The 57,671-nt window shown below is 45.8% G+C and carries 42 protein-coding genes, 1 tRNA gene, 1 pseudogene and 1 riboswitch (1 of these 45 running past the window's edge); of the genes and pseudogenes, 31 read left to right on the forward strand and 13 right to left on the reverse strand.

Annotation, left to right across the window (positions count from 1 at the left end):
- Window positions 1–220, forward strand: a pseudogene (locus tag CIK96_RS13360) (IS4 family transposase); the annotation flags it as partial.
- 6 nt (window positions 221–226) lie between these two features.
- Here the strand turns inward: CIK96_RS13360 and CIK96_RS04920 are convergent.
- Together CIK96_RS04920 and CIK96_RS13205 are read right to left on the reverse strand one after the other, a co-directional pair.
- The gene (locus CIK96_RS04920; protein ID WP_094439957.1) at window positions 227–1,384 is read right to left on the reverse strand and encodes a YcaO-like family protein; all 1,158 of its coding nucleotides are present in this window, start codon (window positions 1,382–1,384) and stop codon (window positions 227–229) included.
- A 95-nt stretch (window positions 1,385–1,479) separates the two neighbouring features.
- The gene (locus CIK96_RS13205) at window positions 1,480–1,629 is read right to left on the reverse strand and encodes a hypothetical protein (RefSeq protein WP_158214830.1); all 150 of its coding nucleotides are present in this window, start codon (window positions 1,627–1,629) and stop codon (window positions 1,480–1,482) included.
- A gap of 284 nt (window positions 1,630–1,913) precedes the next feature.
- On the opposite strand from CIK96_RS13205, the gene CIK96_RS04925 reads away from it, so the two are divergent.
- The 4 genes from CIK96_RS04925 to CIK96_RS04940 all read left to right on the forward strand — a co-directional run bounded on the left by CIK96_RS04925 (window position 1,914) and on the right by CIK96_RS04940 (window position 6,182).
- Entirely contained in the window at window positions 1,914–2,297 is a 384-nt protein-coding gene (locus tag CIK96_RS04925; protein WP_094439958.1) for a LytTR family transcriptional regulator DNA-binding domain-containing protein, read from the forward strand.
- A complete protein-coding gene (locus CIK96_RS04930; RefSeq protein ID WP_094439959.1) occupies window positions 2,294–2,797 on the forward strand; it encodes an energy transducer TonB in 504 nt (167 codons plus the stop codon). Before CIK96_RS04925 ends, CIK96_RS04930 begins: the two co-directional genes overlap by 4 nt.
- 3 nt (window positions 2,798–2,800) lie before the next feature.
- Window positions 2,801–3,883 carry a hypothetical protein gene (locus CIK96_RS04935; protein ID WP_144007409.1) on the forward strand — a complete coding sequence of 361 codons (1,083 nt, stop codon included), beginning with the start codon at window positions 2,801–2,803 and terminating at the stop codon, window positions 3,881–3,883.
- Between the two features lie 448 nt (window positions 3,884–4,331).
- Entirely contained in the window at window positions 4,332–6,182 is a 1,851-nt protein-coding gene (locus CIK96_RS04940) for a DNA polymerase III subunit gamma/tau (protein ID WP_094439960.1), read from the forward strand.
- A 105-nt stretch (window positions 6,183–6,287) separates the two neighbouring features.
- On the opposite strand, the gene asnA is transcribed toward CIK96_RS04940, so the two are convergent.
- The 3 genes from asnA to CIK96_RS04955 form a co-directional block, all read right to left on the reverse strand.
- Window positions 6,288–7,325, reverse strand: coding sequence for an aspartate--ammonia ligase (gene asnA / locus CIK96_RS04945; RefSeq protein ID WP_094390073.1), 1,038 nt, complete (start codon window positions 7,323–7,325; stop codon window positions 6,288–6,290).
- A gap of 806 nt (window positions 7,326–8,131) precedes the next feature.
- Window positions 8,132–10,564 (reverse strand): beta-galactosidase GalA, encoded by a 2,433-nt coding sequence (galA, locus tag CIK96_RS04950; protein ID WP_254047080.1) that lies wholly within the window; start codon window positions 10,562–10,564, stop codon window positions 8,132–8,134.
- A 313-nt stretch (window positions 10,565–10,877) separates the two neighbouring features.
- Window positions 10,878–10,951 (reverse strand) — tRNA-Arg (locus CIK96_RS04955).
- Between the two features lie 288 nt (window positions 10,952–11,239).
- Here CIK96_RS04955 and CIK96_RS04960 point away from each other — a divergent pair.
- From CIK96_RS04960 to pepT, 3 genes are all read left to right on the forward strand, one after another.
- The gene (locus CIK96_RS04960; protein ID WP_158214831.1) at window positions 11,240–13,798 is read left to right on the forward strand and encodes a C10 family peptidase; all 2,559 of its coding nucleotides are present in this window, start codon (window positions 11,240–11,242) and stop codon (window positions 13,796–13,798) included.
- 2 nt (window positions 13,799–13,800) lie between these two features.
- Window positions 13,801–14,601, forward strand: coding sequence for a ThiF family adenylyltransferase (locus CIK96_RS04965; RefSeq protein WP_094439963.1), 801 nt, complete (start codon window positions 13,801–13,803; stop codon window positions 14,599–14,601).
- A gap of 817 nt (window positions 14,602–15,418) precedes the next feature.
- Window positions 15,419–16,642 carry a peptidase T gene (pepT, locus tag CIK96_RS04970; protein ID WP_094439964.1) on the forward strand — a complete coding sequence of 408 codons (1,224 nt, stop codon included), beginning with the start codon at window positions 15,419–15,421 and terminating at the stop codon, window positions 16,640–16,642.
- A gap of 56 nt (window positions 16,643–16,698) precedes the next feature.
- On the opposite strand, the gene CIK96_RS04975 is transcribed toward pepT, so the two are convergent.
- The 4 genes from CIK96_RS04975 to mutA all read right to left on the reverse strand — a co-directional run bounded on the left by CIK96_RS04975 (window position 16,699) and on the right by mutA (window position 26,107).
- Window positions 16,699–18,960 (reverse strand): cation:proton antiporter, encoded by a 2,262-nt coding sequence (locus CIK96_RS04975; protein WP_094439965.1) that lies wholly within the window; start codon window positions 18,958–18,960, stop codon window positions 16,699–16,701.
- Between the two features lie 4 nt (window positions 18,961–18,964).
- A complete protein-coding gene (locus tag CIK96_RS04980) occupies window positions 18,965–21,850 on the reverse strand; it encodes a putative LPS assembly protein LptD (RefSeq protein ID WP_094390080.1) in 2,886 nt (961 codons plus the stop codon).
- Between the two features lie 236 nt (window positions 21,851–22,086).
- A complete protein-coding gene (gene scpA / locus CIK96_RS04985) occupies window positions 22,087–24,252 on the reverse strand; it encodes a methylmalonyl-CoA mutase (protein ID WP_094390081.1) in 2,166 nt (721 codons plus the stop codon).
- A 4-nt stretch (window positions 24,253–24,256) separates the two neighbouring features.
- Window positions 24,257–26,107, reverse strand: coding sequence for a methylmalonyl-CoA mutase small subunit (gene mutA / locus CIK96_RS04990; protein ID WP_094436560.1), 1,851 nt, complete (start codon window positions 26,105–26,107; stop codon window positions 24,257–24,259).
- A 201-nt stretch (window positions 26,108–26,308) separates the two neighbouring features.
- On the opposite strand from mutA, the gene CIK96_RS04995 reads away from it, so the two are divergent.
- The 5 genes from CIK96_RS04995 (at window position 26,309) to CIK96_RS05015 (ending at window position 31,773) form a co-directional block, all read left to right on the forward strand.
- A complete protein-coding gene (locus tag CIK96_RS04995; RefSeq protein ID WP_094436439.1) occupies window positions 26,309–28,000 on the forward strand; it encodes a putative transporter in 1,692 nt (563 codons plus the stop codon).
- A gap of 57 nt (window positions 28,001–28,057) precedes the next feature.
- Window positions 28,058–29,098, forward strand: a complete 1,041-nt coding sequence (locus tag CIK96_RS05000; protein WP_094439966.1) for an OadG family protein — start codon at window positions 28,058–28,060, stop codon at window positions 29,096–29,098.
- Between the two features lie 2 nt (window positions 29,099–29,100).
- Window positions 29,101–29,556 carry an acetyl-CoA carboxylase biotin carboxyl carrier protein subunit gene (locus CIK96_RS05005; RefSeq protein ID WP_094436443.1) on the forward strand — a complete coding sequence of 152 codons (456 nt, stop codon included), beginning with the start codon at window positions 29,101–29,103 and terminating at the stop codon, window positions 29,554–29,556.
- Between the two features lie 32 nt (window positions 29,557–29,588).
- On the forward strand, window positions 29,589–30,749 hold the full coding sequence (locus CIK96_RS05010; RefSeq protein ID WP_173815665.1) for a sodium ion-translocating decarboxylase subunit beta: 1,161 nt from the start codon (window positions 29,589–29,591) through the stop codon (window positions 30,747–30,749).
- Window positions 30,750–31,149: 400 nt separating this feature from the next.
- The gene (locus CIK96_RS05015; RefSeq protein ID WP_254046710.1) at window positions 31,150–31,773 is read left to right on the forward strand and encodes a response regulator transcription factor; all 624 of its coding nucleotides are present in this window, start codon (window positions 31,150–31,152) and stop codon (window positions 31,771–31,773) included.
- A 4-nt stretch (window positions 31,774–31,777) separates the two neighbouring features.
- Here the strand turns inward: CIK96_RS05015 and CIK96_RS05020 are convergent, their stop codons facing one another.
- Both CIK96_RS05020 and CIK96_RS05025 read right to left on the reverse strand, forming a co-directional pair.
- Complete coding sequence (locus CIK96_RS05020; RefSeq protein ID WP_094390086.1) at window positions 31,778–32,737, reverse strand: LuxR C-terminal-related transcriptional regulator; 960 nt, start codon at window positions 32,735–32,737, stop codon at window positions 31,778–31,780.
- 80 nt (window positions 32,738–32,817) lie between these two features.
- Entirely contained in the window at window positions 32,818–33,195 is a 378-nt protein-coding gene (locus CIK96_RS05025; RefSeq protein WP_094439967.1) for a hypothetical protein, read from the reverse strand.
- Window positions 33,196–33,413: 218 nt separating this feature from the next.
- On the opposite strand from CIK96_RS05025, the gene CIK96_RS05030 reads away from it, so the two are divergent.
- The 7 genes from CIK96_RS05030 to ccsA all read left to right on the forward strand — a co-directional run bounded on the left by CIK96_RS05030 (window position 33,414) and on the right by ccsA (window position 42,845).
- On the forward strand, window positions 33,414–34,814 hold the full coding sequence (locus CIK96_RS05030) for a hypothetical protein (protein ID WP_094439968.1): 1,401 nt from the start codon (window positions 33,414–33,416) through the stop codon (window positions 34,812–34,814).
- A gap of 39 nt (window positions 34,815–34,853) precedes the next feature.
- A complete protein-coding gene (locus CIK96_RS05035) occupies window positions 34,854–36,005 on the forward strand; it encodes an imelysin family protein (protein ID WP_094439969.1) in 1,152 nt (383 codons plus the stop codon).
- A 148-nt stretch (window positions 36,006–36,153) separates the two neighbouring features.
- Window positions 36,154–37,563 carry a di-heme oxidoredictase family protein gene (locus CIK96_RS05040; protein WP_371592454.1) on the forward strand — a complete coding sequence of 470 codons (1,410 nt, stop codon included), beginning with the start codon at window positions 36,154–36,156 and terminating at the stop codon, window positions 37,561–37,563.
- A gap of 63 nt (window positions 37,564–37,626) precedes the next feature.
- The gene (locus tag CIK96_RS05045; protein WP_094439971.1) at window positions 37,627–38,913 is read left to right on the forward strand and encodes a porin; all 1,287 of its coding nucleotides are present in this window, start codon (window positions 37,627–37,629) and stop codon (window positions 38,911–38,913) included.
- A gap of 23 nt (window positions 38,914–38,936) precedes the next feature.
- Entirely contained in the window at window positions 38,937–39,650 is a 714-nt protein-coding gene (locus CIK96_RS05050) for a hypothetical protein (protein WP_144007490.1), read from the forward strand.
- Window positions 39,651–39,664: 14 nt separating this feature from the next.
- The gene (locus CIK96_RS05055) at window positions 39,665–40,807 is read left to right on the forward strand and encodes a Rid family hydrolase (RefSeq protein WP_094390093.1); all 1,143 of its coding nucleotides are present in this window, start codon (window positions 39,665–39,667) and stop codon (window positions 40,805–40,807) included.
- Between the two features lie 34 nt (window positions 40,808–40,841).
- Window positions 40,842–42,845, forward strand: a complete 2,004-nt coding sequence (ccsA, locus tag CIK96_RS05060; RefSeq protein WP_094439973.1) for a cytochrome c biogenesis protein CcsA — start codon at window positions 40,842–40,844, stop codon at window positions 42,843–42,845.
- Window positions 42,846–43,450: 605 nt separating this feature from the next.
- A riboswitch (cobalamin riboswitch) is annotated at window positions 43,451–43,638 on the reverse strand.
- A gap of 113 nt (window positions 43,639–43,751) precedes the next feature.
- Here ccsA and CIK96_RS05065 read toward each other — a convergent pair.
- Window positions 43,752–44,732, reverse strand: a complete 981-nt coding sequence (locus tag CIK96_RS05065; protein ID WP_094439974.1) for an ROK family protein — start codon at window positions 44,730–44,732, stop codon at window positions 43,752–43,754.
- 137 nt (window positions 44,733–44,869) lie between these two features.
- Here CIK96_RS05065 and CIK96_RS05070 point away from each other — a divergent pair, with 137 nt between their 5' ends.
- The 9 genes from CIK96_RS05070 (at window position 44,870) to rpe (ending at window position 52,861) form a co-directional block, all read left to right on the forward strand.
- Window positions 44,870–45,532 carry a LysE family translocator gene (locus tag CIK96_RS05070; RefSeq protein ID WP_094390096.1) on the forward strand — a complete coding sequence of 221 codons (663 nt, stop codon included), beginning with the start codon at window positions 44,870–44,872 and terminating at the stop codon, window positions 45,530–45,532.
- Between the two features lie 15 nt (window positions 45,533–45,547).
- Window positions 45,548–46,093 (forward strand): DUF4924 family protein, encoded by a 546-nt coding sequence (locus CIK96_RS05075; RefSeq protein WP_094390097.1) that lies wholly within the window; start codon window positions 45,548–45,550, stop codon window positions 46,091–46,093.
- Between the two features lie 4 nt (window positions 46,094–46,097).
- On the forward strand, window positions 46,098–46,946 hold the full coding sequence (gene rfbD, locus CIK96_RS05080; protein WP_094390098.1) for a dTDP-4-dehydrorhamnose reductase: 849 nt from the start codon (window positions 46,098–46,100) through the stop codon (window positions 46,944–46,946).
- Complete coding sequence (locus CIK96_RS05085; RefSeq protein WP_094436463.1) at window positions 46,943–48,529, forward strand: peptide chain release factor 3; 1,587 nt, start codon at window positions 46,943–46,945, stop codon at window positions 48,527–48,529. The genes rfbD and CIK96_RS05085 overlap by 4 nt, the downstream gene beginning before the upstream one ends.
- 14 nt (window positions 48,530–48,543) lie before the next feature.
- Window positions 48,544–49,113 carry an L-threonylcarbamoyladenylate synthase gene (locus CIK96_RS05090; RefSeq protein WP_094390100.1) on the forward strand — a complete coding sequence of 190 codons (570 nt, stop codon included), beginning with the start codon at window positions 48,544–48,546 and terminating at the stop codon, window positions 49,111–49,113.
- A 39-nt stretch (window positions 49,114–49,152) separates the two neighbouring features.
- Window positions 49,153–50,958 (forward strand): chloride channel protein, encoded by a 1,806-nt coding sequence (locus CIK96_RS05095; protein WP_094390101.1) that lies wholly within the window; start codon window positions 49,153–49,155, stop codon window positions 50,956–50,958.
- A gap of 40 nt (window positions 50,959–50,998) precedes the next feature.
- On the forward strand, window positions 50,999–51,973 hold the full coding sequence (fmt, locus tag CIK96_RS05100) for a methionyl-tRNA formyltransferase (protein WP_094440011.1): 975 nt from the start codon (window positions 50,999–51,001) through the stop codon (window positions 51,971–51,973).
- 79 nt (window positions 51,974–52,052) lie between these two features.
- The gene (locus CIK96_RS13595; protein WP_256387362.1) at window positions 52,053–52,184 is read left to right on the forward strand and encodes a hypothetical protein; all 132 of its coding nucleotides are present in this window, start codon (window positions 52,053–52,055) and stop codon (window positions 52,182–52,184) included.
- 29 nt (window positions 52,185–52,213) lie between these two features.
- A complete protein-coding gene (rpe, locus tag CIK96_RS05105) occupies window positions 52,214–52,861 on the forward strand; it encodes a ribulose-phosphate 3-epimerase (RefSeq protein WP_094439975.1) in 648 nt (215 codons plus the stop codon).
- Window positions 52,862–52,991: 130 nt separating this feature from the next.
- On the opposite strand, the gene CIK96_RS05110 is transcribed toward rpe, so the two are convergent.
- The gene (locus CIK96_RS05110) at window positions 52,992–53,573 is read right to left on the reverse strand and encodes a sigma-70 family RNA polymerase sigma factor (RefSeq protein ID WP_094436467.1); all 582 of its coding nucleotides are present in this window, start codon (window positions 53,571–53,573) and stop codon (window positions 52,992–52,994) included.
- Between the two features lie 208 nt (window positions 53,574–53,781).
- Between CIK96_RS05110 and CIK96_RS05115 the strand changes: the two genes are divergently transcribed.
- Both CIK96_RS05115 and CIK96_RS05120 read left to right on the forward strand, forming a co-directional pair.
- Window positions 53,782–55,725 carry a sugar phosphate nucleotidyltransferase gene (locus CIK96_RS05115; protein WP_094390104.1) on the forward strand — a complete coding sequence of 648 codons (1,944 nt, stop codon included), beginning with the start codon at window positions 53,782–53,784 and terminating at the stop codon, window positions 55,723–55,725.
- Window positions 55,726–55,844: 119 nt separating this feature from the next.
- On the forward strand, window positions 55,845–57,671 hold the 5' portion of the coding sequence (locus tag CIK96_RS05120; protein WP_094439976.1) for a hypothetical protein. The gene runs 123 nt beyond the window's last position; only the first 1,827 of its 1,950 coding nucleotides appear in the window; it begins with the start codon at window positions 55,845–55,847; the stop codon falls past the right edge of the window.

A 57,671-nucleotide genomic window follows, 5' to 3' on the forward strand; every position in this document is an offset into this window, starting at 1 on the left:
CGAAAATGCTGTAAAGATACAATTGTATAGTGCAATCATTGCATATTGCTTGGTTGCGATTGTTGAACGAAAAATGAAATTGAATATGGAAATGTATGATTTGTTAAGAATTTTATCTGTCTCATTGTTGGACAGAACCCCTCTCGTAGATTTGCTCGGCAAAAGCGAACCTGCCGAGAAGTTACAAACTGTAAGAGAATTAAGTCTTAAATTTATTTAGTGGACACTAGTGATTACGTATATATACATGGTATCCCATTTTTTCGATAAGATCTAGCGAATACTTCAAATCATAAGCATTACTCTCACCCAATAAGTGATTAAATTCTTTAAACCTATAACTCTCTTCTCCATGTAACACAGATATTGGCCAAAAACCAGAACCATTAATAAATATTTTGATTAGATTTCTTTCTACAAATTTCTTTTCAGCTGCATCAACACCCTTTGTCTTAACAAACTCAAAGGGTAACCCCTCAAAAGAATTTCTTCCTTGATGAATTTCCGTGAAGCATCGTTCTAAGGCTACGGCTGGAACAAAATCAACCCCTATCTTAAAATTGTATAGTTGTTCATTTTCATTTATAATGATTAAACCAATAGCAGGAATGCCTTTATTCAAAGAACAATCTTTTACTATCACTTTATTGCCCGTTTCTTTCTGATATAGACTTAGTATTTTGCCAATTTCCGTTTCGGCAAAAAATGATAATGGTATAGTTGGTGGTGTATATTCATTCCAATATATCTCACTTATTACATAACGTTCAAAAATTTCACATAGTGCTTGAAGGATCGCTTCTTTTGGAGTATTTCCAGAAGCCATACCATTAGAACCTGTTAGCAATAGGGAAAATTCAATAGGTATTTCTATCACCGTTTTATTTTTCACATCATAGAAAGGAATGACCAAAGGCTTCGTTTTCGATGCATTCTGAGCTATATTAGCATTTAATTCATTAACAGAATTAAAGCCACACATACGAATGATTTCTTCCATGAAAGTCTTTGATATATCACTAAATGGTACATTTTTCTCTCTTTGATCATAAAGAAACCCCGATTTTTTTTCTTCTTTTTTTGCGACTTCAAAAATATTAAAAGTTTTATCCGTCAACATTTTCTTAGAATTAAGCAGTAAATGGTTCTCTAAGCGTTCCATAAACTCGGCATATCCACTTGCCAAAGAATATTCGAACGTACGTCCTTTGCCATTTGTTCCAATATTTAATTTTCCAAGTCCATCATTTCCTATTACTACACGACATGAGCTAAATTTGTCGTGTATCATATGTCGTTCCAAGAGTAAGATTCCAATATTGGAAAGAATTTTTCTGATTTTACTAACCGTATGAATCGGAGTAGTTGCCTTATATTGTTTCATTGAAATTAAAATTTAAGAAAAGAAAGCAAATCCATATATAAAATTATACACAGATTTGCTTAAATTTTAGTGCCCTAATGAATAAGTCCCAAGATTTAATTATCCTTAGGTGTGCAAATTATCTCTTCCAATGTACCACCATCGTAAGTTTTATCCACATCACTTTCATTCACACCACCTTCAATAATTTCCAACTCATTTGGAGTTAACTCTTGTGCTTTGAGCACCATTGATTTTGTTTTCATATTGTTACTATAATTAAATTAATGCCGAAACTATTTCCGACATTTTTTGCAAAAGTAATTTCATTTTTACAAATAAGAAATGATATTTAAAATGCATTTTGCAAAATCCATCTATTGTTTTACAAAAACAACAAAATCTAATTTAAAAGTTTTATCCAGCTTATTTTGTAAAACAAACTATGCATTTTGCAAAATAAACACCAACAACAATAAAATATATTATATATTTTTTTAGAAAGACAAAAAAATGTTTTATTTTTGCAGAAAATTAAGAATATATCCAAATGGACCATAATTATGTTATATTGTCAAATAGTAATGTTTTAGTGCGAATCACAGCATCTGACATCATGTATATATCATCAGATGGCAGTTATTCCACTATGGTATTAATTGATGGTCGTAAGCATATGTTTTCATTTAATCTTTCTTCTTTTGAGAAGCAATTAGAAACTCAGTTAGGCCTGGAATCCAAAACATTTATACGTCTAGGAAAGAGTCTAATTATAAATAGCATATACATATATAGTATAAATATACCTGCTCAAGAGCTAATTCTTTCTTGTTCATCAAATCCAGGTGAATTTGTACTCAATGCGTCTCGAGATGCTTTAAAATCATTAAAGTTGATGATAGAAACAATTTTAAAAACTAGGAGGTTATTATGAATAATAAGAATAACAATAACGACGTTTATTTCCTTGGTAATAAACGGCAAAAGACTTTAAGAAAATATATTATAACAGCATCATTTACTATAGTTTGTATGTCTATAATTCTATACTTTTGCACAACGAAATCAGATGTATCGTACAAGCAAGAATTACCGACAGTGGAAGCTTTACCACAAAAAGCTATATCACCAAAATTCGATGGTAAGTATGAATTCTCTAAGTTTTTAGAATGGGTCTCTAAAAATTTAACATATCCTACTGGTTATGAAACAAAAAAAGCTAAAGTTGTAGTATCGTTTGTCATAACAAATGAAGGTACTATAGATAATATAAAAATAATATCAGAACCTGAGCAAAAGGCTTTTGCCAAAGAAGTCGTACTGCTATTAAAAAAATGTCCAAAATGGACACCAGGAAAATTGGCAGATGGGACTCCTGTAAGCATAAGTTATATTTTGCCTGTAAATTTCAACAACATAAAACGCTTTGATTAAGTTATGAAAAATTCTTTTTCTAAATATTTTGTTTTATTATTAGCTTTTTTGCCGATTACTTGTATGGCAGAAAACAGCATAAGTTCTGAAAGATTAAAGCAAAAGGCAGATAGTTGCGTAAACGAATTTAATTATAATGAGGCCGTCTTATATTACAGCCAGTTATATAAGATCAAAGAGGATTTAATAGTCGCTCGTAAATTAGTTGATGCCCACAAACATATTGGACACTATAAAGAATGTATCTCCATATTAAGAACTTTCCCCACAGACAGTTTAAAATATGAAGATTTACGTTCATTGTTTTTTTCGTACCGTAATTTGGCAAATTCTGATTCATTACTATTTTATGGTGATAGTATTATAACATTGAATCCATATGACAGCGAAGTAGTTGTCTCATTAGCGACTTATTGCAACACTATAAATCATTTTTCCAAGACAATAGACATCTGCCAAAGGTATTTGCAAAAAGATTCTTTAAACATGCCTGTTTTGAGGCAATTTGGATATGCTTCTTATCTAACAGGAAATTACCAAGAAGCTTATAATTCTTATATGCAACTTCAAAAAAATGGTTTTGAGAATTACGAATCTTCGTTTATTATAGGGATTTCACTTGAAAACTTAGGAAAGAATAGTGAAGCCTACGATTATTTATTACAAGCAACAAAATTTAAAAACAACAAAGATTTCCCTTCTTTATACCATTTGGGGAAAATATGTATATCTATTGGATTAGGCACAGAAGGAGTTGATTTTTTGGAAAAAGCTATTAAATTACAAACTCCAGATAGCGTGATGCTCTCCACACTTTATAAGGGTGTTGCAGAAGGATATTTCTTAAGCCACAAATATAAAGAAGCAGCATTAGCTTTTGAGAATAGTTCACTCTATGAATCCAACAATCCGATTACATACTATAATATAGCCCAAATGTATGAAACAATAGGAATTGAAGATAAAGTAATACATTACTATACACTTTTTCTAAAATACTCAGAAAAACTTAAAGATAGTACAGAAAACAAGGAGATGGTTTCCGCAGCTAAACAGAAACTAAAAGAAAAAAGTCTAAGACTATAATTTATACTAATCCCTAGAGATATTAGTGAGCATTACTATTTCAATAGCTCAAATCGGCAATTAGAAATATAATAATCCATGGTCATGCGTGTCGTATTATAATGACCGATTTAGGATAAAAGTCGTAGGCGAATGTATAACACCGCTTACGCATACAGTTATTTTGATACCTTTGACTTATCTGTCATAGGTACTCACATTCGGAAAAACACAAATTTATTTGGTTTTTCTCTCGCTTATTCGTACCGCTGACCTGAAGGTCGAAGGTACTTCCGCTCGGAAGTACAAAAAGAAAAAGGTGTTTTTCTTTGGAATTTCACTCACTTAATCGTACCTCTGACCTGAAGGTCCAAGGTACTCACGTTCGAGAATCCAAAAAGAAATTTGGTATTTCTTTTTGTATTCTGCTCACTTAATCGTACCTTTGTGTGCGAAATCTATTAATCACATGGAAGAATATATCGTATCGGCAAGAAAATACCGCCCTGCCACATTCGATACCGTAGTGGGACAACAAGCACTGACCACTACGCTGAAGAATGCTGTGAAGAGCGGCAAACTGGCTCACGCCTACTTGTTTTGCGGTCCGAGAGGTGTAGGAAAGACTACCTGCGCACGTATCTTTGCCAAGGCTATCAACTGTCTCTCTCCCACGGAAGACGGGGAGGCATGCGGACACTGTGAAAGTTGCCAAGCCTTCAACGAGCAACGGTCGTTCAACATCTTCGAACTCGATGCCGCCTCCAACAACTCGGTAGAGCATATCAAGACACTCATGGAGCAAACCCGCATCCCACCGCAGGTTGGTAAATACAAGGTGTTTATCATCGACGAGGTGCACATGCTCTCTACCGCTGCCTTCAATGCTTTTCTAAAAACACTGGAAGAGCCACCGGCACATGTCATCTTTATCTTAGCAACCACCGAGAAGCATAAGATTCTGCCTACCATTCTCAGCCGTTGCCAAATCTACGACTTTGAGCGCATGACCGTGCAAAACACCATTGCTCATCTGAAATCGGTGGCTGAGAAAGAGGGCATACAATATGAAGAGCAGGCTCTGGAGGTGATAGCAGAAAAGGCTGATGGCGGTATGCGCGACGCACTCTCCATCTTCGACCAGGCTACATCATTCTGCCAAGGCAATATCACTTATCAGAAAGTGATAGAAGACTTGAACGTGCTTGACTCCGACTATTACTTCAAGATTATAGACTATTCCATCGAAAACAAAGTAAGCGAAATCATGTTGCTTGCCAACCAGATTATTGCCCATGGTTTCGATGGCGGGTTATTGATAGGGGGGCTTGCCAAACACGTGCGTAACGTGATGATGGCAAAAGACCCACAGACCCTGCCTTTGCTTGAGGCAAGCGAACAACAACGGGAGCGTCTGCAGCAACAGGCACAGCGTTGCGACTTGCGCTTCCTCTATAGTGCCCTGCGCCTGATGAACCAATGCGACATCAACTACCGACAGGCTTCCAACAAACGACTGCTGGTAGAACTGACGCTCATCGAGGTGGCTCAGCTGACTCAGCCCGCCGAGGGGGCTGGCAGTGGGCGTAGGCCCAGAAGACTGAAATCCCTGTTCAAATACTTGATACGGCAGTCGCAACCCACACAGCAGGCTCAACAGGTGGCCTCAGCTGCTACTGCCGCATCCACAGCATCGGCAGCAGGAAGAGTTTCACAGCAGACTTCTTCCGCTACGAATGTTGTACCCACTCCTAAGATTCTGCAACAGACGCAGACTGCCTCTCCCCAGCCCAGGCAGCAGGTGGCTACCTACAATACAGCAAACCGACCACGGCTGAAAACTGCCGTTGGCTTCTCATGGAACAATCTGCGCAAACAGTCGGACACCGACAAGGCTCCGATGACCGATGTCTTGGTCAACGAGCAAGCTGCAACAAGCGCCGCAACACAGGATCAAGCCGAATTCACCGAGGCCGACCTGACTCGCGAATGGATTGCCATGTGCAACCGCATGCCCCAGCAATACAGTGCCGTTGCCACTCGCATGAAGAACATGACACCGGTCATTAAAGAATTGCCACAGATAGAGGTGACGGTGGACAACCAGTTGGTCATGGAACAGATGCAGCAGATCAAAGGCAGTATTGTCAACACCTTGAAACTGCATCTGCAAAACAATAAGATTACGCTCAACATCGTTTTGGCAGAGTTCGACGAACAAGAGCGTTCTCTGACCCGTCGTGAGCAATACGAAGAAATGGAAAAAGATAATCCCGCAGTCAAGCAACTGCGGGACATGTTGAATCTTGAATTGGCCTAAGCATTATTTATCGCAAACGACTCAGGCCTCTAACTACTGACGCTAAGCAAATCGAGCAGGCAAGCACGACGTCCCAACAGGGACATCAGGCCTGCCTGTTTCGAATTATATCAACTGCATGCCCAGTGCCTTACACTCGGCGCGCATATCATCGGGCCATATCGAAGCCTGTATCTCACCGATATGTCCTTTATGAAGCAATACCATACACAAGCGACTCTGACCGATACCACCACCAATGCTCAATGGCAGTTCGCCCTGCAAGAGTTTGCGGTGGAAATAGAGTTGCTCGCGATCTTCCTTACCTTCCAGTTTCAACTGTCGCAACAAGGCTTCCTTATCCACACGGATACCCATTGACGACAACTCAAACGAACGACCCAATACAGGATACCAAATCAGAATATCACCATTGAGTCCCGGCAGTCCGTTCTCGCCCATTGTTGACCAGTCATCATAGTCTGGTGCACGTCCATCGTGTTTCTCTCCGTTAGAGAGTACGCCACCGATACCTATGATAAACACCGCACCGTATTTCTCACAGATAGCATCTTCGCGCTCTTTCGGCGACTTGTCTGGATACATCTGCAAGAGTTCTTCTGCATGGATAAAGGTAATCTTCTCAGGCAGGAAGGGCTTAATCTGATCGTAGGTCTCACAGGTGAGGTATTCCGTACGGCGAATAGCTGCATAGATGCGCTCTACCACATTTTTCAGATAAGCCACAGTGCGCTGTTCTGGAGTGATAACAGCCTCCCAGTCCCACTGATCGACATAGAGCGAATGTAGATTATCCAGTTCCTCATCGGCACGGATAGCATTCATATCGGTATAGATACCATATCCCGGCTCTATTTTGTATTCTGCCAGCGAAAGGCGTTTCCACTTAGCCAACGAATGAACAACTTCTGCCGTAGCATCGCCAAGATCCTTGATAGGAAACGAAACGGCACGCTCCACACCATTGAGGTCGTCGTTGATACCGAGTCCTTTCAAAACAAACAAAGGAGCTGTGACACGGCGGAGTCTTAATTCAGTAGATAGATTCTGCTGAAAGAACTCCTTGATAAGCTTGATACCCTGTTCGGTGTGTTTCACATCGAGCAGTGGCTGATATACTATAGGTTTAATAAGTCTGGTCATTTTTTATGCATTTTCTTTATTTCTTCTGCAAAGGTACTACTTTTATATTAAATTGCAAGCAAAAAGCCCAGATATTTTTACACAATGATACTATTTCCGTTATAATTAATGCATATTGACGACATATTGCCACAATGAACGGCATTCGAATTGACAAATGACAGGTATTTACATCATCCTATGCTAAGCCGTTGTGTTTCCGTCTGATTTGTCCCTTAACTTCTCTCTAACTTCCCTAACTTCCCTTAACTTCCCCACATGCGCAACTGAGGGAATTGATTGAAGTTAAAGAACGTTTTCGTTAAGCCAAATGAGCAGAATAAAGCTCGCTTTAATTCTGTCATGGCGAGAAAAGGTGCCATAAAATGGAAGTTATCACTCCCTACGGTCGTTCGGGAAGTTAAGAGACAATAGCCTTTTGCCGTAAGACGTCGGACATTTGTCCCTTAACTTCTCTCTAACTTCTCTCTAACTTCCCTAACTTCCCTAACTTCCCTTAACTTCCCTACATGCGCAACTGAGGGAATTGATTGAAGTTAAAGAACGTTTTCGTTAAGCCAAATGAGCAGAATAAAGCTCGCTTTAATTCTGTCATGGCGAGAAAAGGTGCCATAAAATGGAAGTTATCACTCCCTACGGTCGTTCGGGAAGTTAAGAGACAATAGCCTTTTGCCGTAAGACGTCGGACATTTGTCCCTTAACTTCTCTCTAACTTCTCTCTAACTTCTCTCTAACTTCTCTCTAACTTCCCTAACTTCCCTAACTTCCCCTAACTTCCCTTAACCTCCCCACATGCGAAAGTTCAGTCATTTAGTATTAATTGTCAGTTCTCCAGCTTTAAGTTTGTTGGCTTCGCCGCTCAACTGCAGTGCAGAGGAATGGCGTGAACTCTGGATGATCACCTGCGCCAGTCCATTGAATGCAGGAATGCTAAACTCATGGCAGTCGTTATGATGAGGATGGTCAGCGCCAAGATAAGACGGATCTCCATTTCCTACACCGAGTATTCTGCCATCACCTGCAAGTTTAAACGTCAGCATCGGACAAGCATCGGGCACTATACGTCCCTTAGCATCCTGCACTTCTACTGTGACAACAGCCACATCGCGTCCGTCTGCACTGATCGTCTGACGGTCTGTTTTCATCACAATCTTATAAGCCGGCTTGGTAGTTTCCACTTGCTTGGTAAGCATACGTTTACCATTCTTATAACCAATAGCCACAACCTTTCCGGGCTGATAAACAGCTTGCCATTTCAGGTGACCGTTCTTGGGCATGGTCTGGCGTCCCAGTTTCTTTCCATTCACTATCAGTTCCACTTCGTCGCAGTTGCTATACGCCCAAACCTCGACGGTTTCACCTTCATGTCCTTGCAGATTCCAGTGTGGGAATATATGCAACACAGGCTCGTCAGTCCATACAGATTTCAGATACCATGCCTCATCTTTCATGAAACCGCAATAGTCAAGGATACCAAACTCAGAATCATGGGCGGGATATTCCAGCGGATTAGGTTCGCCACGATAGTCAAATCCTGTCCAATAGAAAAGACCGGCAGCCCACGGGCGTTCATCATAGAATTTCCACCCGCGCTCTATCACGTTTTCCACGCCAGGTTTTGTTCCTCTGTTTATGCTAACCATGTGTCCGGGCTGTTCTTTTGATTCGAAATACACCCCACGGGTACCACAACCTGTTGTTTCCTCTGTGCCCACGATTTTCCAGTCAGGATTAGCTTTTTTTCTATTATCCACATCGTTTTGCACGATATAATTAAAGCCAACCACATCCAGTCCTTTAATCATCTCCGAACCTCCGGCATTGGCAATAGTAGAATGACGTGTAGGATCGAGCAGTCGGGTATATTCTCGCATGGCAGCAGCAATACGTGTGCCCTGTACGGAGTTTTCTATTCCCCACTCCTCATTACCATCACTCCACAGAATGACTGACGGATGGTTTCGGTCGCGCTTAATCATGTTCTCCAGCAAGCGCAAGTGTTCTGTGTTAATACCGGTCAAACGGTTTTCGTCGATGACCAACAGTCCCTCTCTATCACAAATATCGAGCAAGGCAGGTGTCATGGGGTTATGTGAAGCACGATAGGCATTACAGCCAAACTCCTTGAGCTTCTTGATGCGCCAAGCCTGCAAAGCATCGGGAATAGCAGCCCCTACCCCAGCATGATCCTGATGCATATTGACGCCCTTCAGTTTGATGGGTTTTCCATTAAGCATGAAACCCGATTGAGCATCAAACACCACTTCACGGATACCCGTTGTCGTTTCATAGACATCTGTCACTTCGCCATTCACCTTTACCGTAGTTTCCACCTTATATATATAAGGGTCGTCGGTTGACCACAGATGCGGATGGTCGAGAGCAATGGTCTGTTCGCAACCAAGGGTCTGTTTGGCGTTTAGACTAAGGTTTACGCTTTCAGCCTTTCCCACCAGTTTACCTTCTGCATCCAGCAGTCGTTGCTCTACACTGCATTGCTGCGATTCAAGCGAATGGTTGTTGACCTCAGTTTTCACATGAACCACCGCAGCATCATAGGGTTTCTTGATATCGGCAAACACGAAAGTGCCAAACGGTGCCACACTTACGGAAGCAGACTTCAACAGCCAAGCATCCCGATAGATACCTGCCCCTTCATAAAACCATCCTTCCTCTAATGTTGCGTCAGCACGCACACAGATGAGGTTCTCGCCTCCATAGTTGACATATTCTGTCACATCATACACCTGTGTAGCATAGCCACTCGGTTCCGTTCCCATATAAAATCCGTTGAACCACACTTGTGCGTTACGGAAGATGCCATCAAACTGAATGGCGATATGCTTTCCCAAGTCCTCCTTAGGAATACTGATAGTTTTACGATACCATCCTACACTTGTTTCTGGAAATTTATATCCTACAGTCTTATAACCATGCGAATGACTTGCATTCCGAGCATAAGACAGATTGGTCACCCAATCGTGAGGAATAGTGACAGACACCCAGGTGGAATCGTTGAATTTCTGAGCATACGGACCTTCGTTATGTATGGAATTTGCCTTCGTCAGATAGTTGAAATACTCAGTACCACAGCCAAAATCCTTGGCAGGGTCGGCAGCATTTCCAAAAGCAAACTTCCATCCTTCGTCTATGAGAATCTTCTCACGTACGTTGTCAGCCATGGCACCAGTCATCTGCATACTGGCGACAGCTAAGAGTAACCATTTTCTTATCTTCATTGTTTTTCGTCATTGATTGTTTCTATTTCTGATTATATCATTTTAGGGTGGGCTTTCACCCTTCGTTTTCTCGCCATGAAATGGAAGGATGAAATCCAATATTATTTTCTGCAAAGATAAGGAATTATTGGTAATGCTACGAATTGAAGACAATATAGTACGCAAAACTGCAAAATAATGCAAATAGTTATGGATAAACAACACCCTGTCATTTCAAAACATCGGTCATTAAAGTATTATACCGCCGATATTGTTGAACGTAGGTATAAATAGCTAAAAAAGAGCATGGCTTCTGATAAGTCATGCTCTTTAGTGATTCCGCAGGGATTCAAACCCTGGACCTTCAGAACCGGAATCTGACGCTCTATTCAGCTAAGCTACGGAACCAATGCGAGTGCAAAATTACTAAAAAGCGAGCGAACTACCAAATTTATCTGGTGGATTTCACCCTTCGTTTTCACTTCTGCCTATCCTTTTGACTACGGTGTATTATTTTTCCCCTCATACCAATCTTATTGGCTCAACAAAACAGCTCAAAACAAGTTCATCTGATAAAAAAGATGTTTCATAGCGTAAAAAGCAGGTGTTACGACTTGTAAATCTCAGAAAATCATGCTATATTTGCAAAATAATTACAACCGACGACAACATATAAACCATAAATATAGTAAGCTTATGAGAAAACATTTACTCCTACTCTTCGCCATGTGCTTTGTGCAACTGATGGCTTTTGCAGGACCACGCAGTTACCAACAAGCACTCAAAATTGCACAGCAACAAGCCGAGCGATTGGGCATCAGCATGGACGCCATGTCGCCCCAACCGAGAATGGTTCAAAAGACCAACGGAATCGATCCTGCCTACTATGTGATTGAAAACGGAACGAACAAGGGTTACACCATCGTCTCTGCAGACGACCGGTTGCCTGAGATTGTGGGTTATGCCAAGCAAGGCAACTACACCGAAGACACATTGCCTGAGGCATACGTCGAGTTCATCACCGCCTATCAGAAATTTGTTGAAGAGGTGAAAGCTGGCAATCCCCATGCCCTGCGCACAGCTGCCGAAGCTAAGGCGCTACGCGAATCTGCATCCTACACCCAACCTACCGTGGCTCCACTCTTGGGCAACATCCAATGGAACCAAGGCGACCCCTACAACCGCATGTGTCCCGAATACGACGGTGTCAACAAGGCTGTCACAGGATGTGTGGCAACTGCCATGGCGCAGGTGATGGGTTATTGGAAGTATCCCAGTCAACTACAAGCAGATATTCCTGGCTATACCACAGGTACTTATAACATCAACGTACCCGGCATCAACAAAGATACCGATGGCACCTACGACTGGGACAATATTCTGCCACAATACAACTCAGGAAATTTCAATGATGACCAAGCCAATGCCGTTGCCAAACTCATGTATCATTGTGGAGTAGCAGTACAGATGAACTATGGCCCATCATCTGGTGCTTTTGTCAATCCGGAACGTCTGTCTAAATATTTTGGTTATGACCAAGACTTCATGGCGCTTGTTTATCGCGAATCATTCTCCATGCAAGAATGGAATACGTTGATTGACAATGAACTCATAGCCAAAAGACCTGTTCTCTACAGCGGACAATCGTCAAGTGGTGGACACCAGTTTGTCTGCGATGGTTCTGACGGAAAAGGTCTGTACCACATCAATTGGGGATGGGGCGGCTATCAAGATGGTTATTTCGACATCACGATCCTCAATCCCGCGAAGGGCGGCATCGGTTCGGGTAATGCACCCGATGGTTATAACCAACGTAGCGATATGATTATAGGTATCATGCCCGATAATGGTCAAGAGGATATACCACTGGTAACACTCAAGCCGATATATGCCACGGGTATCAGTACTGATACTAAGATCACGATAACCCAAGACACACGAACAAGTGCTACCGACAACTTCAAAATTGAATTCTATAACTACTTCACCAACAGAGCTCCGAAAAAATTCTCTGGCTATTGCGGTTGGGGAATTAAAGCTGCTGACGGCAGTATGAAGCTGATTACTAACACAAGAATGGTTCAGAATCTCCAACAAAACTACTGGTTCCCCAATACCTATAAAATAGACTACGCTTTCCCTGTAGGTGTTACCACCATTTACCCTGTGTATAGTGAAGACAATATCACTTGGAAGGAAGCAGGATTGGAGAGCATGGGCTACTATACGGTAGAGGCTACAGAAACCAGCCTCAAGCAGTTATATCCTTTGACCGCCGAGGTAATCGTAGAAAGCGAATTGCTATCAGGCAAGAGCAATACCATTAAGTTGGATGTTAGCAACGCAACAGACAATGATGTATTCAGTATGCTCAGTGTCTATACCAGCACAGATCAGACCTGTCCTGAAGACGGTGTTAATGTCTATGTAAGCGTACCAGCTAAAGGCAAGTCAATACGTGAGGTGGCTATCCCAGTACCTGCTGAGGAATTCTACCTTTGGGTAAAAGATGTAAATTCTGGTACCGAACTGGTCAGTGCCAAGAAGTTTACTGCAACACCCTCTGGGATTCCACAACTCGAATTGGTACAAGTTGTAACCAATGCCAGCAATGAGTTTGAAACAGAGGATGCCTATTACAACAATGACAGAGTAAAAGCTCCAAAAGTGAAAGACGACAAGCTGGTGGTTCGGTACGATATCAAGAACAACGGCGGACTATCCTCTGGCACCTGGAATATTAGTGGTTTTAGTGCTAAAGAATTCACATGGGGTGGTACGAACTCAAACACGATTGTGTTCCCTGGTAACGGTACCATCACCCAACTGACAGCAACATACACACCAGATGCAGTAGGTTGCAAAACCATTTATGTACAACTTGACCGCATCAACGATTACGATAACACAGGCAGCATGGTAGAATATAAAGTCACCACATCACTACCAGATTGGCAACTCCCTATTATTGACATGCCTGGTTACGCTTACCAATTAGATCCTTCTGTTGTCGTAGCCTATGTGGCTGGCGCCGAAGGTGGCACGGGCATTGGCAAGGTGGATATCAGCAAAACCTATATCCGCGGTGACCATGGTCAAATCAACATCACGACAGACCGCAACAAGACTGTCAATATATACAAACTAAACGGACAGAAGGTGACTGAAGTTAAAGCAACAGCAGGACAACCTGTCAGCATTCCCGTTGCAGCAGGCATCTATGTGGTAGATGGCACGAAAGTTGCTGTGAAATAAGCATGGATATAGAACAAGGCATTTTTAACCGTACAGAGCGACTGGTGGGTGAAGACATCCTCCAGTCGCTTCAATCTAAACGTGTCATCGTCTTCGGTGTTGGCGGCGTGGGCAGTTGGTGTGTAGAAGCATTGGCGCGTTCTGGCGTACGCCATATCACCATTGTTGATTCTGACAAAGTGGCTATCAGCAATGTCAATCGTCAACTCATGGCTACTACAAAAACCGTGGGACGTGTCAAGGTGGATGCACTCAAAGAACATCTTCTCGACATCAACCCTCATGCAGATATCACTGCCCTGCAGATGATATTCGACGAAACGACTGCCGAGAGTTTCCATCTTGAGGACTACGACTATATAGTAGATGCTATCGACAGCCTTCGCGACAAACTGTTGCTCATCGAGTGTGCATGTCGCACCAAGGCAAAATTCTTCTCGTCGATGGGGGCTGCACTGAAGATGGACCCTACCAAGATAGAGGTGGCTGAGTTTTGGAAAGTCAAAGGTTGTCCGTTGGGAGCTGCCCTACGCCACAAATTCCGCAGTCTGAAACGGCGCCCTGCGCGTAAGTTTCTATGTGTGTTTAGTCAGGAGTTACTGCCCAACTTAGGTCCCGACAACTCCGTAGATGCTGCCTTTGCGCAAACCGGCACACAGGAAGGCAATCCCGAACTGGCACATCACGATTGGAATGCGCGGAAAGCGCAAATCAACGGATCGTTACTCCACATCACCGGCATATTCGGCTTTACCCTGGCGGGACTCATCCTCAAAGACATCTACAACAAAAACAAGGAATAATCACACTATCAAACTTGCCATCGGCAAACCGAAGATACAAAAAAAATAGTTTTCTGTTTTTTTCGACCACACGACCACAAACACGCATAACCTCATGACATTCAGGTTTTTGCTGGTGGTCGAAGCTTTTTCATCGACCACACATCGACCACAGAGAAACGATTGCAAAAAACCTGCTTACGATGCAAGTGAAAGTTCCTACTGTTTTACGTTTGTTTTACGTTAGCAGATAAGAACTGTTATACAATATTGCAGAAACTTTTATCAAACGTCGGATAATACCTTTATCCAATATTGGATAATACTCTTATCAAACATTGGAAAAGACTTATTTCAAACGTTGAAAAGACTTGTTTCCAACGTTTGACAACACTTTTGCCAAACGTTGGAAAACATTTTTGCCAAACGTTGGAAAACACTCTTACCAAACGTTGGGCAATACCTTTGCCAAAGGTTTGGAAATGTCTGACAATACGTATATTGGTCTGAAATGTAAAATTCAACAAATTTTGGCGGTGGTCGATGGGTGGTCGATAGAAACAGCTTCGACCACCACCTAAACTACTGTATGATAGCACGATGCACGCTTCGGTGGTCGAGTGGTCGAAATTTTCTGAAAACTAAAATTTTATGTGTGCCAAGGCAAAAGCTGCTACAAACGTGGAATGCATAGACAAAATCTACCGCAATAGAAGATTACCACACCCCAAGCGCATAGGCAGAACAGCTACAATTTAACCTAAAAAACTACATTATATTTGGCGGTTCGCCTAATTATTCGTAATTTCGCAGACAGAAACAATAGCAATAAGCAAATATGGATATAACAGAAAGATTCCTGAATTACGTGAAATTTGACACACAGTCGAGCGAAGAAAGCCAGACTGTGCCAAGTACAAGCAAACAACTGTTGTTTGCAGAATATCTGAAGAAAGAACTGGAACGCGAGGGGCTCAACGACGTGGAACTCGACGAGAAAGGTTATCTCTACGCCACGCTCAAGGGGAATATCAAAGAAGAGGTGCCCACCATCGGATTCATCTCACACTATGATACAAGCCCTGACTGCTCTGGTGCAGATATCAAACCACAAATTGTGCAAAACTATAATGGTACGGATATCCTGCTGTCGGAGGGTATCATATCCAGTCCGAAGAAATTTCCCGAACTGTTACAACACGTGGGCGAAGACCTCATTGTGACAGACGGACACACTCTGCTCGGTGCAGACGACAAGGCGGGTATTGCCGAAATCGTACAGGCCATGGTTTATCTGCAAGAACACAAAGAGATTAAGCACGGCAAGATCAGAGTGGCTTTCAACCCCGATGAAGAAATCGGTATGGGCGCCCATCACTTCGATGTAGAGAAGTTTGGATGCGAATGGGCATACACCATGGACGGTGGTGATGTGGGCGAATTGGAATTTGAAAACTTCAATGCCGCTTCTGCCAAAATCACAATCAAGGGAGTGAGCGTACACCCAGGATATGCAAAAGGCAAGATGATCAATGCCAATGCACTGGCTGCGGAGTTTGCCAAGATGTTGCCCGAAGACGAAACACCAGAAACCACCGAAGGCTATCAGGGCTTCTATCACCTGCTGGGCATTCAGTCGAATATAGAACTGGCAAAGCTGAACTATATCATTCGCGACCATGATCGCGAGAAGTTTGAAGACCGCAAACACTTCATCATGCAGTGTGCAGAGAAGATGAATGAAAAATACGGTGAGGGAACTGTAGAGGCTGTGGTTAGCGACCAGTATTACAACATGAAGGAGAAAATTGATCCACAGATGCACGTGATAGACCTCGTATTGCGTGCCATGCAAGATACTGGTGTGGCTCCAAAGGTCAGTCCGATACGCGGTGGTACCGACGGTGCACAGCTTTCGTTCAAAGGTCTGCCCTGCCCCAATATCTTCGCTGGTGGTGTGAATTTCCATGGACCATACGAGTTTGTATCAATACAGTCGATGGAGAAAGCCATGAATGTTATCGTGAAAATCTGCGAACTTACTGCTGGATATAACGACTAAGCATAAAGATAAACAGACCTGACAAGGTCTAAGAAAAATCGGAAACGATACCGATATCAAGCCTTGAGGATTGCCTCAAGGCTTTCTTTTTCGCCAACCACCCAGATGATATCGCCTTTCTGGAACTTGCGTTTGGGATGAATCTGAGAAAGGTTTTCCTTTCCTTCCTCCAATCCGACTACCATGCAGCTGTATTGTGAACGGATGCCACTCTCTTCAAGGGTCTTGCCAACAAAAGGACTTGAACCGGTGATGACCATCTGACGGAGCTTCATTTCGCGCTTCTCGAAATCAATATCATCGCCCAACACCTCACGCTTAATGGCTTCGCCCAACTGGCGGAGCTGATCGTCGTTGCCGATTACCTGTAGTCGGTCGCCAGGGAAGATGACATCGTTGCCATCGGGAATATTCAACCGATGACCGGCACGAAGAATACTGCTGACATGCACACCAAACTGCTGACCAAGTGCCAACTGACGAAGGGTCTTGCCCATCCAACGGGTGTTGAAGGGAATATCGAAGTCTGCCATGTGGACATCACGGTCGAGCAAATGCCCTTCATAAAGTGGGCGGCGACGACCATGCACTTGTGCCTCAATATCGCGAGAACGGAGGTTCTGAATGAAGAGGCGCTCCATCTGTATGCTTCCTTTCTTCAATCCGCGCGACAATACCATCAGTACAACCAATGCCAACGCTATGGAGATGATGATGGCATTCTTGAAACGACTCAGATAGTTGATGATATAGAAGACAAAAGCACAAGCCAATACCACACGAACGATGATGGTAAATATCAACGGGAAATGGTTGACCCAACTCTCTGCCCACAGTGCCTTAAACTCATCAGAGTGGTTTTTCTTAACCACCATTGCACGAAGGAAAGGCGAAATGATAAGCACGGCCAATATTCCGCAGATGGCATTGGCATACCAGTGAAGTTCGTATGAGGGGAAAAAGCTGCGCACAAATGGCAAGAAGAAGGTGAACATCAACACGATGGCAGCAATGGAAAGGATGCTGTAGATAACCGTATTGCGGAGCATCTGTATCAATAGACTCTTCCATTTGTTTTCTGCAGAGGGTGTCTGCGGATGAGATATCGTGATGTGGTTGAGTGCCACTATCCATTTCTTAGGCAGATGGCGCTCCATGATATTGTAACAAGGTTCAGCCATGCGTATCATATATGGTGTCAGAAAGGTTGTGACAACTGATACTGCCACAACCACTGGATAGAGAAAATGGCCTATGACACCAAGCGACAAGCCCAACGATGCAATGATAAAGGCAAATTCACCTATCTGGGCCATAGAGAATCCACACTTCATGGCTGTCTTCAACGGATTGCCACTGATGAGATATCCCAACGAACCAAATACCGACTGACCGATAAGAATGGTCAATGTGATAGCGATGATGGGCCAGGCATAATCGACCAGCACCTGCGGTTCGACCAACATACCCACCGACACGAAGAAAATAGCTCCGAAGAGATTTTTCACTGGTTCGACCAAACGCACGATTTTGTCGGCTTCGACCGTCTCGGCAAGAATACTACCCATGACAAATGCACCAAATGCACTGCTAAAGCCGACCTTGGTGGAAAATACTGCCATGAAACAACAGAGACCAAGCGCCACGATGAGTAGCGTCTCTTCATTCATCAATCGGCGCGTGGCACGAAGGAAGGCAGGGATAAAAAAGATGCCGACCACAAACCAAAGCACCAAGAAGAAGCCGATACGCAATACACTCTCGACCATCTGACCACCATCGGGACTGCTACCACTGGCTATGGCAGACAGCATCACCATCATCACAATGGCAAGCACATCTTCCAGTATCAGCACACTCATCACCATTCCTGCAAATCGCTGTTGGCGAAGTCCCATGTCATCGAATGCCTTATATATGATAGTGGTGGACGACATAGCCAACATACCGCCAAGGAAGATGGAGTCCATGTGGGTCCAACCGAATGCCTTGCCCACTACAACTCCTGCCATCATCATACAGAAGATGATGGTACAGGCGGCTATGACAGGAGCCATGCCCATCTTCACGATCTTCTTGAAAGAAAAATCGAGACCCAGGGAAAACAAAAGAAAGATCACACCGATATCTGCCCACATCTGCACATTGGCACGATCCATCACCGACATGGTATAGGGCATCTGCGGTGAAACTAAGAATCCTGCTACGATATATCCAAGGACAAGAGGCTGTTTCAGTCGCTTGAAGATAAGCGTGACAAATGCTGCCACCACAAGGATGAGGGCAAGGTCTTTGACGAGTGCGGGAAGTTCTGCCATAGATTTAGTACCATTGTACTGCGTTGGAATAGCTGCTGCGCTTATCGTATTTCAGCGCATCGGTCAAGGTTGCTGCATTGCATCGGAACGAGAAATTGTAGCTCGTATAGGGTGCCAGCACCACCGAGCACGACATATTAAAGCAATGGAGGTCGCGCGACAGTGACGCAGTGGTCATTGAAATCTTATGGTTCTCAAAGTCATAACCAGAAGAGAAAGAGATGTTCCAACCATCGGAAATGCGAAGGTTACCGCTGACATTGAGGTTCTGGGTGAACTTATAAGGATAGCGCATCGAATCGTAATTGAACTTGCCACTGGTGTTTTCTCTCATGGTGACACCATAACCCAAACTGAGCGACCAAGGAAGATTGAAAGCCATATAACCGTCTTCGTCGGTCTCTGCCTTGCCGGCATTATCCTTACGGGCACCATGTTTTCCACGTTCCATATCCTCATCGACATTGGTTTCAACACCTGTATCGTAGTCGTCATCACGATTAGCACGACTGTCGCGGTCGTTCTTACGCTTAGGACGTTCGCCCTTCAACCACTTGATGAGGTCGCTCACTTTCTTGTTATCAAGCGTATAAGAGAGGTTTTGCGACATGCCCTGGAAACGACCGAAGCGGCCCTTACTATATTCGGTATGGGTTCCGATGTAAGGACGGGCACCTACGGAATCGGCTTCATAAGCATAAGTGGCAAATACCGCATTGATATTCAACGTATAACTCTTGGTGAGTTTCAAACGTAAACGTGTAGAGAGGTCACTCCATGGACGTTCCTCTGCTGCCATGTTATACGACATAGAGGCTCCCAATTCATCGATGATACTGATTTTCTTCACACCCGTAGAGTCGGCATCGCTCTTCACTTTCATCTCGATATTGTTGGACAAATCCATCGAGATACTACCAGTTTTGCCACGACCTGGCACACCATAGAGTGATCCCTCATAGGGTGAATACTCTACAAGCGACACATTGCCATCGGCATCGGTCTTCTGATAGGTCTTGTAGAATCCATAGCGCGACGCACTGAAGTCTGGTGCATAGTTGAAGCTGACAGATGGTGTTACCACGTGGCGAACCGCCATGATCTTGTCGCCGAATACTTTACGACTGGGGATATACATACCATAGAGCTTGGTAGATGCCGAAACGCTGAAAGCCCAGTTATATACATTATAGAATCCCTGCAAGGTATCGCGCTTCACTGTCTGTGTGGCTTCGTCCCACGAAAGTTCCTGCTTCTGCGTGTACATACGGTCGGTGAAGGTCAACGACGGATTGATATTCAGATAGCCAAACAATGTAAAATTGCCGCTAATGGGGATGCTATGCTGCATACCGTTGCGCCAATCGCGTGTCAAGCTGGAGTGCATCAAACGGTCTTCCTTGGTACTGATGCTATTGCTCAACTGTCCGGTATAGCTCATAGAGATCTTCTCATACCAGCGTTCCTTACCTACAGCATGACGGCGTTTGAAAGGATAGAAGCGCGAAATAGAGATGTTGAGGTCGGGTAATGTCAGGGCGATAGTCGAGTCACGCATGTTCTGGTTGAGGTTGAACGTTGAGCTCAAGCTCATGCCGATACTGGAGAATGTGGTACTCCATGATACCGAGCTGGTACGTGTAGATTGTGTCATTGCCTGCGGATTGTACATCGAAGTGAGGTTGTTGCGCTCATAGCTCGATGTGGCAAAGTTGACACTGGCAGACAAAGAACTATAGGGATTAGCTTTGCTGTCTTGACGGTGACTCCATTGCACCTTGAAACTGGTGGCTTTGGTATAGTCGGGCATATTCTTTTCGCCATTCACCGTATTCTGGTAACTGGCAAAAAACGAACCGCTGTACTTATAGCGTTTGCGATAGTTGGAGGCTGCAGAGAGTCCCCACGATCCTTTGGTATAGATTTCACCCAACAGTTTCAAGTCCATCTTGTCGTTGATGGCAAAATAGTAACCACCATCACGGAGGTAGAAACCGCGCGATGTTTCATCACCATAGGTAGGCATGATAAAACCAGAAGAATAACTCTTACTGAAAGGGAAGAAACCATAAGGTATGGCAAATGGCAATGGCACATCTGCTACTACCAAATAAGCAGGACCGAACACGACATCCTTACCTGGGCGCATCTTGGCACGTGACAAGGCTATATAGAAATCGGGATGATCTTTGTCGCAGGTGGTATAACGACCGTGTTGCAAATAAATCTCACCATTGGCTCCACGCTTAGCCAGTTGGGCAGTCATATAGCCATCATCCTGCTGGGTATATACATCGCTGATGAGTCCCTTTTTGGTCTTGAAATTAAAAGCTATAGTGTCGTTCTCATAAGTGTCACTACCCATCTTGAATATTGGTGTACCGAATTTCTTACCGAGAGAGTCGAGCGAACCTGTAGCATGTACCAAACTGGAATCGAGTTGCATGAAGATTTGATCACTCTGCAAATCCATATCCTGATATTTCACATGGGACTGGCCATACAGATGGGCTAAACCTGAAGCACCTTCATAGGTCATAGAGTCTTCAGCAGTATATTCCACTGGAGCATCAATACCATTCTTACGCTGACGATTGATAGAGTCGGCACGCAAAGAGTCGTCAATAGCTTTGTTGTGCATCCAGATGGCTTTTTGCAATGAATCCATCTTTGCGGTATCAGCAAGAACCTGTGTTGTGGTATCAATTACAGTACTGTCGGACTTGGCACTATGGGGCAACAACTGCGTATTGACCGTCTGCCCTTTACCCACAGAATCAGACACATCAGTATTGGCCGCTCCAAGTATAGGAAAGGTCAAACGAGGCATTTCCGCCATTACAAATGTAATGACGAAAAAGAGCAATATGATGAGCATATTTTTTCTCACGGCTGCAAAGGTACAAAGAAAAAATGAATTCACTTACACATCGGCAGATGTTTAACGTAAATTTTTGTAATACTCATATAGACAACATATAAAATACCCACCGCGACACAACATCATATCGATATCGATTTGAACTGCTTCACAAAGATAACAATATAAAAAGCGCGCCATGACACAACGTCATGACGCGCTCTTGATATCGGATATTCGTACGATGTACGATTACTGCGTACGATTTATTCCTCGTCGAGAAGAATCTTCATCATCTCACAGGCAGCCTTGGCTACAGATGTACCAGGACCGAAGATGGCGGCAACACCGGCTTTATAGAGGAAGTCGTAGTCCTGTGCGGGAATCACACCACCGGCAATAACCATGATGTCTTCACGTCCAAGTTTCTTCAATTCCTCAATCAGCTGAGGTATCAAGGTCTTGTGACCTGCGGCGAGTGACGATGCACCAACAATATGTACGTCGTTCTCAACTGCCTCACGTGCAGCCTCGGCAGGTGTTTGGAACAATGGTCCCATATCCACGTCGAAACCACAGTCGGCATAACCGGTGGCTACTACCTTTGCACCACGGTCGTGACCGTCTTGACCCATCTTCGCAACGAAGATACGGGGACGGCGACCTTCCTTCTTCGCAAACTTCTCGGTCAACTCGCAGGCTTTCTCAAAGTCGGAGTCGTTCTTGCTTTCTGAACTATACACGCCTGAAATGGTTCTGATTACTGCTTTATAACGACCTACGATTTCTTCGCAGGCATCACTGATCTCACCAAGAGTACAACGCAACTGAGCTGCTTTCACTGCCAAATCGAGTAAGTTGTTCTCGCTCTTGCGGCCTTCCTTGAAATCGCGAACGCACTCGGTAATTGCCTTGAGGGCTGCCTGACAAGCGGCTTCATCACGTGAAGCGCGTACCTCTGCCAAGCACTCTTCCTGCTGTTTGCGTACTGCTGTATTATCAACCTCGAGGATATCGATAGGATCTTCATGATCGAGACGATACTTGTTGGTACCAACAATGGTCTGTACACCAGAGTCGATACGTGCCTGAGTGCGGGCAGCTGCCTCTTCAATACGCATCTTAGGCAGACCAGTTTCAATAGCCTTTGCCATACCACCAAGTTTCTCGATTTCCTGAATATGCTCCCAAGCCTTATGAACGAGCTCGTTGGTCAGGGTCTCTACATAGTATGAACCTGCCCATGGGTCAATCTGCTTGCAGACTTTAGTCTCGTTCTGAATATAGATCTGGGTATTACGAGCAATACGAGCTGAGAAGTCAGTAGGCAGGGCAATAGCCTCGTCAAGAGCATTGGTGTGGAGCGACTGAGTATGACCCAATACAGCTGCCATAGCCTCAATACAGGTACGGCCTACATTGTTGAAAGGATCCTGCTCGGTCAGCGACCAACCAGAAGTCTGAGAGTGGGTACGCAGAGCGAGTGACTTTGGATTCTTAGCACCGAAGCTCTTCACAATCTTAGCCCACAACAGACGACCTGCACGCATCTTGGCAATCTCCATGAAGTGATTCATACCGATAGCCCAGAAGAACGACAGACGGGGTGCGAAAGCATCCACATCAATACCTGCATTAACACCAGTACGCAGATAGTCGATACCGTCGGCAAGTGTATATGCCAATTCGATGTCGGCAGTAGCACCAGCTTCCTGCATGTGGTAACCTGAGATAGAGATACTGTTGAACTTAGGCATCTTCTGTGAGGTAAACTCGAAGATGTCGGCAATAATCTTCATTGAGAATGCAGGTGGATAAATATAGGTATTACGCACCATGAACTCTTTCAGGATATCGTTCTGAATAGTTCCTGCCATCTCTTCCAGCTTAGCACCCTGCTCCAGGCCTGCTACGATATAGAAAGCCAAAATAGGAAGCACAGCTCCGTTCATGGTCATCGAGACAGACATCTTGTTCAAGGGAATACCTGAGAAGAGCACCTTCATGTTCTCTTCATTACAGATAGATACACCTGCTTTACCAACGTCGCCAACTACGCGAGCGTTGTCGGGGTCATAACCACGGTGGGTGGGCAAGTCGAAGGCTACAGACAGACCTTTCTGACCACTGGCGAGGTTACGACGGTAGAATGCATTCGACTCCTCTGCAGTAGAGAATCCGGCATACTGACGGATAGTCCATGGGCGGAATGGATACATCATACTATACGGACCGCGTAGATATGGAGGGATACCTGCTGTGAAGTCGAGGTGCTCCATGCCTTCAAGGTCTTCTTTGGTATATACGGGACGAACCTCAATGTGCTCTGGTGTCTTCCAGTTAGGCACGATGTGGTTCTCTTTCAGCCAGGCTGCGCCATCGGTGGCGTGGATGCCGGCATAAATATCAATATTCTTGAAATCTTTTCTCATAACTTTAGATGCCTAACTTTTGATTGTACTCTTTCAAAGTCTCAAGCACGTTGCAACGAACGTGTACGAAGTTCTCAATACCAGCGGCCTTCAGGTCGTCCATGCATGCAGGAGCTCCTGCCACTACAAACATGGCACGTCCGTCCAAATACTTGAATGCTGGGATGGCATACTCTGCATATTCATCGTCTGACGAACAGAGAACTACGATATCTGCACCAGCCTTAAGTGCAGCATCAACGCCTTCCTCTACGGTCTTGAAGCCGAGATTGTCGATAACTTTATAACCGGCACAAGCCAAGAAGTTGCAAGAGAACTGTGCACGAGCCTGACGCATAGCCAAATTACCAATGGTCAACATAAACGCAGTAGGTGTCTTGGCCTCTTCAGTATGGATGCGGAGATTCTCGAAGTCGGCAGCCAAACGAGTGGTTTCGAGCTTCTTGAAAGGAGTTTCTTCTGCCTTTCCACAACCACATGCACAAGGTCCGATGGCGCGTTTGCCTTCGCTCTTCTCTGTGAAGTTGGGGAACTGGTTTGTTCCGAGAAGAAACTCTTTGCGTTTAGCAGCATCGCCGTGACGCTTCACATTGGTAGCATTGATATCATCCTGTACGGTGCCATTCTTAACAGCAGCGAGGAATCCGCCTTCTTCTTCCACTTTGAGGAAAATCTTCCAAGCCTCCTGAGCCAACGCATCAGTGAGGTGTTCGATATAGTAAGAACCGGCAGAAGGATCGACGATACGATCGAAATGGCTCTCTTCCTTGATGAGCAACTGCTGGTTGCGAGCAATGCGCTCTGAGAAATCGGTTGGCTTCTCATATACTACGTCAAACGGAGTTACGACGAGTGAATGAACACCGCCAAGGGCAGCACTCATTGCCTCTGTCTGTGAGCGGAGCAGGTTAACATAGCTGTCAAACACAGTTTGGTTGTAAGTAGAAGTAGAAGCGTTGATTACCATCTTGCAAGAGCAGTCGCACTTAGGCTCGTACTGTTTTACAATTTGGGCCCACAACAGACGAGCTGCGCGGAACTTGGCAATTTCCATGAAATAGTTTTCAGAAACGCCCATATAGAACTTGATGCTCTTGGCTGCAAGATCTACATCTACGCCGGCATCCACCAACTGCTGCAGATACTCATTACCCCAAGCAAGGGCATAGCCGAGTTCCTGTACGATATATGCACCGGCATTGTTCAGCGTGTCGGTGTGTACCATAACGCAACGCAGATTGGGATATTCCTTGAAAGCCTCAACCACCTGAGGGAGTTTGGCAAGTACCTTGCTGGTATCCTTACCCTTTTGGATCATCTTGTCTATGGGATCGAAACCTACACCACCCACGATTTTTTCCTTATCATAGCCTTCCTTCTCGAAGTAAGCCTTCAGAATTTCTGCCAGTTCAAGAACATGACATGGGCATGTACGATAGCTGACCTCTACAATATCCAAACGGATATCTTTCAGTAACTTGTCGATAAAATCGGCACTAACAAGATCACCGTCAAAACGGAATCCGATAGAGTTTACACCCTTCATCAGAATGTCGAGTGCCTTTTTGTTGGCCTCTACAGGATCGGTAACGACGATGTTCTGTCGAACATACCATTCGTTAGAGTCTTTTTTATTTCCACGAACGAATGGGAACTCACCGGGAAGTGCATCTGGAGTTTTCAAGTTTGCAAGATCTTCACGGCGGTAGAAGGGTTGTACGTTGAAACCCTCATTGGTTCTCCACACGAGTCGTTTCTGGAAGTCAGCACCTTTCAGATCGACTTCAATCTTGTCCAGCCACTCTTGTGTGGTTGGCGCCTGAAACTCGGTGAAGAGTTTTTCTTTGTTAGCCATAGTTTGAATGATTATGTAAGTTGTTTCGTTGTAGTCAAATTCGGTTATGCACACATATATTGCGGCCTACAAAGTTACAAATAATTTTTGAACCGCCGAAAGATTTAATAATATTTTGATATTTATAAAAAAAAGATGCACAAAAATTATGCCATTGCGCAATTTTTGGCTACCTTTGCATGCTGTAAGAAAAAGCATGTTATGGAAGCATTTCAATGGTTAAAAGATTTATTTACCACAACTGATTCTGTAGCGCATATTGCGCTACTGTATGCCGTGGTGATTGCCACTGGTGTATATTTGGGAAAAATCAAGATTGGAGGCATCTCGCTGGGTGTCACCTTTGTGTTGTTTGCTGGCATTGTGGCTGGCCACATTGGATTTACTGCCCCACTTCCCATCTTGACATTTATTCAAGACTTCGGTCTTATACTGTTTGTCTTCATGATAGGACTACAGGTTGGACCTGGTTTCTTTGAGAGTTTTGGTACTACAGGCATCAAGCTGAACGGATTGGCCATAACGACTATCCTACTCAACATTCTTGTGATGTTTGCCTGCTACTTCATCTTCTTCGACACATCCAACGTCTGCAACCTACCAATGATGGTAGGTACGCTCTATGGTGCTGTGACCAACACACCAGGACTTGGTGCTGCCAACGAAGCATTGGGTTCGGTATTTACCGACAATGCACCACAGATAGCATCGGCTTACGCTTGTGCTTATCCACTCGGTGTATTGGGTATTATTGGTGCCACTATATTAATAAGGTATATATGCAAGGTTCGCTTGGAGAAAGAAGAAGACGAACTCAACGAGCATGAAGGTGTGAAAGCCAATCAGAAGCCTCACAAGATGCACCTTGAAGTGACCAACACTTACCTTGAAGGAAAAACGATGTTACAGGTTCACGACTTTTTGAACCGCGACTTTGTATGTTCACGTATTCTGCACGAAGGTCACGTGAGCATTCCAAACCGCAACACCGTATTCCACAAAGGTGACCAACTCTATATTGTATGTACAGAAGCTGATGCCGAGGCTATCATCGCCTTTATCGGTCCAGTGATACAGGTCAACTGGGAACAACAGGACCAACCTTTCGTATCAAAGCGTGTCTTGGTAACCAACCCCAAGATGAACGGAAAATCGCTGGCATCGTTGCATTTCTCAAGTGTACATGGTGTCAATGTAACCCGTATCACCCGTCAGGGCATGGATATCTTTGCCTCCAGCAGTCTGCCTCTTCAAGTGGGTGACCGCATTATGGTAGTAGGTCCTGAAGACGCTGTTGACCGTGTAGCCAACGAGATGGGTAACTCTATCCGTCGCCTTGATGCCCCAAATATTGCAACGATATTCGTGGGCATCATCATCGGTATTATCTTCGGTTCACTGCCCGTAGCATTCCCAGGAATGCCTGTTCCAATGAAGCTCGGTATTGCAGGTGGTCCGCTGATTATCGCAATTCTTATCGGACGTTATGGTTATAAAGTAAAATTGGTAACCTATACAACGACATCGGCCAATATGATGTTGCGCGAAATCGGTCTGGTACTCTTCTTAGCAAGTGTGGGTATCAAGGCAGGAGCCAACTTCTTTGAGACTGTTGTAGAAGGTGACGGTCTGCTCTATGTAATGACCGGTTTCCTCATAACCATCATTCCAATCCTCATCGTAGGTCCTATAGCTCGTCTTTATTTCAAATTCAACTATTTCACCATCGCAGGAATGATTGCCGGTACATATACCGACCCACCCGCATTGGCATACGCCAATTCAATCTGTACTCGCGAAGCCCCTGCTGTAGGTTACTCAACAGTTTATCCGCTGTCGATGTTCCTTCGCATCTTCACGGCCCAAATCATCGTGCTGTTCTTCTGCGGATAACAGCCGATAATACATATAATACGAAAAACTTACATAATTATACATTACATTACTAACATGACAAAATTCGGATTTCTGTTAAGCGCTATGTTGCTGGCAGGCACTTCCGCCATGCATGCCCAAATGGATGCAAGCATCAAGCTGAACGAAGTGATGACCAACAACCGCGCCAGCCTGCAGGACGAATACGGACAGCGTGAAGCATGGGTTGAGATAGAGAATATCTCCCACTCAACCTATAATATCCGTGGTATGTATATCACCACTGACCGCTCCGTTCTCCGGCGTTCTATGAGCGTGCCCGAACGCATCAAGCGCATGAGCATCATCCCCAACGGAGAATTGCGCACAAACTTGAGTGGTCGTCAGCACCTTGTACTCTTTCTCAACAGTCAGCCCCATTTGGGTTCACTGCATCTGACAACACCTGTTGACTCTACAAAGTCATTGTGGATTGCACTCTACAACGGTAATGCCACACAATTGATTGACTCAGTCACCGTACCGGTACTGAAAGCCGATCAATCGTATGCTCGTATAGCCAACAACGGCACAGCCGCCGACTGGGAAGTAAAATCAGCCGACCGTGTTACTCCAGGTATATCCAACATCACTACTGTTAGCGAATCAAAGGTTGACAAGTTTAAACGCGAAGACCCCCATGGATTTGCCATTACCATCATGGCAATGGGTATTGTATTCATTTGCTTAGCCCTGCTTTGGATTGTATTCTCCTTGTTCGGTCTGCTTATGAAGCATCTTGAAACAGCGAAGAAGGTGGCAAACAAACAACCACTCAAACCAATCACCAAAACTGTTGCGACAGCAATGGAGGTTAGCCGCATCACTGGTAACGTATTGCAAGATGGTCTGAAAACAAAAGGTATCGACCGTGAAATATATATGGCGGTCATCGGTATGGCCCTCAGTCAATATGAGGATGATGTTCACGACGTAGAAAGCGGTGTGATTACCATCCAGCCGAAACCAACCCGTTGGGACGACGAATATTCACAAATGACACATTTCCACGATCCCGTTGTTCCCTCCGACCATGCAGCTCCCCAAATTCCCACAACCACTAATAACGCATTATAACAATGAAGAAATATCAGTATAAAGTACAAGGTGTTGACTACGATGTAGAAATCGAGGAAGTAGAAGGCAACATCGCCAAAGTAAACGTAAACGGAATTCCGTTTGAAGTAGAGCTCCAGCAGCCTATCAATGCAGCTAAGCATCCTACTATTGTGAAGCCAAAGGTTGCAGCTCCCGTTGCTCCTGCAGCCGCTGCACCAACAGCTAAGCCGGTTCAGGCTGCCGCTCCTGCCGCAGCAGGAAGTGGCAATGTAGTAAAGGCTCCACTGCCAGGCACCATCACTTCTATCAATGTGAAGGTCGGTGACACCGTAGCCATTGGCGATACACTTGTCGTGCTTGAAGCCATGAAGATGCAGAACAACATCGAGGCAGAATACGCAGGTACCGTAACCGCTATCAATGTCAATGTAAGTGATGTCGTAATGGAAGGCAGCGCACTGCTGACCATCGGTTAATCGATAAATAAAAAATGTGATAAACACGCAAGATTATGGATTTCTTACATTTCATAGCAGAAAACTTCAATGAGTTTCTGACCTACACTGGTTTTGCCAATGCTACGGCTGGAAACCTCATCATGATAGCAGTCGGAGCGCTTTTCATCTGGCTTGCCATCAAGAAGGACTTCGAGCCCCTATTGCTTGTTCCTATTGGATTAGGCATCATTCTGGGCAATATTCCCTTCCGTGCTGATGCCGGACTGGAGATTGGACTTTATGAAGACAACTCTGTGCTGAACATCTTCTATCAAGGTGTCCGCCAGGGATGGTACCCGCCACTTATCTTCCTTGGCATTGGTGCCATGACAGACTTCTCTGCCCTGTTGGCCAATCCTAAACTGATGCTCATTGGAGCCTCAGCACAGTTTGGTATCTTCGGTGCATATATGTTCGCTTTGCTATTGGGTTTCGAGCCAAACCAGGCTGCTGGTATTGCTATCATTGGTGGCGCCGATGGTCCTACTGCCATTTTCCTTTCATCAAAATTGTCTCCCAACCTCATGGGTGCCATTGCTGTTTGTGCTTACTCCTACATGGCTCTTGTTCCACTGATTCAGCCACCATTGATGCGTCTGCTTACCACCAAAAAGGAGCGCGTCATCAAGATGAAGCCAGCGCGTCAGGTAAGTCAGACCGAGCGTATTCTGTTCCCAATCGTTGGATTGCTTCTCACCACATTCCTCGTGCCTTCAGGCCTTCCTCTTTTGGGTATGCTCTTCTTCGGTAATCTGCTGAAAGAATCGGGCAAGACCACTCGTTTGGCAAAGACAGCTGGTGCTGCTCTGAACGACATCGTGGTAATGCTCCTTGGTTTGACCGTAGGTTGTTCTACTCAGGCATCAGAGTTCCTGACTATAAACACCATCTATATCTTCGCTATCGGTGCTGGTGCATTCATCATCGCCACTATGAGCGGTGTATGTTTCGTGAAGATTATGAACCTCTTCCTGCCAAAGGATAAGAAGTTGAATCCACTGATTGGAAACGCTGGTGTAAGTGCCGTACCTATGGCAGCACGTATTTCCAACAACCTCGGATTGGAATACGACCGTCACAACTTCCTTCTCATGCACGCCATGGGTCCGAATGTAGCCGGTGTAATCGGTTCGGCTGTTGCTGCCGGTACCCTGCTTGGTTTCCTTTCGTAGATAAGCAAAGACATGATATCATCAGCAGGATTTCTCTTTTGGGAAGTCCTGCTTTTGTTTTCCCGCGTGTCTTTCAGCCTCTATCAGTGGTTTAACAGGAAGGTTCATCATACTCCAAACGCGGGTATGATAGCATACATAAATTTCAGTTTTCAATTATTATCGGACACTCGAACACCACTTGAGTTTAAAACTTTGTATGACATAGCCTTACCGGTAGTGTTCGATGGCTTATTTCAGCGTTTGTCGAACATCGACCGAACCCCAACTAAAGCAAGTAGATGCTATATTCTCAGCAGACTAACAGCCTGAATGGTATATCCATCAAACAGATTCGTTATAAAAAAATTTGGTAGAACCAATTATTCATTTTACCTTTGCGGAAGTTTTCGAAAACACAATGGACAGACACAATACACAACAGGGGGCAGTCATGCCCAAACCACGCATTGCCATCATCGATCCTAATGCACTTGCAGCATTGGGGCTTCGCCATATTCTCCAAGACGTAATGCCTATCATGGAAGTAGATACCTACGGTACACTTACAGAACTGGAAGCCAATCGTCCTGATAGTTATTTCCACTATTTTGTAGATATCAGCGTGGTATTGCGCCATCGTTCGTTTTTCATGGAACGCCAGCGTAAAACTATCGTGCTGACGCTACAGAACGAAGAAGCATCAGGTTTATCAGGCTTTCATTCATTGTGTGTTAACCAACCAGAAGATCACCTTATCAAGCAATTGCTTGCGATGGAACAACATGCCCACAAGGGCGGACGCAACTTACCCAATATGCAGGGGGAATCAAATTCTCGAATATTGAGTGATCGTGAAATAGAGGTGATGATACTGATTGTAGAAGGTCACATCAACAAAGAGATTGCCGACCAACTACATATAGGTCTCTCTACCGTCATCACCCACCGCCGTAACATTATGGAGAAACTCAATATCAAGAGTGTCAGCGCACTCACCATCTATGCTGTGATGAACGGTTATGTGGATATCAACCGTATCTGATCGGCTATAGTTTTACACTTGAAATATCTACCAAGCCATTGACAATGGCATAAACAGTAAGTCCTGCAGGCGAATGAATCTGCAGTTTGCGAGCAATATTCCTTCGATGGGTAATGACCGTATTGACCGAGATACAGAGATGATCGGCGATTTCCTTGTTCGCCATGCCTTGAACCAATGAAACTATCACTTCCCGTTCACGGTCTGATAGCATGTCATTATTATCATTGCCGCTTTTATTGACCATCGTAGAGATATTTCGCGTCACCTTATCTTGCTTCAGTTGGTTTTCCAATCTGCGTATGGCAGGAGTAAAAATGTAGTCTTCCACGTTAGCGTGATTACGCAACCACTCTTCATTGTTATAGATGTCGTATAGCGCCGCCATGAGTTTATTGTTGGTTTTGCCGTCTGAAGGCAGATATTTAATCACCATCAGTTTAAGTTCTATCAGCACTCTGTCTGTCGATTCATGGTGTTTGGAGAAGGTATCAACATTATAGTTTTTCTTTGCCTCACCATTGAGCAATGCCTCCACATAAGGGAACAAAGTTTTTTCCTCATATCGCATATGACGTTGTATTTCTCTGGCATAGTCATCAAAGAACTTCATTATCAATTGTCCGAGGGCATTATCGCTGTCCAAACAGTCACCCAGTTTCTTGCGTATGGTTGGCAATTGATAGTCAAGAAAATAAGTATGACTCGCTTCCAGATAATGCAACAGTGTACGTACATCGAGCTGTGCATCGTCATTGAAGTCCGTATGTCCGTTAATAGTGTAATTGACCACAGCGAGAAAGGTATAAGTATCCACATTATTCTCCTCACACATCTCTTTTACAGTCTTATCTCCAAATCCGAGATGAATGCCAAAGCTCTCCAAGGTCTGCAATAGATGATAGTTATCGCGCATAAGCGTCACCATCTTATCGCTTGCTTCATACATTTTCAGAGTTTTCATTGTTGCTTACCTATATATATTAATACGCTGCAAAATTAGTCATTTTCAGACAAACCGACAATACTTTCCAACCACAATACCTATTTTTGGGTATCGTTCTGATTCTCCCATTCTTTCCATTCGCGCAATGCCTCCTGCCAGTCGGTCTGTTCTCCTTTGTCAAGTGCTTCTTGCTGGCGGGCTGCCTCATCGCGCGCTTTATCACGTGCCCGTTTGGCTTTCATCGCCTCAATGGTAGCATCATCAAGTATCTGAATAGCGCCACGACGCACTGCCTCGTGGAGTTCTTCCTCACCGAAAGCCTTTCCAGGCTCATTAAAGTCAGAGATATTAAATTCAAACTGCGTGCGCAAGTCGTGACGCACTTGTTTCTGTCCAGCTCTATTGCTTGCATTTTTCAGGCGAAGCAGTTTGGCTATCTGTTTGATTTCATCAGCCGAATATTTGTTTCTTCCCATTGTAACGTTTGATTTCAACGTGCAAAGTTATCAAAAAGAGCGCATTATACAAAACAAATAGAGCAAAAAGAAAATCTTTAAAACTATTTTATATCACCACGATTAAGTATCGCGGATAAAGCCTTCGTTACACTATTTCACATTTTTTGAGTATTGCATGCCTCATCAAAGCACCGTACCTTTGCAGCCGAAAAATAAACGATACAAGACGCAAAGACATGAACAAGAGACAATTTCTGATGATGGCAGCTGGCCTGTTGACCGCTACTTCCGCAATGGCCATCGGTTCACAAGACAACAACGATGCACTAATTCAGGATGCAACAACAAGCAATGAGACAGCGCCAAAAGCCGCTCAACCCCAAAAGAGTAACAGCAACGACTATGAAAAATGGCGCATCGGAAGCTACGGTGAGATGCTTGCCACCTTCAAAGATTACGGATTGAACCGCTTCTATGGCAATAGCGTAGGCAATACAAAGATCAACCACAACGAGATTTCCATTCCTCGCTTCATCCTTCAAGGCGAATATAAGATTACTCCCAAATGGATTCTTTCTGCCGAAATAGAATTCGAAGCAGGTGGAACAGGTTCTGCCGTAGAGATGGAAGCACAGTCAGGCAGTGAGAATGGCGAATATGAAACAGAAATGGAAAAAGGTGGCGAAGTTGCCCTCGAACAATTCCACATCACCCGACTCATCGCTCCACAATTCAATGTTCGCGTAGGACATCTCATCATTCCCGTAGGACTTACCAACGCCCATCACGAACCTTTGAACTTCTTTACAGCCGCACGACCAGAGGGTGCGACCACGATTATGGCTTCTACCTGGCACGAGACTGGTGTAGAACTATTCGGTACAGTAGGCAAAGGAGCTGCCACTTTCGATTATCAAGCACTGGTAACAGCAGGTCTGAACCCCAATGGTTTCGACTCATACAACTGGATACAAGGAGGGAAACAAGGATTTCTTGAAACCGACAATTTCACTGCTCCTGCCTATACGCTACGTCTGGATTGGCGCGGAATAGCCGGTTTGCGAGTCGGAGCATCTATGTTCTACAATCCCAAGGCAGGCAAAAACGCCGACAAACTCATTACCTATGCCAACATGGGCGACATCAACGTACTGGTCTACTCCTTTGATGCACAGTACAGCAACCGTTATGTAACCGCACGTGCCAACTACCTTTCTGGCAATATCACTGAGACCACAGGACTCACTGCCGCCAACAAATACTACTCCAACAAGTCGCCTTACAGTCGTATGGGACCTGTTGCCAAGCGCGCAGTAGATTGGAGCGCCGAAGTAGGTGTGAACCTCAAATCGTTTTTCCCCGGTGTATCCCACTTCCCCGTTATCTATCCTTTCGTGCACTACAACTATTATAACCCACAAGAGAAATGTGAATCAGGTTTGATTGCCGATAAGCGATGCCAAGTCAGCTTATGGAGTATCGGTGCCAACTGGCGTCCATTACCCAACTTGGTAGTCAAAGCCGACTACACCACTCGTCAGATAGGCACCTCCAAGATGTTTGGCACGAGCCAATACAATAGCGAAAACGAACTGCGTATCGGTGTGGCATACATGCTGTGGTTCGCTAAGAAATAACCAATAAGCAAATTATAAGCAACAAAACAATACAGACTCATGAAGAAAAAGTTTATTAAGTACGCACTGCTGATGGTATCAGTATGCACACTCTCCGCCACTGTTGTCAGCTGTGGCGATGACAAAAACGACGTCAACAATCCAATCATCGACCCCAGTCAGGCATCAGATCTTGACTACAGTTCTGCTTATGCCGAGCAATGGGCAAACTACATGGTAACTGTATCCAACCTGCTGAAAGAGGATGCCAACACCCTTTACAACCAATGGAACAATGGCTATGCCAACACCTTCAAGAACCATAACACCACAGAATATAAGTCAGCCATCGACTGTGTGGATCAGATTTTCGAAGGATGTATCGACATTGCAGGTGAGGTTGGCGACACCAAGATTGGCGACCCATACAGCAAATACACAGCTGGCAACAAGACCGAAGCACTCTATGCCGTAGAATCATGGTACAGCTGGCATTCTCGCGACGACTATCGCAACAACATCTACTCTATCCGCAATGCCTATTATGGTTCACGCGATGGTAGCATCAACAGCAATTCTTTGTCAGCACTACTCGCCAAGAAGAATGCTACACTCGATACCGAAGCCAAGGAGAAGATTGCCGCAGCAGCCGATGCCATCTATGCTATTACACAGCCATTCCGCAACAATATCAACACCACCGAAACTGTAGCTGCCATGAATGCCTGTGCCGACCTCGTAAACTTCATCGAACAGGAACTCAAACCTTATTTCGATGCCAACATCAACGACGATGCCACTCTTGATCCCATCGTCAAACAGTATGTTGATGCAGTAGTACTGCCTACCTACAAGGAATTGGCAGAAAAGAATGCAGCTCTCGACACCGCAGTTCGTGCTTTCAAGGCCAGTCCTTCAAATGCAAATTTCTCTGCTTGCGCTCAGGCATGGCTCGATGCTCGTGCTCCTTGGGAACAGAGTGAGGCCTTCCTCTTCGGTCCTGTTGATGAGCTTGGACTTGACCCCAACATGGACAGCTGGCCTCTCGACCAGTCACAGATTGTACAGATTCTGAAGTCGCAAGACTTCTCTAACCTCAACTGGAAAGAAGGCGAGAGCGACGACAAGATAGAATCAGCACAGAGCCTCCGCGGTTTCCACACACTGGAATTCCTCATCTTCAAAGATGGTAAAGCACGCACCGTGAAATAAAATTGCGAACACAAGAACCATATTATCCACACATGGCGAAGGCAGGAAAGTCACCATTTCCTCGCCTTCGCTATCGTGGCAAACAAAAAGAAACATACTAAACATGAATAAATGGCTGCATTTCCCTTTGCTGTTGACCGCTCTGGCCATGCTTGGTAGCTGCACCGACGATGAAAAACTCGATGTGACCGACATCGATGTGCCCACTGGCTACGAACTATCAGCAGGCACTTCCACCGGTTTCTATAGTTCATCGGTGGCCTACGACCAAGGCGCAAGATGGCTATCAGGGGCTTATAGTTCACGGTTCAGCTCTGGCGACCAACTCTACGACAATGTCAAATCTGCCAACGAGAATGGCTATGGCGGCGGTCTCGGCCCTGTCTATGCAGGCTACTCTTGTGGCAGTTGCCACCGTAATGCCGGTCGCACGGAACCAACCTATTGGACAAACTTCAAAAACGGAAGCGATGACGGATCCGGACAGTACGGTTTTACCTCCTCGCTGATCTACATCACTCGCCGCAACGGAACATTCTTTCCCAACTATGGCCGCGTCATTCACGACCAAGCCATCTATGGTGTGAAGCCTGAAGGCAAACTAAAAGTGACTATTGACTCGATGACATACTCCTTTCCAGACGGTGAAAAATACACGCTCTGCGTCCCTAAATGGCATATCACCGAATGGTATGCCGACAGTATCCGTCCTGAGGATCTCTTCTGCACCGTTCGTGTTCCGCTTCGCCACGTAGGTATGGGGCAGATGATGGCGCTCGACCCCAACGAAATAGAGGCATTGGCACGCAAGAGCAACTATCCCGAATGGGGCATCAGCGGTCGCTGCAACTACATCACCGAGCGTGGCGTGCGCCAACTGGGACTTTCCGGCAACAAGGCACAACATGTCGATTTGACCGTCGAACTGGGCTTTTCGAGCGATATGGGCCTCACCAACAGCCGTTATCCAGAGGAGATCTGTGAAGGACAATCACAGATGAAGGATGGTTCGATGATGGGATTGTCCTATCAACAACTGGACTGCACCACCGAACAGATGGAAGATGTCGATCTTTACATGCAGTCACTTGCTGTTCCTGCCCGTCGCAATGTCAACGATCCCGACGTCATTGAAGGTCAGAAACTCTTTTATCAGGCAGGCTGCCAACTGTGCCACGTCACTACGCTGCATACCAAAAAGCGCGGCACCACCTTGCTGGCAGGCACTACATTGCCTTGGCTTGGAGGACAAACCATACACCCCTACTCCGATTATCTACTCCACGACATGGGTTCAGAAATCATGGGCGTGGGTTTGAACGATAATTTTGTGAGTGGTCTGGCTCGTGGAAACGAATGGCGCACCACCCCGCTGTGGGGTATCGGTCTGCAGAAAAAGGTAAACGGACACACCTATTTCCTGCACGATGGCCGGGCTCGCAACTTCACCGAAGCCATTATGTGGCACGGCGGCGAGGGCGAAGCCTCCAAAAACAAGTTTAAGAACATGACCAAACAACAGCGCAACCAGCTGATACAATTCCTTTGGTCACTTTAATTCAAGCATCTTGTCAGACGTATCATCCAACAACAATCAGGTAAAAACCAACAAATACAACCAATGAAATACAACAGAATCATGGCCATCATTATGGTCTCTCTGCTCTCAGCAGGTGCTTTTGCCGAGACAGAAAAGATAGAAAACAACAGCGAATTTGCTGCCAACGCCAACACCGAGAGTGCCGACAACACCACTGGCAAAATGGATATGGAGAACGGCGTGCTGCCCATTGCCGACGACCGTGGCTTCACCCTTCAGTCTAAGGATGGCAATTTCGTGTTCAAGCCCTATATGTATGTGCAGAGTACGCTCAACATGAAATACTACGACGACGAGGGACTTGACAAAGCCTATAATCAAGATAACATTGCCAACAGTGGCTTTGCCATTCCCTATGCCATCATCGGTTTCACCGGTAAGGCATTCGGTAAGATCGATTACAACATCAGTATCAATGCCGCAGCATCGGGTGGCAATGTGTTGCAACAGGCATGGATTGACTATGCCGTTAGTCCTGCCTTGCGTTTCCGCGCTGGTAAATTCAAGACACCCTTCACACATGCCTACCTCACCACACTTGGCGAGACATTGTTTCCACAGGTTCCCACTTCGCTGACTGCAAGCAGCATCCTGCCCTACTCCCTCAATGCCGTCACCCCAAGCATAGGCACCGGATTCGACTTGGGCTTTGAGGTGCATGGCGTCATCAACAATAAGTTTGGCTATGAAGCAGGACTTTTCAACGGAACAGGGTCATCTGTCAACAGTGCCACCAAAGGTTTCAGCGACGACAACCATTTGCCTTCACTGCTCTACGCTGGTCGTTTGACCTATATGCCTAATGGTCCGATGCCCATGACACAGGGTAATGCCAAGATGCAACATCTCGACAAGATGCTTATCGGCATCAGCGCCAACTACAACAACGAGGCAGAAAACGAGAGTACCAACGACTTCCGCGCCGGTTTGGAGTTTGCCTGGCTGAAAAACAAATGGTATTTTGCTGCCGAAGCCTACTACATGCATGTTGGATTCACCGACCGTCAGAAGATAGACAAGACTTATGACTTCTGGGGAGGATATGCACAAGCAGGCTATTTCGTTGCTCCACAATGGCAATTGGGCGTGCGTTACGACTTCATGGACCGCAATGGTTCTTCAAAAGACGGTTTTCTCAACATGCCGGCAGCCGTGGTCAACTATTTTGTACCTAACACCAATCTGAAACTGTCTGCCATGTATCAGTATATCGGTCGTACCGGACATGCCACACAATTAGACCGCGACCTCGATGACCTCGGCATTGCGACCCATACCGCATGTATCATGATGCAATTTGCTTTTTAATGATGAAATATTTGTATAAGTCAATGAAAATCCGTATCTTCGCATTTGCTGCCATCGCTGTACTGCTGTTGGCAGCCTGCGACGACGGACGCATCTATAATGAGGTGGCTGTTGACACCACCGGACAATCAGCCCGACTCACGGCAACCATTACTGGTTTGGACCATTGGACCGATAATTACACCGTGTCACTGGCAGGCTTTGCCGAAGGCGATGACTATGCCAGCATCTCTAAAGCCGTTCGGGCCAATGCCGACGGACAGGTGAGCATGACGCTGAACAATATTCCCGACCAGGTGACGAGTGTTCGCCTCTGTGTGCTCGACCGTCTGCGCCGAAATGTAGTGACGTTTAGCGAAGTGGCAACCGAAGGTGTGCGCGACACCATCCGACTGGAGTTGGGCACCGTAGATGCCAGTATGCTCAATGCTATACAGCAGGGATACCTCAACACAACCTGTGCCAACTGCCACGGCGCAAGCAACCATGCCGCAGCAGGCCTCAACCTTACGGCAGGCAAATCGTATGCAGCACTGGTAGGTGTGGCATCCAGGAAAGTGGAAGGTCACCAACTCGTAGCGCCTGGCAATGCCGCAGAGAGTGTGCTACATATGGTGCTACACAACGAACATGTAGAGGGTATCTCTATGAACCACTTCGACCTTGTGTCGGAAAAGAACGCAGAACTTATCCTGCCCCTTATCGACAGTTGGATTGACGGAGGTGCAGAGCAATAACATCAAAGAAAGATATGAATAGACTGAACACGATACAATACGAAAAGGCACATGCCGACATCTTCTGTTTCGACAATGACACGGCAGTGAAAGAATACCATGCCATAATCCATGTCGATGATGCCACTATGGATTTTCCACAGCAGTTGCAAGCCATCATGGATGCCTATTCCACACTGGTAGAAAACACTTTGCATGGTGCACGCTGCATCTTCAAGCGCTATTTCCTAAGCGATTCTGCCAATCAGGAAGATGAAGTGGCTGCCGCAGATATGACCGATTGTGCCAAAAGTATCATCCAGCAGGCTCCGCTCGACGGCACCAAGGTGGCACTGTGGGTTTATCTGATGACCGACGTACAGACCGGAATAGGTCAAAGTGGCCTTTATGAGGTGCGCCACGGTGCTTACCGTCACCTTTGGAGCGGCAGTGCCCACAACATGGCAACCAACTCTGAATATCAGACTCGCCTGCTTTTCAACGAATACAACCTGCAGCTCATTGAGGAGGGATGCACGCTGAAGGACAACTGCATACGCACTTGGTTTTTTGTCAACGATGTGGATTTGAACTATGGCGGTGTGGTGCGTGCGAGAAACCAGTTCTTCTTCACCCAAGGACTTACTGCCAAGACCCACTTCATAGCCTCTACCGGCATTGGTGGCAGACAGGCAGACCCTAACGTGCTGACACAGTTGGACACCTATGCCGTGGCTGGTATTGAGAAAGAGCAAGTGGCATATCTCTATGCTCCTACCCACCTGAACCGCACCAGCGAGTATGGTGTGAGCTTTGAGCGAGGCACCATGGTCGATTATGGCGACCGCCGACAAGTGTTTATATCGGGCACTGCCAGTATCGACAACAAGGGGCAGATTGTCTATCCCAAGGACATTCGCCGTCAGACCCACCGCATGTGGGAGAATGTAGAAGCGCTGTTGGCTGAAGCCGACTGCACCATGGAGGACGTAGGCATGATGGTGGTCTATCTGCGCGACACTGCCGACTATGCTGTAGTCAGTCAGTTGTTTGCCGAACGCTTCCCTGGACATCCCTACGTGATAGTCCATGCACCAGTATGCCGACCGGGGTGGCTGATTGAAATGGAGTGCATGGCAGTGCGCAAGACCCTCCACCCGCAGTACAACCCATTCTGATAACATTGTAAAGTTTACGTTACAACATCCAAAGATGAAGCATCTCCGCATCGTTCTCACGCTGCTTATGACCATACTCATAGCCACCATGGCTGTTGCCACCTTCGTGGAGCAACGCCATGGGGCTTCGTATGCTGCCACACATGTCTATCACACCTCATGGTTCTTTGCGCTTTGGACATTGATGGCCTTGGGAGGCATGGCGGCTATATGGCGCATGCGCCTCTGGCGGCGACTGGGTGTGATGTTGCTTCATGCTGCGCTGTTGCTGATACTGGCAGGGACTGCCGCCTCATGGCTGACCAGTAGCGAGGGCACACTCCATTTGCGCAAAGGCCAACCGGCAGATTGCTACACCATCAAAGACTCACAGCTGTCGGCATCATTGCCTTTTCAGCAGATGACCCTACAAGGTTTCTCTGTAGTTTGCTATCCTGGTACAGAGGCGCCACAAGACTTTCAGAGCCAGGTAACCTACATTACGGCAGACCGTCAACACCATGAAGCCACCATCTCGATGAACCATATTCTTGAGGTGGAGGGCTATCGTTTCTACCAAACATCGTTTGACCCTGACCGTCAAGGTTCGGTACTTACAGTCAACTACGACCCATGGGGCACTCCCATCAGCTATGGCGGCTATGTATTACTGGCATTATCGATGGTCTGGTTGCTCATCGACCGGCGCGAAACATTCGGTCGCTTACTGCGGTCACCCCTGTTGCGCCAAGGTGCTACACTCATGCTGCTGATAGTTTGCTCCATGTCTGTACATGCCCGAAGTGTGCCTACTATCACGGCAGAACGAGCCAATCGGTTGGCTGAAATGCCGGTGGTCTATAACGACCGAATAGCACCACTCAACACGCTGGCACGCGATTTCCTACTTAAACTCTATGGGCGCACCTCCTATAAAGGACTTACTGCCGAACAAGTGTTATATGGTTGGATGCAGCGTCCTGAGACTTGGTCTGACGAACCAATGCTCTTGGTGAAAGACAGCAAGTTGCGCCAACAGTTGGGCATCGATGGTAAATATGCCCGCCTTGCCGATCTCTTCGACAATACAGGTCAGTATCGACTGCAACAACTCATTGCCATCGGTGGGGAAACTAAGGCTGTCAGAGAGCTCGACGAGAAAGTGGGCATCATACTGATGCTCACCGAAGGTGAACTGTTGCGCCCGGCAAGTGGTGTGGCTATCAATCAGCACCGCCTCGTGGCAGAGATATGTTACAACCGCATACCCTTTGTCAGTCTGCTGTTTATGACCAATCTCACCTTGGGCATATTGGCATTCTGCCTGTTGCTCATCCCTGCGTTTCGTTTCCGCCATTGCTTATGGCAAACGGTCTGCCTCTTGGGAGGACTATCGTGGTTGGTATTGGTGGCAGGCTATGCTTTGCGCTGGTACATCAGCGGTCGCATCCCCTTGGGCAACGGCTTTGAAACCATGCTTTTTCTCGCTCTTGCGCTGCAAACCGTCGGTGTGATGCTCCATCGCCGCCTATCTATTATCGTTCCGTTTGCCCTGCTGCTGTCGGGGTTCACCCTACTGGTAGCTCATCTGAGCGAGATGAATCCGCAGATTACATCACTCATGCCCGTACTCCAGTCGCCATTGCTCACCATCCACGTCAGCCTCGTCATGATGGCTTATGCACTCTTGGCTTTCACCATGATGAGTGGCATAGTGGCACTGATAGCCCATCATCGTGGCCATACCGGTCACGAGGAACTGCTCACCGTACTGTCTCAACTGATGCTATATCCGGCCGTTTTCCTGTTGGCAGGCGGCATATTCCTCGGTGCGGTATGGGCTAACGTGTCGTGGGGAAAGTATTGGAGCTGGGATCCGAAAGAGGTTTGGGCACTCATCACCCTGCTCGTTTATGCCATTCCACTACACCGCACCACTTTCTTTGCGCCCCATCGACCTGTGGCATACCATCTTTATATGCTCATCGCATTCTTCTCGGTGTTGATGACCTACTTCGGTGTCAACTATTTCCTTGGTGGCATGCACAGCTATGCATGACGCACGCACAGCCTACAAACAGCTTTCTGCCCCATCACTCTCCCTATGCTTTCGCAGAGTATCTATCTGCAGAAAGCCGCCACTTGGTTGCTCACGCCATCAAAATTCTATTTTCCACATCCTTTCACAAAGCCGCATAACACACAATTTATCATTACATTGCATCCGCTCGCAAGGTACATGGATCAGTAAAATCAATGAATTTGCTCAGCAATCTCAATGAATTTGGTGAGCAATTTCAATGAATTTGGTGAGGAAAACAATTTGATTTGCCGAGGAAAACAATTTGATTTGCCGAGGAAAACAATTTGATTTGCCGAGGAAAACAATTTGATTTGCCGAGCTATGGATATTACCTTTTGAACATCAATATGTTACACGGACAACAAAACTACGTTAGATAAATCATCAAAACATGGGCTGTGGCGGTCGCAAGAAATCAGAAAAGCCCAGCCATCACGGCTGGACTTTCAACAAACGAAATAAACTTACATCAAAATACTTATACATGTATAACTATGACTAAGAGCAACCACATAGTGGCCCTCTTGTGCTTTTTGGTCTTAATCAGTATTGTCGCACGGTCGCCCTTACATCGAGAGCGATGCGCATATTAACATCGAGGCAGGTCTTCTGACTTTGTTCCCACTCCAAACTCCTTCCCGCCATAAAGGGCAGTGGATTGTTTTGCTTGGAATGTGCTAAGGGAACTCACAGCTGCGGGACAGTAGGAGATTCTCACTCACATTCCCTTTTAAACGCTGTTATGCGTACCTTGACGTTGCAAAGATAGTATAATTCCACGGAACCACCAAACAAAACAACAAAAAAATACCACAGTTGCACAATGCTGGCAACTGTGGCAATTATGATAATAGTTTGCGTTACTATCTGATGGATGAGGGATTAGATTTCCCAACCGATGGCTGACGCACCAAGAACAGCAGCCGAAGCGCCATCGAGACCGCTCACCAAGAACTGGGCCTTACCCTTGAAAATGTTCATCACGTGGTTGTCATATGCTACTTTGATAGGATCCATGATGAGCTTACCGGCTTTCACCAGGCCACCAAAGAAGATGAATGCCTCAGGAGAAGAGAATGCAGCGAAGTCGGCACAGGCTTCACCAAGCATCGTACCAGTGAAGTCGAAAATCTCTTTAGCCAGTTCGTCACCCTTGCCTGCGGCAATGCTTACGTCGAGCGAAGTAATCTTTTCGGCATCCAGCTCGCGGAGCAATGAGGGACGATCGGTCTTCTCAAGCATCTCGCGGGCAGTGCGTGCCACACCTGTGGCAGAGCAATAAGCCTCCAAACATCCAGTGCGACCGCAACCGCAAAGGCGACCTTGAGCACCACGAACCATAGTGACGTGACCTAACTCACCGGCAAATCCATCGTGACCGTAGAGCAGCTGTCCATTGACAACCACACCCGAACCAACTCCGGTACCAAGGGTGATGACGATAAAATTCTTCATGCCGCGTGCCACACCATATACCATTTCACCCAATGCAGCAGCATTGGCATCGTTGGTCAAGCCAACAGGAACGCCGAGTGCATCGCTGAACATCTGTGCCAATGGCACAATACCATCGTGTGCCCATGGCAGATTGGGAGCAAACTCTATGGTTCCTCTATAGAAATTGCCGTTGGGTGCACCAATACCCATGGCTTTTATTTTCTCAATACCTCCTACTTGGTCAATGATAGGGAGAAGTGCTTCGACAGAAGCCTTAACAAAATCTTCTGCACAAGTATATCCGCCAGTCTTAATGGCTGTTTGAGTTTTAATGTCACCACGTGAATCTACGATTCCAAAGACAGAATTGGTGCCTCCGAGATCGAGTCCTATGACATATGGTTTGATGCCTTGCTGTTCACTCATAAGTTGATAAAATTGTATTTTAAGTTATTGATTTTCGAATTTCAAGTGGCAAAGTTATGAAAAAAACATTGAATAAACAAAGTTTTTTCCAAAGAAATGTACGAGATACACACATTCTTTGTATCTTTGCACTTGATATGCCGTTTCCAATACATATAAATATAGTCGATTTGGTATTCAAGGGAATGCTAATCGGCATGATTGCCTCAGCTCCTATGGGACCTGTAGGCGTACTCTGTGTGCAACGCACACTGAACAAAGGCCGATGGTATGGATTCATCACAGGAGTGGGTGCCGCAGTGAGCGACATCATCTATGCTGCCATCACTGGCTTTGGTATGGCTTTTGTCATGGACATCATCAATAACGACACGAATAAATTCTATCTGCAGATCATTGGCAGCATCATTCTACTGTCGTTTGGTATCTACACATGGAGATCAGACCCTACCAAAAACATCCATCAATCAGGTAAACAACGCGGATCGATGACACACAATGCCATCACGGCATTTCTCGTCACTTTCTCCAATCCGTTGATTATATTTCTATTCATGGGTCTCTTCGCACAATTTGCATTTGTCATTCCAAACAGACCATTTGAGATGATTGTCGGATTTGCAAGCATTGTGGGTGGGGCACTCGTCTGGTGGTATGGACTGACATGGCTGATAGACAAGGTGCGAGGCATCTTCGACTCCAGTGGCATACGCATCATTAATCAGATCATCGGTGCCATTGTCATCATCTTCTCCGTCATATTCCTCTTCGGAACATGTACTAACCTTTACCGCTTTTAGCACATAAGACAGATTATGCAAATAGCACAACAACTCAGAAAGACTAACATAGCAGAGTATCTGCTATATATGTGGCAGGTGGAAGACATTATCAGAGCATTCGACTGCTCGCTGAGCCGCATACGACGCGAATACATCGAGCGCTTCGACTATACCGACGAACAGAAAGAAGATGAAGCTGACTGGTTTGGAAACCTCATCAGAATGATGAACTCGGAAGGTTGTCGGGAGAAAGGACACTTGCAGATCAACAAGGTGACACTGCAGATGTTGCAGGAGCTACATACCCAACTATTGGGTAGTACAAAGTTTCCGTTCTACAGCGCCGAATATTACAAAGTGCTACCCTATATCGTAGAGTTGCGCAACCATGGCGCAAGCAAAGACGAAAACGAGATAGAGACTTGCTTCAACTCGCTATATGGCGTGATGATGTTGCGGTTGCAGAAAAAAGAGATAACACCCAACACACAGCATGCCATACAAGAGATTAGCACACTTATCGGTATGCTCAACGACTATTATCTCAAAGACAAAGAAGAACCACTGCAATTTGAATAGGAAGATGAACATCCTTGTAACAGGTTGCCACGGACAGTTGGGCAACGAGATACAACTGCTGGAGAATAACTATCCACAGCACACCTATTATAATACAGACCGCGACGAACTCGACATCACCGATAGCGATGCCATTGCTCACTTTGTGGATGAACACCACATAGACGGCATCATCAACTGCGCGGCATATACTGCCGTTGACAAGGCAGAAACGGATGAACAACTCAGCACAACACTCAATGCCACTGCTCCTGCATATCTGGCACAGGCTATAGAGAAACGCAACGGATGGATGGTTCAGATATCCACAGACTACGTGTTTGACGGCACAAACCATACACCATACGTTGAAACCGACACGACCAAGCCCAACAGTGTCTATGGCAGAACAAAACTGGAAGGAGAAATCAACGTGCAGAAATACTGCAAGCGCACCATGATAGTGCGCACAGCATGGCTCTATTCCATCTTTGGAAACAATTTCGTCAAGACGATGATCAGATTGGGAAAGGAGCGAGACAGCATTGGGGTGGTGTTCGACCAAATAGGCACACCCACCTATGCACACGATTTGGCTAACGCCATTATGACTGCTATAGGACAGGGCATCAAGCCTGGCATCTACCATTTCTCCAATGAAGGAGTCATCTCATGGTATGATTTCACCAAGGCTATCCATCGGTTGGCTGGCATCAATACCTGCCGGGTAAGACCGCTCCACACAGCAGAATATCCTTCTGCTGCACCACGTCCACACTACAGCGTGCTCGACAAGACAAAGATTAAAACCACATACAACATAGATATTCCCTATTGGGAAGACAGTTTGAAACAGTGTATCGATAAGTTATGAATCAAGAAATAGAAAGAAGAAGAACATTTGCCATCATCTCCCACCCTGATGCCGGTAAGACAACGCTGACGGAGAAATTCCTCTTGTTTGGTGGACAGATACAGGTGGCTGGTGCTGTAAAGAGCAACAAAATCAAGAAGACAGCCACTTCCGACTGGATGGATATCGAGAAACAACGCGGTATCTCGGTATCTACATCAGTTATGGAATTTGACTACACACCTGCAGGTGGCGACATTGAATACAAAGTGAACATCCTCGACACACCGGGTCACCAGGATTTTGCAGAAGATACCTATCGTACACTTACAGCTGTGGATTCTGCCATCATCGTAGTGGATAGCGCTAAAGGTGTAGAGGCACAGACTCGCAAACTGATGAACGTATGTCGCATGCGCAATACGCCTGTTATCATCTTCATCAATAAGATGGACCGAGAAGGACGCGACCCATTCGATCTGCTCGATGAACTCGAACAGGAACTGGGCATCAAAGTGCGTCCACTGTCATGGCCCATCAACCAAGGTGCAAAGTTCAAGGGTGTTTATAACATCTACGAACAGAAGCTCGACCTCTTTACTCCCGACAAACAGCGAGTAACAGAAAAGGTAGAAATAGACATCAACAGCAAAGAACTCGACGAGAAAGTCGGTGAACGCGATGCTGACAAACTGCGTGAAGACCTTGAACTCGTAGATGGTGTATATCCTGAATTTGACGTAGAGACCTATCGCTCTGCCGAAGTAGCACCTGTATTCTTCGGTTCGGCACTCAACAATTTCGGTGTACAGGAACTGCTCAACTGCTTTGTAGAAATAGCTCCGAGTCCTCGTGAGACTAAAGCAGAAGAGCGCATGGTAAAGCCCGACGAACCTAAATTCACGGGATTTATCTTCAAAATCACTGCTAATATCGACCCCAACCACCGTTCGTGTATCGCTTTCTGCAAAGTATGTTCGGGTAAATTCCAGCGCAACCAGCCTTATTTGCACGTCAGACAGGGCAAGACGCTGCGTTTCTCAAGTCCCACACAGTTTATGGCACAGCGCAAGAGTACTATCGACGAAGCATGGCCCGGAGACATTGTCGGTCTGCCAGACAATGGTATCTTCAAAATCGGAGACACGCTGACCGAAGGTGAAAAGCTCCACTTCCGCGGACTGCCATCATTCTCGCCCGAACTCTTCAAATACATTGAAAACGACGATCCAATGAAGTCAAAACAATTGCAGAAGGGTATCGACCAGTTGATGGACGAAGGTGTGGCACAGTTGTTTGTCAACCAGTTTAACGGCAGAAAGATTATCGGTACGGTAGGACAACTGCAGTTTGAGGTTATCCAGTACCGTTTGGAAAACGAGTACAACGCAAAATGCCGATGGGAACCCGTACATCTCTACAAGGCCTGTTGGATAGAAAGCGACAATGCCGCAGAGCTCGACAACTTCAAAAAGCGCAAGTATCAGTATATGGCAAAAGATAAGGACGGACGCGATGTGTTTCTCGCTGACTCAAGCTATGTATTGTCTATGGCACAACAGGACTTTGAGAACATCAAGTTCCATTTCACTTCAGAATTCTAAAAACATACCAACAAATGACCAGAGAAGAAGATATTCGTAAGGCTGTGGAAGTGCTCCGCAAGGGAGGCGTTATACTCTACCCCACCGATACCGTATGGGGAATAGGTTGCGATGCTACCAACAGCGAAGCGGTGAAACGTGTTTATGACATCAAACAACGTGATGATTCGAAGGCACTCATCTGCCTCGTGGATAGCGATGCACGCCTGCAACGATACATCCGCAAAGTGCCCGATGTGGCATGGCAGTTGCTCGACTGCTGCGACAAACCTACTACCGTTATTCTCGACGGTGCGGTCAATTTAGCAGAAAACCTTATTGCCGAAGATGGTTCCGTCGGCATACGCATCACTCAGGAGCCTTTCTCCAAGGAGCTATGCTTCCGATTCCAGAAAGCGCTGGTATCTACATCGGCAAACATCAGCGGTGAACCTGCTGCACAAAACTACCCCGACATCGATCCGAAGATTATCGAAGCCGTAGATTATGTATGCTGGAGCCGCCGACAGGAGCATAAGCCTCACAAGCCATCGAGCATCATTAAACTGACAGAAGACGGTCAAGTGACCATCATCCGCAAATAGCCCCCCCCTCAACCAACAGACCGAAACAAGAGAATAGATATGAGTCAACATGAAATAGCGACACGCACAGACTGGAGACACCGCATTCACGAATGGCGGGTAACACACATTAGCGACAGAATGTTTCTACTCGTTCTGGCGTTCTTTGTGGGCCTGTTGTCTGCTGTAGCCGCTTTCATCCTGCACAGTATGATTGACCTGATAGGCTCACTGCTGACGGGTAAGTTTACTGCAACAAGTTACAACTGGCTCTATCTGGTATATCCTGTCATCGGCATCTACCTTACCTCGCTTTTTGTGAGACATGTCGTCAAAGACAATATATCTCACGGTATCACGCGAATACTATATGCCATCTCGTCAAACAAGTCGCGACTGAAAGCCCACAACACATGGTCATCGGTCATTGCATCAGCCATCACCATCGGTTTTGGTGGTTCGGTGGGAGCTGAGGCGCCTATCGTTTTGACGGGATCGGCCATCGGGTCAAGGCTCGGGCAACTGTTTCGACTCGACAACAAAACGCTGATGACGCTCGTAGGATGCGGTGCTGCTGGTGCCATTGCCGGAATCTTTAAGGCGCCGATTGCAGGATTGGTATTCACGCTGGAAGTATTGATGATCGATTTGACCATGGCTTCGCTGTTGCCTGTATTGGTATCGTGTGTGACAGCAACCTGCTTCACCTATATTTTCAGCGGTGCCTCAACACTATTCACCTTCCATCTCGACAACGACTGGACGGTGGAACGTGTACCGGCATCTATTCTATTAGGAATCACCTGCGGTCTCGTCAGCCTCTATTTCATACGGTCTATGAATGCCTGCGAGGATGTTTATGCTCGATTTAAAAACAAGCCATACGTCAAACTCCTTATCGGTGGCGTTGTTCTGAGCACGCTGATCTTCCTCTTTCCTTCACTCTATGGCGAAGGATACCATGCCATCAACCTGTTGCTCAACGGTAAATCGGAGACTGACTGGAACCAGATTCTCGACGGTTCACTATTCTACGGACATCCGGAATATCTGATGATATATCTATCGCTGGTGCTCTTCACCAAGGTGTTCGCCACATCGGCAACCAATGGAGGCGGCGGTTGTGGTGGTACTTTCGCACCCAGTTTGTTCATAGGATGCTTCACCGGATTCGTCTTCTCACGCTTGTGGAACATGAATCAAGTGGGAATATATGTGCCTGAGAAGAACTTTGCACTATTGGGCATGGCTGGAGTCATGTCTGGAGTGATGCATGCACCGCTGACAGGAACATTCCTCATCGCCGAGATTACCAGTGGATACAACCTATTCATGCCGTTGATGATTGTTTCGGTATCGGCATATCTCACCATCATCATCTTTGAACCGCATAGTATATATGGTATGCGACTCGCCCGACAAGGTAAGTTGCTCACCCACCACACCGACCATTCTGTGCTCACGCTGATGAATATGGAAACCGTGATAGACCGTGACTACCAATCGGTGGATGCTGATATGGAACTCGGACAAATGGTACATAAGATCAGTCGCTCTAAGCAGAGTGTGCTTCCTGTTACTGACGCTGCAGGACATCTGTTAGGGGAAATAGATATTATACGCATTCGCCACGTGATGTTCCGCACCGAACTATATCACCATTTCCATGCCAGTCAACTCATGACTAAACCGGCTGCAGTACTCACCGATGGCATGCCGATGACTGATGTAATGAAGGCTTTTGAACGAACACAGGCTGACTGGCTGCCTGTACTTGACGCTGACCGCTGTCTGCGTGGCTATATCTCACAGAAACGCATATACGGTATGTATCGTAAGATGGTGCGCGACTTCAGTCAGGAATAGCATCTATTTATATTAATAATGTGTAGCAATCATATCAATGTTGAAGAAAGAAGACCTTAGAATAGTATTTATGGGAACACCGGAGTTTGCCGTAGAGACACTGCAAGCACTGGTAGAACACGACTATAATGTAGTGGCTGTAGTCACCAAACCCGATAAACCCGTAGGAAGACACGGTTCGGTACTACAAGCACCTGCCGTCAAAAAATATGCTTTGGAACATGGATTACCGGTGTTACAACCTGAGAAAATGAAAGACGAGGACTTCGTGGAACAGTTGAAGAGCTACAATGCCAACCTTCAGGTGGTAGTGGCTTTCCGCATGTTACCCGAAGTGGTATGGGCAATGCCCGAATATGGCACATTCAATGTACATGCTGCCCTACTGCCACAATACCGTGGTGCGGCGCCCATCAACTGGGCCATCATCAATGGTGAGACACAAACTGGCGTGACAACATTCTTCCTCGACCACGATATTGATACTGGTCGTATCATCATGAGCAAGCCTTTCGACATTCCAGACAATGCCGATGTGGAATATGTTTATGACGGACTGATGCACCTCGGCGCACAACTCTGTCTCGAAACGCTCGAACAAATTGTGGCTACCAATGGGCATCCTGCGACCGTGGCACAAAGCGAAAAGATAGAAGACAAGGACCTCAAAGACGCTCCGAAACTGTTCAAAGAAAACTGCGAAATCAATTGGAACCAGAAAGCGAAACAGGTGTATGACTTCGTGCGCGGCCTCTGTCCCATACCAGGAGCTTGGACCAATCTGATAACACAAGATGGTAAGGAGACACTGTTGAAAGTCTATCGCACAAGCAAAACCGGTCAATCCACCACCGCTGCACCAGGCACAATCTGCATAGAAGGTAAGCGCTTGCTGGTGGCTACTATTGATGAATGGCTCTGTTTCGAGGAACTTCAACTGGCAGGAAAGAAGCGCATGATGGCACGCGACTTCATGAATGGCATGAAGGAACTGGATCAGTGTCACGTGGGATAAGTAAAAAAATCACTTTAAAAATATACTAAAACGGCAAAGACCTCGTTTATTCTTATAGAAAACTATAAGGAAAAAGCCGATGTCAAGCGCCAATAAGCACGAAACGGACAAACCCAGCGAAACAACCATCCTGCTCATTAAACAGGTGGCTCGCACCTACAAGACCATTGTTGAAAGCGATGGGACTGTCAAGGTAGTGGGGATGAACTGAACTTGAAACTTAAATCAACAACTGACAAGATGACTAAAGTATCTCCATCATTACTGGCGGCCGACTTTCTGCACCTCGACCGCGATATTGAAATGATCAACAGAAGTGAAGCAGACTGGCTTCATCTCGATGTTATGGACGGGGTTTTTGTACCCAATATCTCCTTCGGCTTTCCTGTACTCGAAGCTGTTGCATCAAAGTGCGCCAAACCATTGGATGTGCATTACATGATTGTAAATCCAGAACAGTATATCAAGCAAACCGCTAAACTTGGCGCTATGATGATGAATGTTCACGTAGAAGCCTGTCGCCACTTACACCGCACAGTACAGGAAATACACGATGCTGGCATGAAAGCCGGTGTCACACTCAATCCCGCCACACCTGTTTCCGTATTGGAAGACATTGCAGCAGATGTGGATATGGTATTGCTGATGAGCGTCAATCCTGGATTTGGCGGACAAAAATTCATTGAAAACACCATCGGCAAGGTGCAGCGCTTGCGCCAATTACTCGACCAAACTGGCAGTAAAGCACTAATCGAAGTGGATGGTGGAGTACAGGGCGAGACTGCGCCACGCTTGGTTAAAGCCGGTGTGGATGTTCTTGTCAGCGGTAGTTACGTATTCAAAAGCAAGCAACCAGAACAGACTATCCACGAATTGCGCAATCTCTAAACAACCAATAGCAGTTCAACAACAGCAGATGATCTAAATCATCCTGCACATACGACAACTCCTTTACACCAAGATGAAACATCAGTATTGGTGCAAAGGAGTTTCATACCTCACATCATACTATCAGATACTATATCAAATTAATACGTTTGGCCATACGGCGCATATTGCGAATGGCATAGCGCATACGCCCAAGCGAAGTATTGATACTGACATTGGTAATTTCGGCTATGTCTTTAAACTGCAAACCCTGATAATAACGCATCAATACCACCTCGCGCTGTTCATCAGGAAGCAGATCCATCAGTTGTCGCATGTGGCCACTGAGTTCCTCAGCCACCAGCATATCTTCCCTACTTTTATAGGGATGTCCACAATCTATGACCGTCAGCAACTCGTCATCGCTGATATTTACCGCCTGTTCTTTCTTTTGTTTTCTCACATCATCAATCAGCAAATTACGGGCAATACGCATCAACCAGTATAGAAACTTACCCTGATTGAAGTATTGTCCATCTTTCATCTTCACGATAGCTCTGATGAAAGTTTCTTGAAAGAGGTCATCGGCTTTGTCCTTATCACGGGTCAAAGCCAAGATAAAATCGAATAATTGCTGCTGATTGCGTGCCAACAACTCATCGAAAGCAGAATCCTTGCCCTCCATATAGGCTTGCACCAACATATCGTCGGAGCAGTTTGCATATCCCTTCATGGTCCAAATGTTTTGATTTCTTGAGGGTAGAATTTAATCGATAAGCCTATTGTTTTTTAAGATGGGTTACTGGCAATATTACCATTATATGATGCAAATTTAAGGTAAAATTTCAGTATCTCCAAATTATTCTAACAGAAATTCGTGATTTCTCATTCTTTTGTTTTAACTTTGTGAACTGAATATATAACCAAGCTAAGACTTATTTATGTTGAAACTATTTGTTCCGGGGCGTTTGTGCCTCTTTGGAGAACACACCGACTGGGCAGGCCATTACCGAACCATGAATGCCGATATCCTTCCGGGTATGGCTATAGTTACTGGTATCGAACAAGGAATTTATGCAGAAGTGGAGAAAGCCTCCAACTTCGAAATGCATAGCGATGCCGCTGAAATGAAAGATGCGTGGCGTGACTTTTCATGCCGCATGACAGAGACAGATCTGAAGCGTGTTGCCAAATCGGGATCGTTTTTCTGCTACTGTGCAGGTGTAGCCAGCTACATGTTGGAATGGTATAAGGTAGGTGGTGTACGCATCCGCATTACCAATATGACACTTCCCATGAAGAGCGGACTATCGTCATCTGCAGCTATTTGTGTTTTGGTTGCACGTGCTTTCAACCTGCTGTACAACTTGAACCTCAACACCATGGGCGAAATGAATATCGCCTATCTCGGTGAACAGCGCACTTCGTCACGTTGCGGACGACTTGACCAAGCATGCGCCTTTGGTGTGAAACCCAATCTGATGACCTTTGATGGCGATGAAATCGAAGTGCAGTCACTCAATGTCAAAAAGACACTACACTGGGTGTTTGCAGACCTTTGCACTGCAAAAGATACAATCCGCATCCTTTCTGACTTGAATAAGCCCTATCCATTTGCGCAAAACGAGAAGGAGCAAAACCTCCATCGGGCGTTAGGAGAATGGAACCACAAAATCATAGAACGTGCTGTGAAATATATGGCAGAGGGACAAGTGGAGCAACTGGGGCAACTGATGACAGAGACAGAAAATATGTTTGAGGAATACATCACGCCCATGTCGCCTGCACTACAAGCACCAAAACTCCATGAAGTATTGAGGGATCCTGCCATCCAACCATTGGTATATGGTGGAAAGGGTGTTGGTTCACACGGCGATGGAAGTGTGCAATTTCTCGCACGCGATGCGGAATCACAGAAGAAATTGGTTGATTACCTCAACAGCGAAGGCATGCGTGCCTACCAATTGACCATCAACCCTGTACATACGGTACGTCGCGCTATTATCCCCGTGGCAGGTTTCGGCACACGACTATACCCCGCGACCCGCGGATTAAAGAAGGACTTTTTCCCCATACCCTGTGCCGATGGCATGGTGCGCCCCGTCATTCTCATTTTGCTTGAAGAACTGGTAAAGAGTGGCATCGAGGAGATTTGTCTCGTATTGGGCTCTGAGGAGGAACGTAAACTCTATACTGAATTCTTCGAAACACCGCTTTCTGCAGAACATCTGTCGAAGCTCAATACCGAAGCACAAGAATATGAAAACCGCATTCTTGATATCGGTAAGCGACTGCGCTACGTATATCAAAAAGAAAAGCGCGGTTTCGGCCATGCCGTTTATCAGGCTGTGGAATTCACACACAATGAGCCAGTGCTCCTACTCTTAGGTGACACGATCTACCGTAGCCATCGCAATAAACCCTGTGCCCTACAACTCATCGAGGAATATGAGCGCTACAACAGACTCATGGTCAGTATCCATTCCGTTCCACTGACCGAAGTTAGTCGTTACGGCATACTCAGTGGCATCTGGGAAGACAAAGAGAACACCATTCTCAATGTATCGGCAATGAACGAGAAACCCAAGGCCAGTTATGCCGAAGAGTTCCTTGGTGTGCGTGGCAACGATGGAAAGAAAGAGTATTGCAGTGTGTTTGGACAGTATATCCTCACACCGGAGGTCTTCCAGCAGTTGGAAACCGATATTCGAAAAGCCGATGAAGGAAACGACCATACACGCGAGATAGAGCTCACCTCAGCACTTGAGGCCGTTCGTAGCAACCATGGCATGATGGGTGTGCGGCTTGATGGTGAGATGTATGACATGGGCAATCCCGATGCCCTCTGTCGTTGCGTAGCAGCCTTCTCTAAACCAAAAGAATAATCGGATGCAGAAATACAATATGCAATGTAAATCTGATTGCGAATATAGATACAATTAAGATGTGTAGGAAGTTGTTCTTGTTTATTTTGCTGAGCACCTGCGGGTTCAAGGCAAGTGCGATGGATAATGACAGCATCTCTGTGATGTCTCATCTGCTTGACTATTACTCAAAGGTTCCTCAGGAGCGAATCTATCTGCACACAGACCGTCCTTATTATATGGTTGGCGACACGATATGGTTTCGTGCTCATCTGTTGGATGCCGCCACTCGCATCCCTGTGTCACGCTCGCGCTATGTCTATGTGGAACTCTATGAACAGAATGCCGACACGTTGGTCCAGCGCATGAAAGTGCGTTGTGACAGTAGTGGCGTGTTTGCCAATGCGATGTTTCTATCGAAGACGATGACGAGTGGTAGCTACACCATGGTGGCCTATACGCAGTGGATGCGCAACTTCGGTTCGGATTATTTCTGCTATAAGCCCATCTATGTGACGGCAAAGACGGGCGACGACCGCTATGTGTCGTGCGTGGAAGCACCTATTGCCCTGCAATCATCGCCCCTATTGGAAGTGAAGCAACGCAAGGGACAATTGCTGATCCGCATGTCGGATGCGAGCGAGTCTGACACGTTAACCTGTGTGATATATGGTGGCGGCAACTTAGTGGAAACACCCTATGTCGGTTCGCGTGTGTTGCGAATCGGTATGAGTCGTTTGCGTCCAGGCGTAGTGACGGTGGCCATGATCCGTCCTCAAGACAAATTGGTCTTGGCCTCCTGTGAGACGCAGATTGCCAGTCGCGACAGCATATGTGTGAGCATGAAAAGTCAGATGACAGAAGGCAAGAAGATGCCCATAGCGTCCACGCTGACCTTGACCGATCAGGAAGGCCGCCCCTTAAAAGGCACTTTTTCGGTTTCGGTGACCGACTATGACGTGGTGAAGCCCGACACGTTGCAGCCAACACTATCGCAATGGGCAGTGAGTCGCCGCGATGGCGTCTATCCCCTTGCCGATATGCTTCGTGGCCGCTATCCACAGATGACCTATCCGATAGAGACAGAACAACGTATCACGGGCAGAGTGAAAGGCACGTTGAAATCGAAATTAAAGAATCCAAGTCTATTGGTGGTGAATCCTATGAGGGCATACTATAATAGATTTGAATTAGGTGATAGTTCTTCTTTCTCAATGGAAATAGATTGTCCTGAGGGGGCAGAATGGGTCTTAGAGGGCGCAAAGAAAAATGGCAGGACCTCCCTCGTTCAACTCGAAATCGACAAGCAAAGCTTTCCTCAAATAAGTCTTCCTATATATTCTATTAGAGAATCAAGCTCTTTGAATTCGTTTATGAAGCAAAGCAAATTGCAACAAATGTTTAGTCGTAATGTAGAGATAGAACTCCCAGAGTTCGTCCGAATTGGAAAATATCAAAAAAAACAGAAGAAAAATTTCATGAATATTGAAGCTGTTCGTGGAATTCCTCAAGATGATCCTCGATTAGAGTGGGCCACAACAATGCGTGTTTTGATGTCGCAATTGGGAATTTGGGTTACGATAACTCCTGAAGGAGAACAACATATGCAAAATGTTGTTTGTTATATTGATAATTTTAAGGAAACAGATCATTCAATAGTACTGCAAACGAATCCTTCTGACGTTAAGTCAATAGAGTATTTCCCGAAAAATCGTTCGGAAAATAGCGTATTTGGTGTGAGGTTTTCACCAAATGGAACAATCCCAGGCGTGCTGTTTATTTTTCTTAAGGATGGCTCGGAAATCAAACGTAGGAATCATCTGCTCTCCATGGCAAAGGTACAGCCTTTAGGCTACCGCTACAACATGGAATTCTATTCGCCACAATATCCCAAGGTAGATAAGAGTGACTATATGCGCCCCGACTATCGCACGACGCTCTATTGGAATCCTTCGGTGACAACGGAT

Source organism: Prevotella sp. P4-98 (genome assembly GCF_002251405.1).
Taxonomy (GTDB): Bacteria; Bacteroidota; Bacteroidia; order Bacteroidales; family Bacteroidaceae; genus Prevotella.

Excerpts from the sequence above, each read along its gene's own strand:
- CIK96_RS05040 (WP_371592454.1), top strand. The coding sequence starts at position 36,154 with ATGCTTGGTAGCTGCACCGACGATGAAAAACTCGATGTGACCGACATC.
- CIK96_RS05115 (WP_094390104.1), top strand. The coding sequence starts at position 53,782 with ATGTTGAAACTATTTGTTCCGGGGCGTTTGTGCCTCTTTGGAGAACAC.
- ccsA (WP_094439973.1), top strand. The coding sequence starts at position 40,842 with ATGAAGCATCTCCGCATCGTTCTCACGCTGCTTATGACCATACTCATA.
- CIK96_RS05075 (WP_094390097.1), top strand. The coding sequence starts at position 45,548 with ATGCAAATAGCACAACAACTCAGAAAGACTAACATAGCAGAGTATCTG.
- CIK96_RS04935 (WP_144007409.1), top strand. The coding sequence starts at position 2,801 with ATGAAAAATTCTTTTTCTAAATATTTTGTTTTATTATTAGCTTTTTTG.
- CIK96_RS04960 (WP_158214831.1), top strand. The coding sequence starts at position 11,240 with ATGAGAAAACATTTACTCCTACTCTTCGCCATGTGCTTTGTGCAACTG.
- CIK96_RS05085 (WP_094436463.1), top strand. The coding sequence starts at position 46,943 with ATGAATCAAGAAATAGAAAGAAGAAGAACATTTGCCATCATCTCCCAC.
- CIK96_RS13205 (WP_158214830.1), bottom strand. The coding sequence starts at position 1,629 with ATGAAAACAAAATCAATGGTGCTCAAAGCACAAGAGTTAACTCCAAAT.
- CIK96_RS05050 (WP_144007490.1), top strand. The coding sequence starts at position 38,937 with ATGAAAATCCGTATCTTCGCATTTGCTGCCATCGCTGTACTGCTGTTG.
- CIK96_RS05025 (WP_094439967.1), bottom strand. The coding sequence starts at position 33,195 with ATGGGAAGAAACAAATATTCGGCTGATGAAATCAAACAGATAGCCAAA.
- CIK96_RS04940 (WP_094439960.1), top strand. The coding sequence starts at position 4,332 with ATGGAAGAATATATCGTATCGGCAAGAAAATACCGCCCTGCCACATTC.
- CIK96_RS04930 (WP_094439959.1), top strand. The coding sequence starts at position 2,294 with ATGAATAATAAGAATAACAATAACGACGTTTATTTCCTTGGTAATAAA.
- rpe (WP_094439975.1), top strand. The coding sequence starts at position 52,214 with ATGACTAAAGTATCTCCATCATTACTGGCGGCCGACTTTCTGCACCTC.
- CIK96_RS05035 (WP_094439969.1), top strand. The coding sequence starts at position 34,854 with ATGAAGAAAAAGTTTATTAAGTACGCACTGCTGATGGTATCAGTATGC.
- CIK96_RS04995 (WP_094436439.1), top strand. The coding sequence starts at position 26,309 with ATGGAAGCATTTCAATGGTTAAAAGATTTATTTACCACAACTGATTCT.
- CIK96_RS05015 (WP_254046710.1), top strand. The coding sequence starts at position 31,150 with ATGGACAGACACAATACACAACAGGGGGCAGTCATGCCCAAACCACGC.
- CIK96_RS05000 (WP_094439966.1), top strand. The coding sequence starts at position 28,058 with ATGACAAAATTCGGATTTCTGTTAAGCGCTATGTTGCTGGCAGGCACT.
- CIK96_RS05055 (WP_094390093.1), top strand. The coding sequence starts at position 39,665 with ATGAATAGACTGAACACGATACAATACGAAAAGGCACATGCCGACATC.
- CIK96_RS04975 (WP_094439965.1), bottom strand. The coding sequence starts at position 18,960 with ATGGCAGAACTTCCCGCACTCGTCAAAGACCTTGCCCTCATCCTTGTG.
- rfbD (WP_094390098.1), top strand. The coding sequence starts at position 46,098 with ATGAACATCCTTGTAACAGGTTGCCACGGACAGTTGGGCAACGAGATA.
- CIK96_RS04920 (WP_094439957.1), bottom strand. The coding sequence starts at position 1,384 with ATGAAACAATATAAGGCAACTACTCCGATTCATACGGTTAGTAAAATC.
- CIK96_RS05045 (WP_094439971.1), top strand. The coding sequence starts at position 37,627 with ATGAAATACAACAGAATCATGGCCATCATTATGGTCTCTCTGCTCTCA.
- mutA (WP_094436560.1), bottom strand. The coding sequence starts at position 26,107 with ATGGCTAACAAAGAAAAACTCTTCACCGAGTTTCAGGCGCCAACCACA.
- CIK96_RS05095 (WP_094390101.1), top strand. The coding sequence starts at position 49,153 with ATGAGTCAACATGAAATAGCGACACGCACAGACTGGAGACACCGCATT.
- CIK96_RS05065 (WP_094439974.1), bottom strand. The coding sequence starts at position 44,732 with ATGAGTGAACAGCAAGGCATCAAACCATATGTCATAGGACTCGATCTC.
- CIK96_RS04965 (WP_094439963.1), top strand. The coding sequence starts at position 13,801 with ATGGATATAGAACAAGGCATTTTTAACCGTACAGAGCGACTGGTGGGT.
- CIK96_RS05030 (WP_094439968.1), top strand. The coding sequence starts at position 33,414 with ATGAACAAGAGACAATTTCTGATGATGGCAGCTGGCCTGTTGACCGCT.
- scpA (WP_094390081.1), bottom strand. The coding sequence starts at position 24,252 with ATGAGAAAAGATTTCAAGAATATTGATATTTATGCCGGCATCCACGCC.
- CIK96_RS13595 (WP_256387362.1), top strand. The coding sequence starts at position 52,053 with ATGTCAAGCGCCAATAAGCACGAAACGGACAAACCCAGCGAAACAACC.
- CIK96_RS05070 (WP_094390096.1), top strand. The coding sequence starts at position 44,870 with ATGCCGTTTCCAATACATATAAATATAGTCGATTTGGTATTCAAGGGA.
- CIK96_RS05005 (WP_094436443.1), top strand. The coding sequence starts at position 29,101 with ATGAAGAAATATCAGTATAAAGTACAAGGTGTTGACTACGATGTAGAA.
- CIK96_RS05110 (WP_094436467.1), bottom strand. The coding sequence starts at position 53,573 with ATGAAGGGATATGCAAACTGCTCCGACGATATGTTGGTGCAAGCCTAT.
- asnA (WP_094390073.1), bottom strand. The coding sequence starts at position 7,325 with ATGACCAGACTTATTAAACCTATAGTATATCAGCCACTGCTCGATGTG.
- CIK96_RS05020 (WP_094390086.1), bottom strand. The coding sequence starts at position 32,737 with ATGAAAACTCTGAAAATGTATGAAGCAAGCGATAAGATGGTGACGCTT.
- galA (WP_254047080.1), bottom strand. The coding sequence starts at position 10,564 with ATGAAGATAAGAAAATGGTTACTCTTAGCTGTCGCCAGTATGCAGATG.
- pepT (WP_094439964.1), top strand. The coding sequence starts at position 15,419 with ATGGATATAACAGAAAGATTCCTGAATTACGTGAAATTTGACACACAG.
- CIK96_RS05090 (WP_094390100.1), top strand. The coding sequence starts at position 48,544 with ATGACCAGAGAAGAAGATATTCGTAAGGCTGTGGAAGTGCTCCGCAAG.
- CIK96_RS04925 (WP_094439958.1), top strand. The coding sequence starts at position 1,914 with ATGGACCATAATTATGTTATATTGTCAAATAGTAATGTTTTAGTGCGA.